Annotated in this window: 52 protein-coding genes, 2 tRNA genes, 1 pseudogene and 1 riboswitch (1 of these 56 running past the window's edge); of the genes and pseudogenes, 33 read left to right on the top strand and 22 right to left on the bottom strand. The window is 50.5% G+C overall.

All coding sequences use genetic code 11. The features are described 5' to 3' along the window. The 3 genes from DCCM_RS15060 to DCCM_RS15050 form a co-directional block, all read left to right on the top strand. Window positions 1-51, top strand: the 3' portion of a protein-coding gene (locus DCCM_RS15060; RefSeq protein ID WP_104373211.1) for a hypothetical protein. The gene continues 813 nt to the left of window position 1, outside the view; only the last 51 of its 864 coding nucleotides appear in the window; its start codon lies off the left edge, out of view; it ends in the stop codon at window positions 49-51. A gap of 540 nt (window positions 52-591) precedes the next feature. Then, complete coding sequence (locus tag DCCM_RS15055) at window positions 592-1,086, top strand: GNAT family N-acetyltransferase (protein WP_104373210.1); 495 nt, start codon at window positions 592-594, stop codon at window positions 1,084-1,086. A 24-nt stretch (window positions 1,087-1,110) separates the two neighbouring features. Beyond that, window positions 1,111-1,686, top strand: a complete 576-nt coding sequence (locus DCCM_RS15050; protein ID WP_104373209.1) for a DUF2339 domain-containing protein — start codon at window positions 1,111-1,113, stop codon at window positions 1,684-1,686. Here DCCM_RS15050 and DCCM_RS15045 read toward each other — a convergent pair. Further along, the gene (locus DCCM_RS15045; protein WP_231702791.1) at window positions 1,632-3,083 is read right to left on the bottom strand and encodes an FMN-binding glutamate synthase family protein; all 1,452 of its coding nucleotides are present in this window, start codon (window positions 3,081-3,083) and stop codon (window positions 1,632-1,634) included. The genes DCCM_RS15050 and DCCM_RS15045 overlap by 55 nt on opposite strands. 169 nt (window positions 3,084-3,252) lie before the next feature. On the opposite strand from DCCM_RS15045, the gene DCCM_RS15040 reads away from it, so the two are divergent. Continuing rightward, window positions 3,253-3,600, top strand: a complete 348-nt coding sequence (locus tag DCCM_RS15040; protein ID WP_104373208.1) for a cupin domain-containing protein — start codon at window positions 3,253-3,255, stop codon at window positions 3,598-3,600. A gap of 6 nt (window positions 3,601-3,606) precedes the next feature. On the opposite strand, the gene DCCM_RS15035 is transcribed toward DCCM_RS15040, so the two are convergent. The 5 genes from DCCM_RS15035 to DCCM_RS15015 form a co-directional block, all read right to left on the bottom strand. After that, window positions 3,607-4,227, bottom strand: coding sequence for a TetR/AcrR family transcriptional regulator (locus DCCM_RS15035; RefSeq protein ID WP_165792189.1), 621 nt, complete (start codon window positions 4,225-4,227; stop codon window positions 3,607-3,609). 147 nt (window positions 4,228-4,374) lie between these two features. Beyond that, on the bottom strand, window positions 4,375-5,484 hold the full coding sequence (locus DCCM_RS15030) for an ABC transporter permease (protein WP_104373206.1): 1,110 nt from the start codon (window positions 5,482-5,484) through the stop codon (window positions 4,375-4,377). Further along, a complete protein-coding gene (locus DCCM_RS15025; RefSeq protein ID WP_104373205.1) occupies window positions 5,485-6,402 on the bottom strand; it encodes an ABC transporter ATP-binding protein in 918 nt (305 codons plus the stop codon). It abuts the gene before it with no gap. Continuing rightward, window positions 6,402-7,301 carry an ABC transporter ATP-binding protein gene (locus tag DCCM_RS15020; RefSeq protein WP_104373204.1) on the bottom strand — a complete coding sequence of 300 codons (900 nt, stop codon included), beginning with the start codon at window positions 7,299-7,301 and terminating at the stop codon, window positions 6,402-6,404. The genes DCCM_RS15025 and DCCM_RS15020 overlap by 1 nt, the downstream gene beginning before the upstream one ends. Window positions 7,302-7,305: 4 nt before the next feature. Continuing rightward, a complete protein-coding gene (locus DCCM_RS15015) occupies window positions 7,306-8,286 on the bottom strand; it encodes an HlyD family secretion protein (RefSeq protein WP_104373203.1) in 981 nt (326 codons plus the stop codon). A gap of 222 nt (window positions 8,287-8,508) precedes the next feature. Here DCCM_RS15015 and dat point away from each other — a divergent pair, with 222 nt between their 5' ends. From dat to DCCM_RS14990, 5 genes are all read left to right on the top strand, one after another. Continuing rightward, the gene (gene dat / locus DCCM_RS15010) at window positions 8,509-9,366 is read left to right on the top strand and encodes a D-amino-acid transaminase (RefSeq protein ID WP_104373202.1); all 858 of its coding nucleotides are present in this window, start codon (window positions 8,509-8,511) and stop codon (window positions 9,364-9,366) included. A 183-nt stretch (window positions 9,367-9,549) separates the two neighbouring features. Then, on the top strand, window positions 9,550-10,542 hold the full coding sequence (locus DCCM_RS15005) for a TAXI family TRAP transporter solute-binding subunit (RefSeq protein WP_104373201.1): 993 nt from the start codon (window positions 9,550-9,552) through the stop codon (window positions 10,540-10,542). 49 nt (window positions 10,543-10,591) lie between these two features. Continuing rightward, window positions 10,592-11,125 (top strand): DUF1850 domain-containing protein, encoded by a 534-nt coding sequence (locus DCCM_RS15000; protein ID WP_104373200.1) that lies wholly within the window; start codon window positions 10,592-10,594, stop codon window positions 11,123-11,125. Further along, on the top strand, window positions 11,118-13,076 hold the full coding sequence (locus tag DCCM_RS14995; protein WP_231702790.1) for a TRAP transporter permease: 1,959 nt from the start codon (window positions 11,118-11,120) through the stop codon (window positions 13,074-13,076). The genes DCCM_RS15000 and DCCM_RS14995 overlap by 8 nt, the downstream gene beginning before the upstream one ends. 195 nt (window positions 13,077-13,271) lie before the next feature. Beyond that, a complete protein-coding gene (locus DCCM_RS14990) occupies window positions 13,272-13,562 on the top strand; it encodes a zinc-ribbon domain containing protein (protein ID WP_104373198.1) in 291 nt (96 codons plus the stop codon). 64 nt (window positions 13,563-13,626) lie between these two features. Here DCCM_RS14990 and DCCM_RS14985 read toward each other — a convergent pair whose 3' ends face one another. The 6 genes from DCCM_RS14985 to DCCM_RS14960 form a co-directional block, all read right to left on the bottom strand. After that, window positions 13,627-13,875, bottom strand: coding sequence for a hypothetical protein (locus DCCM_RS14985; RefSeq protein ID WP_104373197.1), 249 nt, complete (start codon window positions 13,873-13,875; stop codon window positions 13,627-13,629). Window positions 13,876-13,950: 75 nt separating this feature from the next. After that, window positions 13,951-15,132 carry an efflux RND transporter periplasmic adaptor subunit gene (locus DCCM_RS14980; RefSeq protein WP_104373196.1) on the bottom strand — a complete coding sequence of 394 codons (1,182 nt, stop codon included), beginning with the start codon at window positions 15,130-15,132 and terminating at the stop codon, window positions 13,951-13,953. Between the two features lie 12 nt (window positions 15,133-15,144). Beyond that, window positions 15,145-17,523, bottom strand: coding sequence for an ABC transporter permease (locus DCCM_RS14975; RefSeq protein ID WP_104373195.1), 2,379 nt, complete (start codon window positions 17,521-17,523; stop codon window positions 15,145-15,147). After that, window positions 17,523-18,233, bottom strand: a complete 711-nt coding sequence (locus DCCM_RS14970) for an ABC transporter ATP-binding protein (protein ID WP_104373194.1) — start codon at window positions 18,231-18,233, stop codon at window positions 17,523-17,525. Before DCCM_RS14970 ends, DCCM_RS14975 begins: the two co-directional genes overlap by 1 nt. A 7-nt stretch (window positions 18,234-18,240) precedes the next feature. Next, window positions 18,241-18,735, bottom strand: a complete 495-nt coding sequence (locus tag DCCM_RS14965) for a GbsR/MarR family transcriptional regulator (RefSeq protein ID WP_128739163.1) — start codon at window positions 18,733-18,735, stop codon at window positions 18,241-18,243. A gap of 265 nt (window positions 18,736-19,000) precedes the next feature. Further along, window positions 19,001-20,182, bottom strand: coding sequence for a YibE/F family protein (locus DCCM_RS14960; protein WP_104373192.1), 1,182 nt, complete (start codon window positions 20,180-20,182; stop codon window positions 19,001-19,003). Between the two features lie 295 nt (window positions 20,183-20,477). Continuing rightward, a riboswitch (FMN riboswitch) is annotated at window positions 20,478-20,631 on the top strand. A gap of 118 nt (window positions 20,632-20,749) precedes the next feature. Here DCCM_RS14960 and ribB point away from each other — a divergent pair. Then, a complete protein-coding gene (gene ribB / locus DCCM_RS14955; RefSeq protein ID WP_104373191.1) occupies window positions 20,750-21,403 on the top strand; it encodes a 3,4-dihydroxy-2-butanone-4-phosphate synthase in 654 nt (217 codons plus the stop codon). Window positions 21,404-21,454: 51 nt separating this feature from the next. Here ribB and def read toward each other — a convergent pair whose 3' ends face one another. Genes def through DCCM_RS14940 form a run of 3 tightly spaced genes read right to left on the bottom strand, consistent with a single transcriptional unit; the run spans window position 21,455 to window position 22,687 of the window. Further along, a complete protein-coding gene (gene def, locus DCCM_RS14950; RefSeq protein ID WP_207655616.1) occupies window positions 21,455-21,976 on the bottom strand; it encodes a peptide deformylase in 522 nt (173 codons plus the stop codon). A 31-nt stretch (window positions 21,977-22,007) separates the two neighbouring features. Next, window positions 22,008-22,331: a YnfA family protein gene (locus DCCM_RS14945; RefSeq protein WP_174705172.1), complete on the bottom strand. Its 324-nt coding sequence runs from the start codon at window positions 22,329-22,331 to the stop codon at window positions 22,008-22,010. Next, a complete protein-coding gene (locus DCCM_RS14940) occupies window positions 22,331-22,687 on the bottom strand; it encodes a YnfA family protein (protein WP_104373189.1) in 357 nt (118 codons plus the stop codon). Before DCCM_RS14940 ends, DCCM_RS14945 begins: the two co-directional genes overlap by 1 nt. A 264-nt stretch (window positions 22,688-22,951) precedes the next feature. On the opposite strand from DCCM_RS14940, the gene DCCM_RS14935 reads away from it, so the two are divergent. From DCCM_RS14935 to DCCM_RS19770, 4 genes are all read left to right on the top strand, one after another. Then, window positions 22,952-23,027, top strand: a tRNA-Gln gene (locus tag DCCM_RS14935). A gap of 3 nt (window positions 23,028-23,030) precedes the next feature. After that, a tRNA-Lys gene (locus DCCM_RS14930) sits at window positions 23,031-23,106 on the top strand. A gap of 454 nt (window positions 23,107-23,560) precedes the next feature. After that, on the top strand, window positions 23,561-23,878 hold the full coding sequence (locus DCCM_RS14920) for a zinc-ribbon domain containing protein (RefSeq protein ID WP_104373188.1): 318 nt from the start codon (window positions 23,561-23,563) through the stop codon (window positions 23,876-23,878). A 59-nt stretch (window positions 23,879-23,937) separates the two neighbouring features. Further along, window positions 23,938-24,117: a CxxC-x17-CxxC domain-containing protein gene (locus tag DCCM_RS19770; RefSeq protein ID WP_207655615.1), complete on the top strand. Its 180-nt coding sequence runs from the start codon at window positions 23,938-23,940 to the stop codon at window positions 24,115-24,117. Between the two features lie 24 nt (window positions 24,118-24,141). Here DCCM_RS19770 and DCCM_RS14910 read toward each other — a convergent pair whose 3' ends face one another. Then, window positions 24,142-24,972 carry an SDH family Clp fold serine proteinase gene (locus tag DCCM_RS14910; protein ID WP_104373187.1) on the bottom strand — a complete coding sequence of 277 codons (831 nt, stop codon included), beginning with the start codon at window positions 24,970-24,972 and terminating at the stop codon, window positions 24,142-24,144. A 216-nt stretch (window positions 24,973-25,188) separates the two neighbouring features. Between DCCM_RS14910 and DCCM_RS14905 the strand changes: the two genes are divergently transcribed. The 5 genes and pseudogenes from DCCM_RS14905 to DCCM_RS14885 all read left to right on the top strand — a co-directional run bounded on the left by DCCM_RS14905 (window position 25,189) and on the right by DCCM_RS14885 (window position 31,430). Beyond that, on the top strand, window positions 25,189-25,530 hold the full coding sequence (locus tag DCCM_RS14905) for a DsrE family protein (RefSeq protein ID WP_104373186.1): 342 nt from the start codon (window positions 25,189-25,191) through the stop codon (window positions 25,528-25,530). A 321-nt stretch (window positions 25,531-25,851) separates the two neighbouring features. Next, window positions 25,852-26,586 carry an RNA polymerase sigma-I factor gene (gene sigI, locus DCCM_RS14900; protein WP_231702789.1) on the top strand — a complete coding sequence of 245 codons (735 nt, stop codon included), beginning with the start codon at window positions 25,852-25,854 and terminating at the stop codon, window positions 26,584-26,586. A 3-nt stretch (window positions 26,587-26,589) separates the two neighbouring features. Next, complete coding sequence (locus DCCM_RS14895) at window positions 26,590-27,789, top strand: anti-sigma-I factor RsgI family protein (RefSeq protein WP_104373184.1); 1,200 nt, start codon at window positions 26,590-26,592, stop codon at window positions 27,787-27,789. Between the two features lie 2 nt (window positions 27,790-27,791). Next, window positions 27,792-29,438 (top strand): S-layer homology domain-containing protein, encoded by a 1,647-nt coding sequence (locus tag DCCM_RS14890; protein ID WP_165792188.1) that lies wholly within the window; start codon window positions 27,792-27,794, stop codon window positions 29,436-29,438. Window positions 29,439-29,657: 219 nt separating this feature from the next. Continuing rightward, window positions 29,658-31,430: pseudogene (locus DCCM_RS14885) on the top strand (putative bifunctional diguanylate cyclase/phosphodiesterase). 10 nt (window positions 31,431-31,440) lie between these two features. Here DCCM_RS14885 and DCCM_RS14875 read toward each other — a convergent pair. Beyond that, entirely contained in the window at window positions 31,441-32,688 is a 1,248-nt protein-coding gene (locus DCCM_RS14875) for a serine hydrolase (RefSeq protein ID WP_104373180.1), read from the bottom strand. A 150-nt stretch (window positions 32,689-32,838) separates the two neighbouring features. Between DCCM_RS14875 and DCCM_RS18745 the strand changes: the two genes are divergently transcribed. After that, entirely contained in the window at window positions 32,839-33,291 is a 453-nt protein-coding gene (locus DCCM_RS18745) for a hypothetical protein (protein WP_165792186.1), read from the top strand. 249 nt (window positions 33,292-33,540) lie between these two features. Then, window positions 33,541-35,733, top strand: coding sequence for a PAS domain S-box protein (locus tag DCCM_RS14865; protein ID WP_104373179.1), 2,193 nt, complete (start codon window positions 33,541-33,543; stop codon window positions 35,731-35,733). A gap of 92 nt (window positions 35,734-35,825) precedes the next feature. On the opposite strand, the gene DCCM_RS14860 is transcribed toward DCCM_RS14865, so the two are convergent. From DCCM_RS14860 to DCCM_RS14840, 5 genes are all read right to left on the bottom strand, one after another. Further along, window positions 35,826-36,059 (bottom strand): YkuS family protein, encoded by a 234-nt coding sequence (locus DCCM_RS14860; protein WP_104373178.1) that lies wholly within the window; start codon window positions 36,057-36,059, stop codon window positions 35,826-35,828. An 88-nt stretch (window positions 36,060-36,147) separates the two neighbouring features. Beyond that, window positions 36,148-37,398 carry an NAD(P)/FAD-dependent oxidoreductase gene (locus DCCM_RS14855; RefSeq protein ID WP_104373177.1) on the bottom strand — a complete coding sequence of 417 codons (1,251 nt, stop codon included), beginning with the start codon at window positions 37,396-37,398 and terminating at the stop codon, window positions 36,148-36,150. Then, a complete protein-coding gene (locus DCCM_RS14850; protein ID WP_231702788.1) occupies window positions 37,395-37,895 on the bottom strand; it encodes a 4Fe-4S dicluster domain-containing protein in 501 nt (166 codons plus the stop codon). Before DCCM_RS14850 ends, DCCM_RS14855 begins: the two co-directional genes overlap by 4 nt. 17 nt (window positions 37,896-37,912) lie before the next feature. Next, window positions 37,913-39,784: an anaerobic carbon-monoxide dehydrogenase catalytic subunit gene (gene cooS / locus DCCM_RS14845; RefSeq protein ID WP_104373175.1), complete on the bottom strand. Its 1,872-nt coding sequence runs from the start codon at window positions 39,782-39,784 to the stop codon at window positions 37,913-37,915. Between the two features lie 103 nt (window positions 39,785-39,887). After that, a complete protein-coding gene (locus tag DCCM_RS14840; RefSeq protein WP_104373174.1) occupies window positions 39,888-40,301 on the bottom strand; it encodes an RrF2 family transcriptional regulator in 414 nt (137 codons plus the stop codon). A gap of 258 nt (window positions 40,302-40,559) precedes the next feature. On the opposite strand from DCCM_RS14840, the gene DCCM_RS14835 reads away from it, so the two are divergent. From DCCM_RS14835 to DCCM_RS14780, 12 genes are all read left to right on the top strand, one after another. Then, entirely contained in the window at window positions 40,560-41,468 is a 909-nt protein-coding gene (locus tag DCCM_RS14835; protein ID WP_104373173.1) for a PLP-dependent cysteine synthase family protein, read from the top strand. Between the two features lie 228 nt (window positions 41,469-41,696). Beyond that, window positions 41,697-42,653 (top strand): methyl-accepting chemotaxis protein, encoded by a 957-nt coding sequence (locus DCCM_RS19545; RefSeq protein WP_104373172.1) that lies wholly within the window; start codon window positions 41,697-41,699, stop codon window positions 42,651-42,653. Window positions 42,654-43,011: 358 nt separating this feature from the next. Further along, a complete protein-coding gene (locus tag DCCM_RS14825; RefSeq protein ID WP_104373171.1) occupies window positions 43,012-44,940 on the top strand; it encodes a sigma 54-interacting transcriptional regulator in 1,929 nt (642 codons plus the stop codon). Between the two features lie 277 nt (window positions 44,941-45,217). Continuing rightward, on the top strand, window positions 45,218-46,264 hold the full coding sequence (locus tag DCCM_RS14820; RefSeq protein WP_104373170.1) for a TAXI family TRAP transporter solute-binding subunit: 1,047 nt from the start codon (window positions 45,218-45,220) through the stop codon (window positions 46,262-46,264). Between the two features lie 186 nt (window positions 46,265-46,450). Continuing rightward, complete coding sequence (locus tag DCCM_RS14815) at window positions 46,451-48,361, top strand: TRAP transporter permease (protein WP_165792185.1); 1,911 nt, start codon at window positions 46,451-46,453, stop codon at window positions 48,359-48,361. Between the two features lie 526 nt (window positions 48,362-48,887). Then, window positions 48,888-50,726, top strand: coding sequence for an acyl-CoA dehydrogenase (locus tag DCCM_RS14810; protein WP_104373168.1), 1,839 nt, complete (start codon window positions 48,888-48,890; stop codon window positions 50,724-50,726). Between the two features lie 128 nt (window positions 50,727-50,854). After that, entirely contained in the window at window positions 50,855-52,201 is a 1,347-nt protein-coding gene (locus DCCM_RS14805) for an acetyl-CoA hydrolase/transferase family protein (protein ID WP_104373167.1), read from the top strand. A 57-nt stretch (window positions 52,202-52,258) separates the two neighbouring features. Beyond that, on the top strand, window positions 52,259-53,128 hold the full coding sequence (locus DCCM_RS14800) for a 3-hydroxyacyl-CoA dehydrogenase family protein (RefSeq protein ID WP_104373166.1): 870 nt from the start codon (window positions 52,259-52,261) through the stop codon (window positions 53,126-53,128). A gap of 70 nt (window positions 53,129-53,198) precedes the next feature. Continuing rightward, window positions 53,199-54,383 (top strand): thiolase family protein, encoded by a 1,185-nt coding sequence (locus DCCM_RS14795; RefSeq protein WP_104373165.1) that lies wholly within the window; start codon window positions 53,199-53,201, stop codon window positions 54,381-54,383. A gap of 26 nt (window positions 54,384-54,409) precedes the next feature. Then, window positions 54,410-55,189, top strand: coding sequence for an enoyl-CoA hydratase-related protein (locus tag DCCM_RS14790; protein WP_104373164.1), 780 nt, complete (start codon window positions 54,410-54,412; stop codon window positions 55,187-55,189). A gap of 90 nt (window positions 55,190-55,279) precedes the next feature. Continuing rightward, a complete protein-coding gene (locus DCCM_RS14785; protein ID WP_104373163.1) occupies window positions 55,280-56,434 on the top strand; it encodes an acyl-CoA dehydrogenase family protein in 1,155 nt (384 codons plus the stop codon). 27 nt (window positions 56,435-56,461) lie between these two features. Continuing rightward, complete coding sequence (locus DCCM_RS14780; RefSeq protein WP_104373162.1) at window positions 56,462-57,640, top strand: thiolase domain-containing protein; 1,179 nt, start codon at window positions 56,462-56,464, stop codon at window positions 57,638-57,640. Window positions 57,641-57,671: the final 31 nt, after the last annotated feature.

The raw sequence follows: 57,671 nt of genomic DNA, 5'->3' as shown, positions 1-57,671 counted from the left end.
CTGGACGAACTGCAAAACGCAGCCAAGTCGGTGCTCAGGCATCAACTGTAAGCGGTAGAACAAATAGTGGGGTCAGGCTCTTAACTTATTAACTTACTCTTTCCGTTCTCGCTTATTTATTTGAATACTGCCACAGGTGAAACTCCTATGTAGCCGGCTATCTCACTTAGTGAATACCCCTGCTCCCATGTCGATTTTGCAAATGTCATCTATTGCCACAGATTTACGTAAAAGTTCAATAAAATAACCCAGCTTTTCAGGCTCAGCAAACACATTCTCCCAGTTGTTTCCCCGCTGTATTACATTGTGCATGGCTGCCGGATTTCTATCCTCTTACGCCTGGCCAAAGCAAAACGCCTTCTATTATATTTTATATAGAAGGCGTTTACACTATCAATGTATAAGTTAATAAGTTAAGAGCCTGACCCCGTAATAAGTTCCCGCTGTATTGGTATATGGCCGCCGGATATTTTATCCTCATAGGGCTGGCCAAAGCAAGACACCTTCTGTTATATTTAAATTAGGAGCAGATATCCCATCAATGCATAAGTTAATAAGTTAAGAGCCTGACCCCGGGGTAGGGGGTATAACATGTTGAGGTTGGAGCAGGCCGGTGCTGATTTTTCGGAAATAATATCGGAATTAATTATGGAATCCTTTTCTCAACAGGCCAAAATACTTGGCATAACTGAGAAAGAGTATCCCAATTTTGTCGCCTTCGAAACCCCCGGGAAAGTCAGCCGCCGCATCAAACGGGGCGAACGGGTGGTGCTGGGCTATCTATTGGAAAAGCCTGTGGGAACCGTCAGCTATAAAATGGACGATAATGCGCCAGCCAAAGGTTATATAAAAAGGCTGGCGGTTCTGCCGGAATTCAGGGGAAAAGGGTATGGCGCGCTCTTGCTGGATTATGCCGAAAGGAGACTCCTGGAATGCGGCGCCAACCGGGTTGAAATTTCCATTGTGGCGCAATTCCGGCGGCTCATGGAATATTACCGGAGTCTTGGCTATAGGCCGGTTGAGGTTAAAGTTTTTAATACCCTTCCCTTTGAAGTGCTCTATCTGGAGAAAACAATAAACCTTTAATATCCGTGAATTGGAGTGGGAGACATGTGTGCATTTGCCTCAATGGCGGCCGGCGCGGAGCCGGCCGCCGTGTTTTTGTCGCTGCACATAAATGGGTGGCTTGCGGCAGTTTTGCCGGCTTTGGCCGCTGTTATGATATGCGTTGGGGTAGCCGCCGGCAGGTACTGGCTCCGGACGGCGGGAGTGGTTGCCTTAGGTGTGTTTTCAGCGGTCTGTTTTGCTAATCCGCCGCTTTTTAAGGAGCCTGTTGCCCCCTTGCTCAATTATTATTTTTTTGCCTCAGCCCTGGCGGTTACAGGTTTTTTTGCGATCGCCCACATGTATTATCATCACCCCGGGTTACTCCGCAGGGAGAGGGTCATTGTCTGGCCCGCCGCTGTGATTGGCACAGCCCTGGCCATGGTTGTGATAAGAAGGGAAGTGCTGCTGGTCATAAATTATTTTGGGCTCCCATTTCAAATGAATATGTGGGTATCCCTGGCCTGGGGACTGTTTGCCCTTTTCCTTTTGATTCTTTCCGTGGCCAGGCATATTAAGGGCTTCCTTTACATTTCCCTGGTCCTGCTGGGGGTGGCGATTATAAAGGCATTTCTTTTTTGATGCTTGTTTGCCGGGGCATGAAATCCCAGTTCAATTCCGGCTATTTCGGCAACGTCCCTGTCAATGGCAAAAATGTCTTCCTTGGAAACATCCCGTATGGCAGTTTTGCCCAGTGACTTAACCGCCTCCTCCATTTCGTAAACTGTGGAGTGAAGAAAGTTATAAAGGCTATCAGCGCCCTTTGCAATGTCGAATTTGCCGCTGTATTTACCATGTTCATAGGCAATTTGGGTGGGCGGCTCGAAGGGAATGGTTTTTAACACCTGATTGTGGGTGGCGGCTATTAATATTGCCGTTCCCATATATACCGCGTCGGCGCCCAGGGCTATCATTTTCAGGCAATCCCCCGGGGTTACCAACTGGCCTCCCACCAGCAAACTGACTTTTCCTTTCAGCCCGTTGTCCTCCCAGAACTTTGCCGCCCGGGAGGCGGCTATCATTGCCGGAACCCCGAAGTCGTCTTCAAGAATGGGCAGAGAGCCGTGGGTCCCGCCTTCGGCTCCATCAACACTGACAAAGTCGGCCCCGGCCTCCACCGCGATTTTCAGGTCTTCCTCCAGATATTTTCCCGCGCCCATTTTTACCCCCACCGGCACGCCTCCGGTGATTTCCTTCAGGTAGTTTATAAGGCTGGCCAGATCCTTCCCGGAGCCGATGCCTTCAATTCTGTTGTGGATTACCGCGTCCTGGCCTTTTTGCAATCCCATTCTTTTTCTTAAGGTTCCGTTGATTTGCTCCGCCTTCAGGGTTTTGCCGGCTCCCGCGTTGGCTCCCTGACCGAACTGAATTTCCATGGCGTCGCTTTGTTTTATTATCCTTTCGTCCTTGTTCCAGTCTATTCTGGAATACTGCAGTATCAGATGCCTGGCGGCTTTTCTTTCCGACTCCAGCCAGGGGCCCAGCCCGGTGTTGGTGGCCGTGCCGGCGGCGCTGGCTCCCCTGGCAAAGGCTATTTTATAGGCCTCGGTGAGGGCAAGGCCGTAGGACATGCCTGCCACCAGGATGGGTATTTTAAGTTTGAGAGGTTTTCTGGCCAGGGGGCCTATTACCACGCCGGTGTCGATATTGGTCTCCCTGGGGGCGGGCAGTGTTTCCAGTTGGGCGATGTTAAACATTATTTTGTCAAGGTATTTAAACTTTTTGGGGCCGCCGATGGGTCTTTCTATAAAGCTTTTGGTTTCCGCCCGGAGTTCCGTTTCTATTAGTTTGTTAATATTGATCCTCTGTACGGAGGTTGCCAGCTCCCACAGGTTCTCTTCGAATTTGTCCGTGATAAGGGGATAGGTGATTCCTTTTGCCAGGTAGCCGAAGGCCATTCTGGCAAGGTAAGCCCCGCCCAGAGCCGTCAGCGCTCCCATACCTATTTTCTTCAAAGTTAATTTTTTATTGCCGGCCAATATACGGGCACCTCCCTGAAGAGTATTGTTATTATATGCCGACGCTCCGGGATTTATAGAAAGGGCTCCGGTAAGGGGAGGTTTTTGGGCCTGAAACGAAGAACTTATAATGTGCTTTCCCAATATTTGTTTGCGTCCGTTATCAGGAACGAAAAGGGGGTTTGTAAAAATGTTTGTGGGAAATGTGAGGAATATCAATGAATTGGAAATAAAGGCCCCGGGGGTGGTGAACGCCTTCAAAAAGACTCTGATAGGCCCCGGGGAAGGCTGGGAAGGATGGGTTATGCGCCTGTTCACTCTGAAAGATAAGGGCAACACCCCGCGCCATGCCCACCCCTGGCCCCATATCAATTACGTGTTGAGCGGGAAGGGAATTTTATATCTGGAAGGTGATGAACACGCCCTGACTGAGGGTTCTGTGGCCTATGTCCCTTCGGGGGCCGGGCACCAGTTCATCTGCACCGGGGATGAAGACCTGGTTTTCATTTGCATAGTTCCCCAGGAAGGAGACAAGTAAGGATTATTATTTAAATGCCGCCGGATCTGTTAATAGCGGCATTTTATTTATATCCGGGATATTATCCCTTTCCTCCAGTAAGCCGTACAGGTAAATTGAAAAAAGCGAGCGTACGGTTTCCTCGGGGGTAAGGTTGTTTTCAATTATAAAAGAGGGAGTGGCCACCGCCCTTATTCCGGCCAGAAGGGCGGTGGTGAATATTTTGGGATTGATGTTTTTGTTAAAATAGTTGCGGTTTTTCATTATTATGCTTTCAAAAATATGCTGTATATTGTTGGTGCGAAACTCCTCCAGCCTCTCCCACAAGTGGGGGTAATGCCTTTGCAGGTCGTAAAGCATGGGGGGCTGCACTATTTTTACGTTTTGGGCTATCCCCATGACAACGTTTATTATTTTCTCCACAGGATTGTGGGAGCTGTTCATGGCCTTTAACATCATCTGCCGGATATCGTTCATAAATTCTGCAAAAACCGACTCTATTATTTCATCTTTGCTTTTGAAATAGCGGTATATTGTTCTTTTGCTTATCCCTGTGTGAGAGGCCAATTCATCCACGGTTACACCGGAAAACCCCCGGAACATTGCCAGTTCCCTGAGAGCGGAAATAATTCTTTGCCTGTAATCCATAGCCACACCATCTTTCTTAGAGGCCGTTGCTAAAACTTTAGTCCGGCATTTAAGATTGTCCCCCGGCCTCTGAGTTGTCAGTACGCCTGGCGCTGTCCGGCTTCCCCTGCCGGCCCTACTTGTTTTGAGCATTTAATATTTGCGCCCCTAAGCTATTTTCTTTTTGAATTTGGCAATGCTTAAAGCCAGCAGCAGCACGGAAAAAATTAGCAGCGAGGTTACCTGGGGGAGCAGGTAGCCGAATCCGATGCCCTTCAAAACAATGCCCCTTATTATGGTAAGGTAGTAGGTAAGGGGGATAAGATTGCCGATGTACTGGATAATCACCGGCATGGCTTCCCTGGGGAACATAAATCCTGAAAGCAGTATGCTGGGCAGCAGCACGAAAAAGGACATCTGAAAGGCCTGCATCTGGTTTTTGGCAATGTTTGAAATCAGTATGCCCAGTCCCAGGGAGGCCGTAATGAAAAACAGGGTGAGCAGGTACAATTCAAGCAGGCTTCCCCGGACCGGCACCTTGAATATAATGGCTCCCACCAGCAGGGCAACAGTGATTTGAAGGTAGCCAAGGGCGATGTAAGGGATAATTTTTCCGATCATCAGCTCGAAGGGTCTCACCGGGGTTACGATAAGCTGCTCCAGGGTTCCCCTTTCCCTTTCCCGCACGATGGCCATGGAAGTCATCATTACCATGGTCATTGTAACAATTATACCCAATATGGCGGGCACCATGTAGTATGCGGTGATGCCGTCGGGGTTGTACCAGGGGCGCACCCTGATATCATAGGGCATATTTTGTATGTTGGCTTTTTGGGCTATAATTTTCTGGGATTTTAAAAGCCCTATGGAATTGGCCGTGGCGATTGCCGAGGAGGATACCATGCTGTCGCTGGCGTCCACCAGCACCTGAAGCGGCGCCGTGTCGCCCCTTTTTATTTTTTCCTCAAAATCCGGCGGAAAAATAATTCCGGCCTTAACCTTTCCGCTGTCGATCATTTCAGTTACCTCTTCATAGCTTTTAGCCGCGCAGGTAACGTCAAAATAGCCCGAGGCGCTGAAAGCGTCCAGCATATCCCTGCTGGACCAGGTCAGGGACTGGTCAAAAACCACCGTGGGAATGTGTTTTACCTCGGTCTGGATGGCAAAGCCGAAAAGCAGGAGTTGCACCAGGGGCAGCATGAAAATCATTCCCAGGGTGAGCCTGTCTCTTTTCATTTGCAAAAATTCCTTTTTCAAAACCGCCAGTATTCTGCTCATTCATGACACCTGCCTTCTGTTTTGCCTGGCCAGGGAGACAAAAACATCTTCCAGTGAGGGAGTTATTTTTTTGCTTTTGCCGCCGGTATGGCGTTCAAGCTCCGGGATGTGCGCTTCCGACTCCAGCAGCACGTGCAGCAGGGGCCCGTGGATGGAACATTCCTTCACCCAGGGCAGCTTTTCAATATGGGATATCTTTTCCATGGCCCCGGTTACCTCCAATTCCACCAGGCAGCCTTTAATTACATTGTTTTTAAGGCTGTCCGGGGTATCATTGGCGATAAGTGTGCCGTTTGAAATAAAGGCTATATTGCGGCATCTTTCTGCTTCATCCATAAAATGGGTGGTTACCATAATGGTGGTTCCACCGGCTGCCAGCTCCTGTATTATTTTAAAAAACATGCGCCTGCTGGTGGGACTGATGCCGCTGGTGGGCTCATCCAGGAAAAGTATGGAGGGTCTGGATATTATGGCGCAGCCCAGGGCCAGCCGCTGCTTCCAGCCGCCGCTTAAGTGGGCGGCAAGCATATTTTCCCTGCCTGTCAGATAAGCCATGCGGAGCATTTCCTCAATCCTTTTTTTTCTTTGGGAGTAGGGTATGCTGTATAGCCCGGCGTAAAACTCCAGGTTTTCCTGCACCGTCAGGTCGTCGTAAAGGCTGAATTTTTGCGACATGTAACCTATTTTTTGTTTAATCTTTTCCGGCTCCCGGGAAATATCGTAGCCCAGCACGCTGCCTTCCCCGGAGGTGGGCTCAAGTATGCCGCAGAGCATTCTTATGGTGGTGGATTTCCCTGAGCCGTTGGGGCCAAGAAACCCGAATATTTCACCGCTCCGTATGCTGATGCTCAAATTGTTTACCGCGGTGAAGGAGCCGAATTTTCTGGTAAGTTCCCTGGTTGTAACCACGTATTCCATCATGCCACCTCTTTTTCCGTGAGGGAGACAAATATATCCTCCATTGAGGGCGGAATTTCATTAATTTGCTCAATATTGAAGCCTTTTTCCGCCATTGCCCCGGCGATGGCCCTGCGGGCGCTTTCCGGGTCTTCCACCACCACGTGGTATTTGTCTCCGTAAAATCCCGCCTCCACAACCTCCTCCAGGCTGTTGAGGAAGTCCAAATCTTCATGGCCGGCCTTTATTTCCAATATTTTATAGGGAAAATGGTTTTTAAGATTGACCGGGGTGTCCACGGCAACCACCTTCCCGCGGTCCATAAAGGCTATCCTGTGGCAAAGTTCCGCTTCGTCCATGTAAGGGGTTGAAACAATCACCGTCATTCCCCCGTCGTTCAGCCGGTAAAGTATTCTCCAGAATTCTTTGCGGGATTCCGGGTCAACCCCGAAGGTGGGCTCATCCAGCAGCAGCATTTCCGGCTGGGAGATCAGGGCGCAGGTGAGAGCCAGTTTTTGCTTCATGCCACCGGACAGATTGTCCGCGAAGCGGCCTTTAAAATCGATAAGGCCGGTTATTTCCAGTATTTCGTCCGCCCTGCGCCGGATGGTTTTACCGTCAAGTTTATACAATGACCCGAAAAATTCTATATTCTCCATCACCGTAAGATCCCCATAGAGGCTGAATTTTTGGGGCATATAGCCGAAAATGGTGTTTTTCCGCTGTTGTTCCCCGTGACCTATGGCCACCCTTCCCCGGGTTGGGGTCATAATGCCGCAGATCATTCTGATCAGTGTTGTTTTGCCCGCCCCGTCTGGGCCCACCAATCCGTATATCTCTCCCCGGGCTACCTTTATGGAGATTTCCTCCACAGCAGTTACGGCGCCAAATGATTTGGTCAGTCCCTCTGTCGTAATCATTTAATCACCTCCGGGACAGTACCACATCGGCCGGCATTCCCGGTTTAAGGGTGCCATTTTGATCATCAATCCTTATTTTTACGGCGAACACTATGTTGGTTCGTTCCTTTTTGGTTTGAATGGTCTTGGGTGTGAATTCCCCCTGGCTGGCTATTTCCTCTATCACGCCCTTGAACTCCCTGGTGGAGCCGTTTACCGTGAAGGTGACCTGCTGTCCCAGTTTTACGCCGGGCAAATCATCGGTGGAGATGTAAACCTTGATCCACATATCGTTTAAATCCACCAGGGTTGCCACCGGCGCACCGGCCTGAACAAATTCACCTGCGTCAATATTTTTGCTCAGTACAGTTCCGTCAATGGGACTTATGATTTTGGTGTCCTCCAGCAGCGCCTGGGAGGCCTTCAGCACCGCCCGGCTGCGCTCCAGTTCCGCCCTGGCCGCCCTGATCTGCTCCGGCCTGTTTCCGGATCTTAACAGGCTTAATTTGGATTCCGCGGAGTCCAGGAGGTTTTTCTGCTGTTTATATGTAACTTCGGTTTTTTCGTAGTCGGCCTGGGAAACCGCTTCCTGGGAGTATAATTCGGAGATTCTTGCTAAGTCTGTCTCCGCTTTTTCATAATTGGTGAGGGCGGTGCTGACACCTATTTCAGCGTCCTTAATTTCCTGCTCCCTGGCTCCGGAAGTGAGGTCGGCCAGGGACGCTTCGGCTTTGGTGACTCCCAGGGCATCCCTTTCCCTTTGGGCGATAAGGTCGTTGCGCTGCACTGTGGCTACCAGCTGATTCTTTTTGACCGCATCTCCGCTGGCAATGGATATGTTTTGGAGCGTCCCGGCCAATTTGGCGCATAATTCTATCTGCTCGGCCTCAATGGTACCGGAAGCCTCCAGGGAGTCCGGACAGCCGGGACTGTATTCCCGGTACCCCCAGTAAGCGCCTGCGGCAATTAAAGAAACTATAAGTGCTGCGGCAATTTTTTTTCTCATTTTTCGCGCCTCCCCAAACTTAAAACTGACTGACTAATTCGGTAAACTAAAAATACTCAAATAGTTTACTTGTGCACATATTACCACTTTAATGAATTGCCGGCAATACATAATTTGATATCGGCATAACAATTTCAAGAAGGAATATCCCTTAAAAAAGCAGGGAAAAGGACGGGCAGTAAGAAATATAATCATATAAACTTTTAGAGGGAAGGTGCGGCATTGGGAGAACTGGTGTATCTTAACGGCTGGGTAGGCCCCTTTGAGGAAGCCTTAATTTCAGTAAACGACAGGGGCTATAATTTCGGCGATGGGGTATACGAGGTAATAAGGGTTTATGACGGAGTAATGTTTGCTTTGGAAGATCATTTAAAGCGTCTGGAAGCCAGCGCCGCGGCAGTGGAAATTGATTTGCCGTGGGATAGGCGCCAACTTGCAGGCATTGCCCGGGATGTTTTATGTGGAAGTGGTATTGGGGAAGCCATGGTTTATATGCAGGTGACCAGGGGAATCGCTCCCAGAAACCATCTGTTTGATCCTGATATTAAGCCGGGACTGCTGGTTACGGTAAGAAACGTGCCGGAAATGTCCCCATCAATATACAGTCAGGGAGTTAAGGTTATCACCCAGCAGGAGTTCCGCTGGCAGATGTGCAATGTTAAATCTATTTCCCTGCAGGGGGCTGTGCTGGCCAAGCACAGGGCCCGTAAAGCGGGGGCGGCGGAAGCTGTGTTTGTCCTGCCGGACGGAACGGTTACCGAATGCGGGGCCAGCAACATATTTATCGTTAAAAACGGTGTTCTGATGACACACCCGGCTGACAATAGAATACTGGCCGGAATAACCAGGCAGTACGTGCTTGAACTGGCTGAATCCATGGGGCTGCCGGCCAGGGTTGAACCCTTCAAACTAACAGATTTGCTGGCCGCGGACGAGGTGTTTTTTACCGGCTCGGTTGTTGAGATAGCGCCGGTGGTAACTGTGGACGGGAAGCAGGTATCGGATGGCCGGCCGGGACCCCTAACGGAACGGATTCGCCGGGAATTTATTTCTCTCTCCAGAAAAAAAGCTGATAATTAGACCGGGGAGCTTTCCCGGGTTTAATTGGTGATTCGACCCGCTGCAAAGGTCTAAAATTTCAAATAGGGGAGGGATGACCTGGCATAGGGCGTTAATTTAAATGAAGTTACCGTTGACTTTTAGTATAAGTGTGTTTGAAAGTTCGTATGCGGTTTCGACAGGAGAATAAACGGGGGGTTGTAAATGTTTAAATATTATAAACGTGGATTTTCTATTATATTGGCGCTCTTGCTGCTGGCGGCACTGGTTGCCGGCTGCGGCTCAAAACCGGCTGAAGATAAGAAAGCAGAAGAAAAACAGCCGGCGGAGAAAAAATTTGTCAACATTGCCACAGGCGGCACCGCCGGGGTTTATTATCCCCTGGGCGGCGCAATTGCCGAGATTCTGAACAAAAATGTTGCGGGAGTGAACGCCACGGCACAGAGCACCGGGGCATCCGTGGCCAACATTAATATGCTAAAAGACGGCAGCGTCCAAATTGCCTTTGTGCAGAACGATATAGCTTTTTACGCTGCCAACGGCCAGGAAATGTTCAAGGATAAAAAGGTTGATGGTTTAAAGGGACTGGCCACTTTATATAATGAATGCATTCAAATCGTCACCCTGGATAAGACCGGTATTACAGATATTGACGGACTTAAAGGGAAGCGCGTAGCCGTGGGCGCGGCCGGAAGCGGCACAGAGGCGAATGCCCGCCAGATTCTGGAGTCCTATGGCATAACTTACAACGATATTAAGCCTCAGTACCTGTCCTTTGCGGAAGCCGCCAATAATCTGAAGGACGGAAATGTTGACGCGGCTTTTGTCACAGCCGGATTTCCCACAGCGGCAATCCAGGATATAGCGGCTCAGCACAAGGTTGTTCTGCTTCCTGTGCCGGCGGATTCAGCGGACAAACTTATCGCCAAATATCCTTTCTACACCAAGGTAGTCATTCCCGCCAATACATATCCCAACCAGGATAAGGAAGTGACGGCGGTGACCGTTCGCTCCATGCTGGCGATAACCGACAAAATGGATGAGCAGATGGCTTATGACGTGGTTAAGGCGATATACTCAAATCTCGATAGCCTGGAGGCTGCTCATGCGGTGGGCAAAAATATCACCAAGGAAACTGCCCAGGAAGGCATGTCCATTCCCCTGCACCCGGGTGCGGAAAAATTCTTTAAAGAGTAAAGCCTATTGATCGGGAGGTGGCCGGACCCTATAACGGGGTCCGGCAACTATGAACAGAATTGACAAGTGCGGATTATCTCATGTCATAATTACGTCGTTAATTGTGACCATTGCCATTATTCTTTTTTTCAAAATGCCTTACCTGGTGGTGGCGGACCTTAACGGTAAAACTGTTTTACAATTTTCACTGGCCGTGGATAAAGGTTTTTCGTTGTATTATGTTCATTCGGTGCAGAAGACTCCTGTATGGGAGTACTATTCCCTTGACAGCGGTGACCGGCTGGCTCTTAACTCCACGGTGTATGATTCCCTGGGGGTGGGACTGCCCTTTCTGGCCGGGGACGGGAAGCTGACAGAAGATGGCGGAAAGTTTATTTTAACAGGAATTAACCGCCGTTTCAGGGAGGTAAATATTAGGGCCGTGCCCCTGGCCCGGCAGGCTTTGATATACAGGGGCAGGATGTATTATTACAATGATTATTTTGCTTCCGGAGCCCTGGTTAACATCAAAGTCCGCAGGCTTTCAGCCGTGGATATTATTAGTCAATCAATCAGAGGCAGAAAGGGGTATTTTTTTGAATGATCAGAATGTGAAAAGGACGGATGATACCGTTAACATAAATGAGTTTATGGCTAAATATGACCGGGAGTCGGACCACAGGCGCCTGCCGGGCATTGGCGCCCGGGTTGTGGCGGCGCTGGCCATAAGCTTTTCCATTTTCCAGCTGTATACGGCCATATTCGGGGTGCTGGACGCGCACATTCAACGTTCTATTCACCTGTCCTTTGCCCTGGCCCTGGTTTATCTTCTGTATCCCACCAGACGGAAATGGCCCCGTGACAGGCTGCACTGGTTTGACGTTTTTCTGGCGCTGCTGGCGGCGGCAACTCCCATGTACATAGTGCTTTTCTATCAGGAGCTTGTTATGAGGGCGGGTACCGTAACCGTTTCGGACTTTGTGGTGGGAGCCATTGGTGTGGTTCTGCTGTTGGAGGCTGCCCGCAGGGTGGTGGGGTGGCCTATTGTCATTGTGGCCATCTGTTTTCTGGCCTATGCCTTTGCCGGACCTTACGTTCCGGGCATCATGGCCCACCAGGGAGTTAAACCGGATCAGCTGGTAGGTCACCTTTTCTTTACCACCGAGGGTGTTTTTGGAATTCCCCTGGGGGTTTCAGCTACTTTTATATTTTTATTTATACTTTTCGGGGCTTACCTGGAGAAAACCGGTCTGGGAAAATTTTTCATCGACCTGGCCAATGCGGTGGCCGGATGGGCAAGCGGTGGTCCGGCCAAGGTTGCGGTGCTGTCCAGCGGGCTGATGGGGACCATATCCGGTAGTTCAGTAGCCAACGTGGCTGGTACGGGAAGCTTTACCATACCCATGATGAAAAGCCTGGGTTATAAACCTGAATTTGCCGGGGCGGTGGAAGCCGCCGCTTCCACCGGGGGCCAGTTAATGCCTCCCATTATGGGCGCCGCTGCTTTTTTAATGGCTGAGTTTATCGGGGTATCCTACGTCAGCGTGGTCAAGGCCGCCATTATTCCTGCGTTGCTGTACTTTACCGGCATTTGGATAGGGGTGCACCTGGAGGCCAGGAAAAACGGCCTTAAAGGAATACCCCGGGAACAACTGCCCAGGATTGGCAGGCTCATTGTGGAGCGAGGGCACCTGGCGGTTCCTTTAATAGCAATTGTATATCTGCTGGTTTCCGGTTATACCCCGATGAGGGCGGCCCTTTGGGCTATCGCCCTGGCCATTTGCGCGTCCTTGCTGCGCCGCGCAACCCGGATTTCCGCCCGTGACGTGGTGAAAGGTTTGGAATACGGCGCCCGCAGCGCCCTGGGGGTAATTATTGCATGTGGCACAGCCGGTATAATTATTGGGGTCGTGACCAAGACGGGACTGGGACTCAAACTGGCCTCGGCCATGATAGACATGGCTCACGGCTTTTTGCTGCCCACTCTTTTCTTTACCATGATATCTTCCATAGTGTTGGGTATGGGGGTGCCGACCACGGCTAATTACGTCATTACCTCCACCATTGCGGCCCCGGCCATTATACAACTGGGAGTTCCGGTGATGGCAGCCCACATGTTTGCCTTTTATTTCGGAATTGTTGCCGATGTTACTCCACCGGTGGCTCTGGCAGCCTATGCCGGCTCCGGCATTGCCCGGGGCAATCCTATGATAACCGGTGTCAATGCGGCTAAACTCGCTGTTGCTGCTTTCCTCGTACCTTATATTTTCGTACTGTCACCATCGCTTTTAATGATTGACACAACTCTTCCGGAAATGCTACGCATGATGATTACCGCCGTTATAGGTATGATTGGCGTTGGAGCAGCCGTGGCCGGATTTCTTATTACCAGGGCAGGTTGGATAGACAGATTGATTTTTCTTGCAGGAGGGCTGTTGATGATAGACCCGGCTGGACATACGGATGTTCTGGGAATAGCTATTCTGGCCTGCGGTTATCTGCTTCAGCGGCTGCGCTTCCGGCGGGAGAAAGATTCTATCTCCGCCAGGGGGTAGTAGATATATTAACCGATTGAATAATATTTTTACACCAAAGGTTTTACATTTTTCCGAAGAAAGGTTAAAATATTATTAGGTCCCGTGTTTTTGGTATTATTCATTTATCCTTCTCAACTGCTCGGTGGGTAAGGGAGATAGACGATAAGTGAATACCCTTAAACCTACTGGGCAATATTTTCGAGGAGGTTAACAATGTATCAGGACAAAACCCTTACCTGCCGCGATTGCGGCGCCGACTTCATCTTTTCCGCGTCAGAACAGGAGTTCTTTGCCGAAAAGGGTTTCACCAACGAACCCGGACGCTGTCCCCAGTGCAGGGCCGCCCGCAGGCAGAGAAACGGAAATGGTGGAGGCCGTCCCAGGCGTGAAATGTACACCGTGACATGTGCGGAATGCGGCGTGGAAACCATGGTTCCCTTCCGTCCCACAGGCGACAGGCCGGTATACTGCCGGGACTGTTTCAGCAGGAACTCCCGTTACTAATTTTGAGTACGGTGATTAATAGTAATATGTAAATAAAATTCCGCCTTAACAGGCGGATTTATTTTTAGGGTTTGATTATTTTGTTGGATTGTATTGCTTTTGCGCATCTTATGGGGGTTTTTATTTTTGTGAATTCCTGCCTTATTTTTGCCAATTGCTGCTGGGTGGCCTGCTCTTTTTTATGCCGCTGTTTTTCCATCTCCCAGTTGTAACAGCTGATCAGCCTTCTGGTATCCATGCGCTGCAGCTTGAACCGGGAGTACCCGCAATGGAAAAGGTGGTCTTCCATTCTTTTTCTCTGAAGTGTCACCACGGCAACCACCACCTTTTTTATTTAATTTAATACAATCCTAACATTTTTTTAAAAGTTTAACATGGGTAAAAATAATCATGTTGCTGAGACTTTTTTCTTAAGAGGTTTGACTCTGGCGTTGTCCTTTAATTCCAGGCTGCCATCCAGAATTATTTGTTCACCTGCTTTTACTCCCTCCGTAACCTCCATTTTTTCGCTGTCACTCAACCCGGTTTTTATCCGTCGCCACTCCACCCTGTCACCGGACACAACCATAATTTCTTTGCTGCCGTCATTTTTAACCAGCACCGACTGGCGGGGCACCACCAGAATATCCCGGCGGCTCAAGGTGTTTATGGCCACCGTCACCTCGTAGCCCGGCTTAAGGACGGCGGGGTCCTCCAGGGAAATAATTACCGGAACCCTGCGCTGGATAACTCCCAGGGTCGACTGTTTTTCTTCCGCCCGGGGATATATCCGGGTCACCTTGCCCCTGACGGTTTGCTGCCCCAGAACAGGGGCCGTAACATCAACATCCTGCCCAATTTTCACTTCGGCCAGATCGTCGCTGAGTATGTCCGCCTTTATTTCCAGGTGTTCCTGTCCGGCAACCGTGGCCAGCAGGCTTCCGGGGCTGACATACAGTTCTTCCTGGGCCGGCAGGTTCAGTATTATTCCGTCCACCGGGCTCTTGACGGAAAGCTGCCCGGCTTTGGCCTGCAATTCCCCCAGGGATTTCTCCAGGCCGGCTTCCCTGGACAGGGCGCTGTCATACGCTGATTTTTGTTCATTTAATGTTTCCAGGAGCGATTGCACCCGGAGTCCGGCCTTGTCGTATTCCACCCGGCTGACTGCTTCTTTCCGGAACAGCTCCGTTATCCTGGCCAGATCATCCCTGGCCTCGGTTAAATCCAGCTCGGTGCGCCCCATGGCGGCTTTGGCCCCTCCTGTTGTGGAATTGGCCTGGGAGAGCTGTGACTGCATATCACTTATCTGCAGATCCAGATCTTTATTTTCCAGAACCGCTATGATTTGACCTTTTTTGACCCTTGCACCGTTTTGTACCGGCACCTTTGTGACCCTGCCGCTCTGGACCGCGTACAAATCGTAGCTTTTAACCGGCTGAACGTAACCCGTGTCGGTTACCCGGCGGTTTATTTCCCCTTTGGCCAGGGTTACGGTTTCCACCTCCGTGCCGCCTGTTTTAATTAATATGACGGAGATTGCCGCCAATGCCGCTATAGCCGCTCCCAGGAAAAACAATTTTTTGCGTTTCATGATAGACCTCCGTTAATCCCTGTTCTTCAAAACATCTACCAGATCCAGTTTTTTAACTCCCCTGGAAGCCAGTAAATGTGCGGTTATGATAAATAAGGTGCCTCCCAGGGCGGAAAGGAAATAGGTAAGGGGATAAACCACCACCGGCATGGTGAACAAATCGGTGCTTATCGCCTGGACATAACTCTTGGCCATAAACAGCCCGAAGGGAAGGCCCAGGGCCACGCCGGCAACTGTTTGAAGCAATGTTTCTTCCAGCAGCAGCCCGGACACTTCAGCTGAGCTGAAGCCCACCACCCTCAGGGAGGCCAGTTCCCTTTTCCGCTCGGCAAAGCTGATTATGGAGGAGTTGTAAACTATTGCAAAACCAAGCACCAGAGCGAAAAATATCATTATGGATATGGAGTAAATCATGCTCTCAAGATTTTTGTTGAAATTGTCAAGCTCCTTTTGACGGCTGCTGATGGAAGCGATTTCGGTCATGTCGTTCAATCGGCCTTCGATGCTTTTCTCCGTGCCCGGCTGTATACTGAGCATTACCCCGGAGGCCAGCCTTCTCTCCTGTAGTATCCGGTTGGCAAGATTAATGGAAAGGTAGGAGCTTTCCCCAATCATCTGGCTGTTTATGCCCGTCACCATAATTTGGGCCCGGCGGGACGGCCCGATTCCCAGCAGGGTTTCCACCGTCACGGTGTCTCCCGGTTTTACACCCAGCTTCCGGGCCGTCCGCTGGCTGATTAGAAGCCCCTCATCACCGGGGATAAGGGTTTCCTCCCGCTGTCCGCTGATTTTTTTGAGAGTCAAATCCGGAGGAACCCCGGTGAGCAGGTTTTCTTCGGTACGGCCGTGGTAGGTAATCCTGGCGGGTATTTCAAATACGGGTTCCCCCTTGAGAACTCCCTCCAGCCGGTAAATGTTAAGCAGTTCACCATCCTTTACCGGTGCTGAAAAGCGCACCAGCAGGTCGTAATGCTGTTCCTGGAAATAATGCCTGTCAATCATATAGTCGACTGAATCATTGGAGAACACGGCCACCACCAGCATTCCCACGGCAAAGGTCACTCCCAGCAGGCTTACGCCGAATCTGATTTTGTTGCGTACGGCGCTTCTTATGCTCATCTTCCAGGTGGGGCTCAGTTTACGCCATAACCACGTCCAGTTCTCTATAAATATTTTGCCAAACCCTTTTGGGGGTTCGGGCCTCATGGATTCCGCGGGATTTATAACTGTTACGGTCCTGGCGGCGAACAGCCCGGCCAGGGTGCCGACCCCGATACTTAAGGCGAAGCCAAGAAAAATAGCCCTGGCGTTTACCCCTCCTATGGTTTCCGGCAGGTTGAAATATTGGGCGTAGGCCTGGGAAATGGCCGAAGCCAGCAGCAGGCCCAGCAGCGAGCCCAGCAGCGCCCCGGATAATGCCACCACCTGGGCGTACCCGGTATAGTGCAGCATGATCTGAAGATTGTTGTAACCCAGGGCCTTCATGACCCCTATCTGCATGCGCTGGGCTTTTATCATTCTGCCCAGCATGACGAATTGTATGGCCACCGCGATACCTAAAAATATGGCCGGAAGAAATTTGGAACTGGCCTGCAGACTGTCCAGTTCACCCTGCAGCATAGCGTTGCTGATCTGCTGCTTGCGGGGATAGCTGGCCAAATTGCCGTAGGGTTCAAGAATGCTCTCTATTTGATCGGCTATTTTTTCCTGATCCGCCCCCGGAGCCAGTTTGACCGCCACCTGGTTTATTTGCCCGGTTAAATTCAGTATCTGCTGGGCCTGGCTCTGGGGCATCAATATGATGGCAAAGGACCTGGGGTCCGGGAGCAAGGAGGCGGCGTCCTTTATGGGATAAATAAATTCAGGGCTGATGGCCGTTCCCGCCAGGGTCAGGGGGACTTCCCTCTCCTCCGCCACGATGTTTATTTTGTCGTTGAAGGTCAGATTATTGGCCGCGGCGTACTGGGGTTCAGCCAGTATTTCTATGCCGCCGCCCGGGGGGTATTCCTGGAATATTCTCCCGCTTAAAAGTTTAAACCGGTTGACTTCCCCTTCCAGGGGGAGGGGATAGCTGATTATCCTGGCGGTTGCCCTTTGCACATCCTCCTTTAAAATGGGGACGTCCTTTTGAATCCTTCCGGTGGCCGCGGTAACCCCGGGCAATTCCTCTATCTGCCTGGTGACCTGTTCCGGAGCCTTGATAACATGAAAATAGTAATCGGCAAAATTATAATTCCGGTAAAGCTGCTCCTTGGAACGTTCCAGGTTGAGGTAGGCTGTCGACATGGCTATGTAAACCGATATGCCCACCGCCACCACCGCGGCCACCGCCAGGAACTGGCCCTTGGTGCTTTTGATGGTGCGCCACAGCTTTTTATTCAGCGCTTTCATTACCACTCAATCCTTTCAGGGGAGACAGTGGTTTCGTTCTCGATGATTTCCGTTATTTCACCGCTTCTCATACGCACTACCCGGTTGGCCATTTCCCCGATGGAGGTGTTGTGGGTCACTATTACCACGGTACTGCCGCGCTCCCTGTTAATTTTAGCCAGCAGGCCCAGAATTAATTTTCCTGTTTGATAGTCCAGCGCCCCGGTGGGCTCGTCGCAAAGCAGCAGCCGGGGGTTTTTAACCGCCGCCCTGGCGATGGAAACCCTTTGCTGCTCACCACCGCTAAGCTGGGAGGGAAAATGGTCCATCCGGGATTCCAGCCCCACCTCCATTAAAACTTCTTCCGTGGAAAGGGGGTTCTCCACCAGGTTGGCGGCCAGTTCCACATTTTCCCTGGCGGTTAGATCCGCGATAAGGTTGTAGAACTGGAATACAAAACCTACTTCGTTGCGCCTGTAGCGGGTAAGCTGGGAGTCGCCGGCTCTGCTCAAATCCTCGTCCCCGAATATTACCCGTCCGGAGGAGGTTGTGTCCATGCCTCCCATTATATTCAACATAGTGCTTTTGCCCGATCCGCTGGGGCCCAGTATAACCAGAAGTTCCCCCTGGAAAATATCCAGGGAGGTCTCCTTTAGGGCCTCCACGGTGACCTCACCCATAATATAGGTTTTGCTTATTTTCTCAAGCTGCATTAAGACGTTATTCTTCATGGCCGTTTCATCCTTGTTTAAGTGATTTTACATCGATTTCCCCCGCCCTCCATTTGCCGAGCTTTTCGGGAAAATCGGACATATACCAGCGCATGAATTCAAAATAGTCTTTCATGGCACGAAGGTTTTCCGCCGCTTCTACTTTACCGGGGGATAAGGAGTGCAGGCCTTTTTCAATAAGCGTTTCCCAGGTCAACAGTATTTTCATTCTTTGGTTCATGGCATCTATCCAGGAATTTATATTGACCCGGTAATAATCCTTTCGTTTACCCGGTATGCTGACCTTTTCAAAAATGCTTATCATCAACCCCTGACGGATGGTCAGGGAAGCAGTGGCCTTGCTGAAAATCAAGTCTTTGGCCAGCTGATCAAGGCTTTTGGGCTTTTCGGAAAGCAGAAGATAGCCGAATACCCGTCCTAAGGTTCTGGTGGCGCCGGAAGATTCCCACAGGATACCCATTTCCTCTACAAAGTCCAGTTCCTGGGAATTGATAGGTGTCACCTCCTTTAGGGTATTATAATTTATTAGTTTGTTTAATTACAATTAAACAAACTAAATAATTTAGTTCTTTCCATATGCTCATTGCTCCGGACTGACCGACGGCAGGCCTGTGAATAACAACCGCCCGTCATTTCCATATGGCGGGCGGTTGTACCAATATTTTTTGTTCTTGTTTTGGGGGTATTAAAAATGTTTAACTTTTCAGCCGGGAAGTCCCCATAACTTTAGCCTTCCTTAACCGGGAAGCGAGAGAAGGGTGGAGTTTTCACATCTGATAGGGATCGTTATCGTGAAGGCGCTCCTGCCGGTGGGGATATTTTTTTCTCCCCTCCAGCAAAATACCGGCGATGATGGAGGTAATGGGTATGGCCACTATCAACCCTATGCTGCCGGCCAGGGCCCGGACAATTTCGGTGGCGATGAGGTCGAGGTTGAGGATTTTTACAAAAGGCATTTTATAGGCCATAAAAACCAGCATCAGGGGTATGGCGCCGCCGGTGTAGGCCAGTATCAGGGTGTTTGACATTGTTCCCATAATGTCCCGGCCCACGTTCATGCCGGCCCTGATCAGCGCGGTTTTGCCCATCATGGGATTGGCCTTTTTAATTTCATCCACGGCGGAGGCGATGGACATGCCCACATCCATTACCGCGCCCAGTGCCCCTATAATCATGCCTGAGAACAATATGCCCCGGTAGTCGAAGTCAATCTGCTGGGGTATGTAAACGAGCATTTGCATTTCCTCGTCGCTGAAACCGGTCAAATGCGCCGCCGAGCCCACCAGGAAGGCCAGTATTCCCGCCACCAGAACCCCGCCAATGGTGCCCATGATGGCGGAAAGTGTTTTTGCCGATTTGCCTCCTATTACCAGCAGGGTAAAGGTGGTGACAGCCGCGGATATTATAACTGTTACCCCTATGGGGTTGTATCCCCTGAACATAAGGGGCAAAAGACCGAAAAAAACCGCCCCCACTGTGACCGTTAAGGTGAATATTGATTTTAGTCCCTGTTTTCCTCCCACCAGCAACAGCAAAATAATAAATAGAAATACCAGATACAGCATTTTATGGTCCCGGGCGAAGTCCTCTATATAAACATTGTTGAGTTTGTCTCCCTCCGGCTCGGCGTATAATACCACCTGGTCGCCGGGCTTTACCTTCACGTCGTAGCCAGGATGGTTCGTAAGGGTGTGGATTATTTCCATCTCCCGGCCCTTGTATTGAGCATCCAGCAGTTTAACGGTAACCAGCTGGTTTTGTTCCGGCAGTCCTGATGTTCCGGTTCCTTCGGGATTTTTAAGGTCCACAACCTTGATTATCCTGGCCCGGATATAACTATATTCAGGGACATCGTCTTCCGGCGGATTCTCCTGGCAAAAGGCCGGGGATGATAAAATTACGGTGCAGAGCAGCAGCAAAGCGAACAGTCCTGGTAATATCCTTCGCATGATAACCCCTTTCATACAAAACGGCAGGCTTATGGTGAAAATGATAATTATTGTATCATACTGGTAATTAGTTTATAGGACACGGCTTTTACTGTCAATACAGGCGCCAGGCGGTATTATAATACCGTTTTCATCTGTGCCCGGAGGCGGGAATCCACTTTCCGGGCTTTAACGTCCCCGCCTCCGCTTTATTATCCTCCTGCGGCACCAAAAGGCCCCGGGTGGTGTGAGCCGCCGGCTGTTTGGTAATCTACGTCATTGACAATGGTTCAAAAGGTGATATATTACTTTATAGACTTATTCTCAGGGCGGGGTGAAAGTCCCCACCGGCGGTATCCCGGCTTATGCCGGGGAGCCCGCGAGCGCTCTTGCCAATTCCCGGCGGGAGGTCAGCAGATCTGGAAAGAAGCCAGAGCCGACGGTAATAGTCCGGATGGAAGAGGATAAGGCAGTCAGCAACCCGACACCGGCGCCATGATATACTGATGCCCGGGTGTGTTTAGTTCGCTGTTGTCTTAAGCGCCCTGATTCTGGTAAGTCAATCAATATACCGGGGGAGGATTTACCATGAATCAGACTCTGTTAACCCAATTTGGAAACCCGTTTGAGCGGGTGGAAAAGGCCCTGTCGGCCTTGCGTGATGGTGGAGGCGTACTGGTCACGGATGATGAGCAGAGGGAAAATGAAGGAGATTTAATTTTCCCCGCGGAATCCCTCACCGAGGCTCAAATGGCCATGTTAATCCGGGAGTGCAGCGGTATAGTCTGCCTGTGTTTGACTGATGAAAAAGTGCGCGCCCTGGAGCTGCCGATGATGGTGGAGAAAAACTCCAGCCGCTTTCAAACTGCCTTCACCGTGTCAATTGAAGCGGCAAGGGGTGTTACCACCGGAGTTTCCGCCCTGGACAGGGTTACAACGGTGAGGGCGGCTGTTGCAGAAAATGCCGGGTCGGAAGACCTCAGCCGCCCGGGTCATGTTTTCCCCTTAAGGGCCTGTCCCGGCGGCGTGCTTGAGCGCCAGGGGCACACGGAGGCAACAGTGGACCTGATGCGGCTGGCCGGTCTAAAACCCTGCGGTGTCCTGTGCGAACTCACCAATCCGGATGGCACAATGGCCCGCCTTCCTGAAATAACAGACTTTGCCATAAAGCATAATCTGGCGGTACTGACCATTGAAGATCTGGTTAAATACCGGATCAGGCTGGAACAAAAAGCAGGCTAAAAACCAGAAACATATTGAAACCTGGAAAAAACCCCGTGAACGGGGTTTTTTCTATAGGTTGTTCGGCCTTGATGTTTTTATCAAATCATATACGTCTATGGGCCTGTTGGTTTTTTCGCTGAAAAGTTGACCCGGCGGCACGTGATCTATAAATAAGATTCCGTCCAGGTGATCTATTTCGTGTTGCAGGCATCTGGCCATGAAATCCTTGCCCTCCATTATAAATTCCGAACCTTCCCTGTTAGTTGCTTTTACTTTGACATATTTGGCTCTTTTAACTCTCCCCCATATATCCGGCAGGGATAAGCAGCCTTCGGGACCAATCTGTTCTCCATGCTTTTCCAGTATTTCAGGGTTGATTAATTCTATAACGCCGTCACCGCTGTCTATAACAATAATTCTCCGCACGATTCCCACCTGTGGGGCCGCCAATGCCGCGCCGTTTTTCGCCGTGGCAAGTGTCTCCGCCATGTCGTCCAGTAATTGCAGGGTGTTGGGCGTTATTTCAGTGACAGGTTTGCATACTTTTCTTAAAACAGGATCCCCTATTTTCCCGATCATTCTTTCAGCCAATTCAGCACACCTCATTTGCTATTAATACCTTTTACCTTGGCATCCAAATTATGATTGCAGCCCCTGCCAGCGCAATCAAGGCTCCAATCCAGTCATAACGGTCGGGTTTCTTTTTGTCTATTCCCCATCCCCACAATAGGGACAGAACAACAAAAATGCCCCCGTAGGCCGCGTAAACCCTTCCGAAAGCGGGGTAATCCTGGAGCGTGGGTATAATCCCGTATAAAACCAGGATTATGCCGCCGGTCACCCCAACAACAAAATGTTTCCCCTCCCGGAGCCATAACCAGATTAAATATCCCCCGCCTATTTCTGCCAGTCCGGCTAAAATAAAAAGGATTGCCGACTTTATTATCATTGCCGCTCAACTTCTTTCCCGGCCTTTTTTCGGGGAAACCACAGGATGACCGCCGTTCCTGTTAACGCCACGATGGTCCCCAGCCAGTCATAAAAATCCGGGGTGATATTATCTATCCACCAACCCCATAATATTGACATAACAATAAAAACGCCACCATAAGCCGCGTAAATGCGCCCAAAAGCGGGGAATTGCTGAAAGGTGGGGATAATGCCGTAAAAGACCAATACAATTCCTCCCAATAAACCAAACATTATGCCGGCGTCATAACGGAGCCAGATCCAGATAAAATATCCCCCGGCTATTTCCGCCAAGCCAGCCAGAATGAAGAGCAGCACCGACCGAAGAACCATTTTTCATCACCCGCCCGGATATAAAGTCAACAAGTATTTTACCATTGAACGCCGCAAATTTAAATCCGGTGTGCCAAGACTTTGATAAAGTCACATAAAATATTGACCTGGGCGGCGGAAGGGTATACTATGAATATGGGCATATGTATTAAATGAAACTTTAACGAAATGGGTTAAAAAAACCATACGTAATCAATTCTTAAAAATATCATGAAAAATATTTATTTGACTCATAAGATATTTGTATGTTAGTATAATATGCATTGGGGCGTCGCCAAGCGGTAAGGCACCGGACTCTGACTCCGGCATTTCGTTGGTTCGAATCCAGCCGCCCCAGCCATGAGGGCCATTAGCTCAATTGGTAGAGCAGGCGACTCTTAATCGTCAGGTTGAAGGTTCGAGTCCTTCATGGCCCACCAAAAAAACAGTAAAAATAAGCCCTCCGCAAGGTTAATAAAACTTGGGAGGGCTTATTTGCGTTTCCGTTGACCGGTTTAGGCTGCCGGAAGTCCTGTCTTCTGTGGTCTTTGATATAAAATATATTGCGCAATGGCTTAATACCATCGCGGAAGAAAAGAATGTTAATTTCTCTCAAATTCTTCAAGATGCTTTAAAACCCCATCTCGGACTTAAGCAGCCGTAAAGGGCTGCTTTGTTTCTTCCACTTTAAATTTATATGCCGGAGAGGTGCATTCGCTGCGCGAATATTTTTAGGCAAACATTTACAAAAAACATTTAATGTGATACAATAAGCAATCTCAAGTTCATTAGGTCTGGAAACAAACCTTCTTATCGAAAATCCTTTTGGTGAGAATAGTCATTGTACCAAGCCTAGAGGATTTCGGATCATTAATTTAAAGGGGGTTTTTTTTAATGTTTCAGGACAAAATTTTAACATGCCGTGATTGCGGTCAGGACTTTACCTTCACTGCTTCAGAACAGGAATTTTTCGCTGATAAGGGTTTCTCAAATGAACCGGGCCGTTGCCCTGAATGCCGTGCCATTCGCAAGCAGAACGCCAATCGTGGCGGGGGTTATTCTCAAAACAGACGGGAAATGCACTCAGTAATCTGCTCCAACTGCGGGCAGGAAACCAGTGTGCCTTTTGTGCCAAGCCAGGATAAACCTGTATATTGCAGGGATTGTTACCAGAAGTTTGCTCCCAACCGAAGGGCCGGTTCTTACCGTTAGATTTTAAATTATTTAGGAGCTTGTTATAAATAAGCTCCTAAATATTTATCGGAGGCTTAATGGCTAAAAACAATCGCTCTTCAAATAACAAAAAAAATACCACCAACAGATCATATAGACCAAAAACAGTTGTAATGACTTGTTCCTCATGCGGTAAACAGTGTATTGTACCATTTCAACCCGATATAAAAATAGACATGGTATGCCTGGAGTGTTTTCAAAAAAATAAGAGTCAATAAAAATAAGCCTCCCTTTGGGGAGGCTTATTTTTTCTCCCTCTGATAGGGCAGGGGAATGTAATTCACCGTGGGCTGGCGGCGTACCGGCTGGTCGAAGTGATCCATGAGCTCGTAAATTTCCGGGGGCATTTCAGCGCATACCGGAAATCCCAGGCTGATCAGCTCTTCGCAGCTGATGGGGTGGTCGTGGGTCCAGCGGCCTTCGGTAAATGTGCTTGCCAGTTCTTCCGCCTTTTCCTGACCCAGGCGGTCTTTTAATATTTGGAAAACCTTGCTTTTTACCTGGGTAACAGCCTTTTGGGCGATGTCCGCCAAAATAAGGGTCTGGTCATCCGTGTCGTTAATGTTCTTTTCCCGGGTCACTTTTATAAGGGATGCCGCGGGATACTGGCCGATTTGAGGGTCCACCGGACCCAGCACGGCATTGGGGTCCATTACAATTTCATCAGCGGCCAGGGCTATCAGGGTGCCCCCGGACATGGCGTAATGGGGCACGAAAACGGTTATTTTGGCGGCATGCATGCGAATTGCGTGGGCGATTTGCTCCGCGGCCAGCACCAGCCCGCCGGGGGTGTGCATAATAAGGTCGATGGGCATGTCTTTGGGGGTGAGTCTGATGGCCCTGAGAATTTGTTCCGAATCGTCAATGGTTATGTATTTTGTCAGGGGAAACCCGAAAAAGGAAAACATTTCCTGTCGGTGAATCAGGGCTATCACCCGGGTTCCTCTTTTCCGCTCCAATTGACTTAAGGCTTTAAAACGCTGGCTCTGTAGCTGGAACTGCTTAATCATGGGTATAAAGGCCATTAGTATAAACAGCAGCCAGACGAGGCCGGAGAAATTTAAACCTTCCATGCAAAAATCCCCCATTTATTTATTTGGGCTTATATTTTCGACAGATTTCATAGCTTTCCCTTTTTTCCGCCCATAAATTTCCGTCCGGGCGGAGGGCTTAAAGCGGCGGCCAAAATGAAGGGGTGTCCCCAACTATTGTTTGACTTGTATTAAAATGTTTACTAAAATTAACCCTGTTATACGAATTAGGGCTTTAATGTGAAGGGAGGCGCTGCTTTGAACAGGCTTAAAGTGCTGTTTCATGTGAACGAACCGGAAAGATGGAAAATAGTTCTGGTAAATGCGCGAAATTTTATTAATGATGTGGGGCAGGGCCGGGCGGACGTGGAAATTGTGGCCAATGGCGCCGGGGTGACGGCCTATGCCGGGGATGCCGCGATAATTGAGGAAATGAAAGTATTACACAGTCAGGGGGTAGTGTTTGCCGCCTGCCGCAACGCCCTTAAAATGCACGCCCTGGAGGAAAGCTCCCTGCCCGGTTTTGTCCTGGCGGTTTCGGCGGGTATAACGGAAATTGCCCAAAAACAGTCTGAAGGTTACTCTTATATAAAACCTTGACAGTTCGGATTTGGGTCACGGGAACCGGGTTAAACAACCGGTTCCTTTTTTATCTCGCCGGCAGACTGGGCGACCCCGAACGCTTAGGCCGGGGGATACGGAACGAAACGCCCGCCGATGCCGTCAATACTGTCAAGGCCCTTTATGCTAAGAGGCCAATTAATTATAAACTACCCCCACTAACCTGTTAATACCTCCGTATTTAAAAAAAAGAAAGCTGATAGAAATGCTCGCGCAATTAGCCGGTTTAACAGTTTACCGGTTTTTAAAGCGGACATTGCAAGTGAGGTGATGCAGGGGGTAGCGAGGGGATGTGTCGCTTTGCTGGAACGAGAGGCACTGGAGTCTAATCTGGCCCGGGCCCGGTCCGGTGATGGTGAGGCCCGGGAGGAACTGCTGAGGGCGTACAAACCTCATGTTTTGAAAATAGCGGAAAAAAGCTGCGGCAGAGGCCTGGAATGGGGCAGGGATGACGAGCTGAGCATCGGTCTGATCGCCCTGAACGAGGCTGTGGACCGCTTTAACATGGAGCGCAGCGATTCTTTCGCCGCCTTTGCGGGGCTGGTTATCAAAAGCAGGCTAAAAGACTATTACCGCCGGGAGAAAAAGCTGATTCCCCAGGATTTAAGCCTGCAGGACGGGGAAGAGGAAGTTACCCCCGCGGAATTGAGCAAGGCCTGGGAACTGTACCGCCGGGAGAAGGAAGCCCTGGAGAGGGCCTCGGAAATAACTGAATACGGAAAGCTGCTGGCTGATTATGAAATTACATTTAGCGAACTGGTGAACATAGCCCCAAAGAGAAAGCAGCACCGGCAGGAGCTGATTGCCGCGTCCCGGGAGATGTCCCGGCGCCGGGACCTGATGGCTTACCTCTTCCGCAATAGGCGCCTTCCTCTTAATGAACTGGGTGTGGCCTGCGGGCTTGGGCGAAAGACCCTGGAAAGGGGACGGAAATATATAATTGCGGTTGCCCTGGTTTTATATCACAGGGAGAGGTTTTTATACCTTAATTCCTATTTAAGTCTGGATGACTCCGGGCCGGAGGGGGTGCGGTAAGCGGTGAACAATAAAATAGTCAGCGGCGTGGTGGTTGAATTGAAAACCGCTTCCTGCATTGTTATGACCCCCGAAGGCGGATTTGAGGAAGTTCGTCTTCCTGTAAACCAGGTCCGGCTGGGGGATGAGATTTCCTCCAGGGCGGTGCCCGCCAGGGGCGCCCGGTTCGGGATTATAAGGATACTGGCGGCAGCGGCGGCCTTGCTGGTAATCTTTTTAACCGGTTACAGCCTGACTGACGGCCTGCAGCCCCAAGCCGCGGCCTATGTGTCTCTGGACATTAATCCCAGCATAGAGCTTGGGATTGACGGGCAAAGCCGCATCATCGACGCCAGGGGCTTGAATGAGGACGGAAAAAAGCTCCTACTTAACATGCACCTCAAAAAACTTCCTTTATCCCAGGGCTTGTCCAATATTGTGGAGGAAGCCATACACCTGGGCTATATCAAGGAAGGGCAGGAAAACCTCATACTGAGCACCCTGGTGTACAGTAACGAAAAAACCGTAGCCGAAAAAGCTGAGCTGAAGCAGGTTGTCAAACCCCAATCAGTGGAGGAAGCCATTGAAAAACCGTTAACCGCCAATTCAATGGAATCCAGGGTGGTGGTGGAGGAAGTCCGGCCGGAACTCCGGGAAAAGGCTGTGAAAGCCGGAGTCTCCTCGGGAAAAATGCTGTTTAAGGAGCGGGCCGGTGACAACCACGTCAAGGTGGAGATAGAGGAATTAAAAAGGGAAAATTTGCAACAGCTGGAAAAGAGCAAAAATATCAGGCTGGAAAAACTTTTCCCCGGGGAAGGTAAGAAAAAGCTTCAAATTGGGGATAGAGGCAATAAATCAAGCGGCGCTATCCAAAGTTTCCCTGCCCGGCCGGCGGTTAAAACCCAGGGGCTGCGGGGCAGGGATAATGAATTGAAGCGGGCCGGGGGAGAAAAAGGCCGGAGTAGTGATATTGAAAAAGGAGCAACGGGCAAATCCACCGGAAGGGATGACTATAAAAGGGCAAAGTCCGGTGGCGTACCGGTTTTTCCCGATCAAAGCAAACAAAATAAATCCGGCAATGGTAAGGAGTCCGGAGCTTTTCCGAAAAAACAGCCGGATAAAAAGGACGCCAGGGGCGAAACAGTGAAAAAAGGGCAAAGAGAAAATGAGAAGTCCGGTATTCGCGATATTTGGAAGAGCTATTTATGGTCAAAGGGGGATTAATAATGAGGGTTAAAAAATTGTTGCTTATTATTACCGCGGCCTGTCTTTCCGTGGCGCTAACGGCGGGCAGCGCCATGGCGGCGCCGGCCTGGAAGGATAATAACAAAATGAAGGGCCGGGAAAAGTCTAATGCTGCTAAGAAAGTTCAGTTTAAGGACATTTCCGGTCACTGGGCGGAGCAGAACATAGTATTAATTAACGCTGAAAATGTAATTAAAGGATACACGGACAACACCTTCCAGCCGAACAAGCCGGTGGACAAGGAAGAAGCCATTACCATGATTGTCCGCATGGCCTCCGGGGATATTTCCGACAATCAGCTGCCGCCCGGAAAGTATAATAATATTAACAGGGCGTCATCCTGGGCCAGGTCATACCTGAACATGGCGGTTGAAAAGGGGATACTCAGCCAGGTGGAACTCAATACCCTTGCCTTCGACAAACCGGCCCAGCGTTATGAGGTTGCCGTATGGCTGGTCAGGGCAATGGGGTTGGAGGACGAGGCCATAGAAAACACGGGTGAGGATCTGGAATTCAGGGACGAGGCGGCCATACCGGCCTGGGCAACCGGATATGTCAAGGTTGCCAGCGACGAGGGAATTATTTCCGGATATCCCGGTCATCTTTTCAAGCCGGGCGACCCGGTGACCAGGGCTGAAATAGCTACCATGCTGGTGAGAGCCAGGGAAGGTTCCGATATCCCTTCACCCAGGCAGGGATTTAGCTATGTCCATGGAATCATCAGTGAAATTGATGACGGGGACGATTCCTCCATTATCTTGAAGCGAATAAGCGGAAAAAGCACGGCTTCCGGTGAGCTGACGGTATTTCTGGATAATGACCCGTTGATTTACCTGGACGGCAAATCCGCCGAAGTGGAGGATTTGGACGAGGGAGATACCGTAGCCGTATTGATGGACAGCGATAGAAATGCCATTGTTGTTATAGCCCGCAGTACCGGGGATTCCATTGATGAGGACGAAGACGAAGACGAAGACGATAACGATAACGGAACAGTTGACGGGATAGTTGAATCGGTTGGCTCCTCAAGTATAACAATCAAGGTGGACGGCGATTTGAAAGTATATGACCTGGATAAAGATGTGGAAGTGGAGATTTATGGAGAGGAAGCCGACCTTGAAGATATTGAAAAGGGATATGAGGTGGAACTAACCCTGGACGATGGTGAGGTTACCAAAATAGAAGCCGAGACCCAAAACGGTTACGTTACCGGTGTGCTGGAGTCCGTGGGGAAAACCAGAATAAAGGTTGAGGTAAACAATGTGCTTAAGACCTATGCCCTGGATGAAGATGTCGACGTGAAACTGGACGGTGATGACGCGGATATTGATGATCTGGAAGAGGGTTACCAGGTAAAGCTGACCATGGCCGGCGGAAAGGTAATTAAAATAGTTGCCAAATCTGAAACCGTATCAGCCGTACTGGAATCGGTGGGTTCCTCCAGCATTACAGTGAAGGAGGATGGTGTATATAAGGTATACAATCTGGCCGGCGGAGTGGATGTAATAATCAACGATGATGACGGGGACCTGGAGGATTTGAAAAAAGGGGCGGATGTAAAGCTTACCATTGAAAACGGCAAGGTTGTAAAAATAGTGGCATGGGTAGTAAGTATTAATATCAGCTGAAATAGCCCCGGAAAAAACTGTCCAGCCCGCCCCGGATTCCGGGGCGGGCTTTTAAATACAATATAAAAATGAGAAAATAGTCATACTTAAATGGGAAACAAGGCCTAAGCCAAAGCAGGATAATGACAACCTGTGTCGAATGTAATATTTATTTTTCCTTTTTAAACAATTTATTACAAGGGACAGGGTGCTCAGCTTGTGACAGCGGGAGTGTAGCCTATGAGCGGGTTGAACGGTAGCCAGCCGGATCACATTATTATTTCCGTTATGGCTTTATTGGCCACCGGACTATTTTGTTATTGCGCACTTGTTTTTTTTCTCAAACTTGGGCGTTCCCGTAGGAGCAGGGAGGCTATGAAACTGCAGAGCACCGCCCTGGAATCTGCGGCCAACGGCATCGCCATTACTGACAGCCTGGGGCGAATAGTCTACATTAACGGGGCTTTTAGCCGTCTTACCGGGTATGCGGCCCAGGCAATACTGGGAAAAACCATGAGCATATTGAAATCCGGCGCACAGGGGCAGGCCTTTTATCAGGGCATGTGGAACACCATACTGGCAGGCAAGGTCTGGCGGGGGGAGATAGTCAATCGCCGGTGTGACGGATCACTGTATAACGAGGAGATGACCATAACCCCGGTATACGGCAAGAACAGGGAAATTAATCATTTTATCGCCATTAAGCAGGATGTTACCGAGCGTAAAAGATTTGAGGAACATTTGCAATATCTGGCCACCCACGATTCGCTTACAAATATTCCTAACAGGTACTATCTGGAGGAAGTTCTCAAGCGGGCGGTGGCAAAGGCCAGGCGGGGCAAAAGCAGCGCCCTGATATTTATCGACCTGGACAATTTTAAGCTGGTTAACGATACCATGGGGCATGCCGCCGGTGACGAGCTGTTGATTTCCATGGCCAACATTATTAAAAACAATCTAAGGGAAGAGGATCTGCTGGCGCGCCTGGGAGGCGATGAGTTTGCGATACTGCTGGAAGGGGTTAATACCGACCAGGCTTTGGCCGTGGCGGAAAAGCTGCGCAGGGCCGTTGATCATGACGCGCTTTCTTCAACCTTGCGCATCACCGGTTTTAATATAAGCATCAGCGGCGGAATAGTAATGGTTGACGGGACTATTGATCATATCAAACTGCTGTCTGACGCGGATACAGCCTTGTATTCGGCCAAAGAGGCGGGACGCAACAGGATAGTCTTTATCCGGCCCGGAGAAGAGGATGCCGAGGGGGCTCCCAGGGTAAACCAACTGGTAGCCCTGATAAAAAACGCGTTAAAAAAAGACCGCTTTATTTTGCTGTTTCAGCCGGTGGTTAGCCTGCGGGACGGAAAAGTGAATCATTATGAAGCGCTGGTGAGGCTGAGGGGAGATAACGGAGAAATTATATCACCCCGGATATTCGTGCCGGCTGCTGAAAGGTTTGGCCTGATGCCCCGGATTGACCGCTGGGTGGTGGAAAACTCCCTTATAGCTTTAAATAAGTATCCGGGGTTAAGCCTGTGTATAAATATATCCGGTATGAGCCTGGGCGATAAAGAGCTGCTGGGTTACATAGAGGCGCTTATAGTCGGCAACGGGGTGGAGCCCTCCAGAATTGGCTTTGAGATAACGGAAACAGTGGCGGTAAAGGATCTGATGCAATCGTAAATGTGGATTCGCAGGCTGAGAAAACTGGGTTGCCGGTTTGTGCTGGATGACTTTGGGACGGGTTTTTCCTCTTTTTCCTACCTGCGTATATTACCGGTGGACTATCTTAAAATTGACGGTTCCTTTGTGCAAAATATAGAGAAGGAATATTCCTACCGGGCCCTGGTGCAGGCTATGAACGCAGTGGCCCATACCCTGGGCAAAAAGACTGTGGCCGAATATGTGGAGAATGAAAATGTGTTGAGAATACTTGACGAATTAAAAATAGACTATGCCCAGGGCTTCTTTTTGGGTAAACCTTTACCGGAGCCAATGGATATAGCTATTTAACTCTCCCGCTTTATGAATTTGGGCTTTGTTGCGCTGATTGGTTCTCTTGCTCATCCGCTGCTGTCCCGGGTATTATGTTCACCGTGTGTGCCGGGTCGTCCCACAGTACTTCCGCTCCCAGGTTTTCCGCCACAAATCTTAGCGGCACCATTGTCCTCCCGTTTATCAATCTGGCGGGGGGATTTATTTCTATTGAGGCTTCATTTACCCTGGCCTCGGGGTTATCAACCTGCAGAATTATGTTTTTCCCGTTTCCCGTTATGCCCACTGTCCAGTTTTCACCGTCCCAGGTCACTTTAGCGTCAAGCGCCTCCGCCACAACCCTGGCCGGCACAAATACCCGGCCGCTTTCCATGAAAGGCGGAACGTCGGATTCCAGGGGGGTTCCGTTAAATAGCAGGCTAACCACAAAAAAATCATTCTGGTAGTCATATACGGCTTTGGAAATTCTGCTTATTACGTCATAAGCCCTGCCCGCGCCCGGGGTGTTTTTGCTGAAAATGGATATTATATAAGGGTTGACCGGGTGCCTTACGTATCCAACGTCATTGTACGTGGCGGTGGCCGGCCAGTTTCCTATCTTGTGCGCTATTTTCACGCTTTTGGGGAGAAGTGCCGGAATTCTTTCATTGAATACGGTGTTTTCCAGGTAATCAATCAACCGGTTGGCCTGTTCCGGACTTTGACCGGCGAATTCAAGCAGCTCACGCATGTACAGGGCCATATCCCTGGGGCAGGTCAGGTTTTTACTGTCGTCAACCACCAGTCCTCCGGATTGCCTCATAAAGTCCTTTACGTTTTTCTTGCCCAGGAATGACAGTAAAACATTGGTGGCTACGTTGTCGCTGTATATTATGGAGTATTGGGACAGTGTTTCAATGGTGTAGGAGGTGCCGGGGGAGTTGTACTGCAGCTTGCCCGTGCCCCCCTCGTAGTGGCTTTCCCGGTAGACAAGCTTTTGGCCCGGGTCCGTCTCTCCCGATGCTATTTTTTTAAAAAGATAGATATTCATGGGCAGCTTAAATGTGCTGGCGGCGTGAAAAGGTTCCAGGGGGTTAAGGGCACAGACCCTGCCCGATTGAATATCCATGACTAATACTCCGTAAGTACCCTTTTCCCTCCCCAGCATCTGCTCAAGCCGGTTTTGCAGTCCTTGGTACTCCATGTCGCTGGAGGACAAATCCGCTCCCCGGGCCTCCGCTCCTGTTGTGGTTATCAGCAACACCACCATTACAAATGTTATCAATAATCTTATCATTATATTATTCCATCCTGTTTTATATTAGTAATTATTTTATTTGCGTTACAACCTCCGTCTTCCTTCTTTTATGGCGGCAAATATGTATTTTAATAAAAAACTGGCCGGTCGTAACTATTGCAACGTCCGGCCAGGGGGCTACTATTATCTTTGGTTATTTTTTTTCGGGAAGGGTTTTTTGACAGGCGATCCAATACCGAATCCCGGCGGGTAGAGAGGTTCCGAGCCTTTGTCATATCCAGGGCCGTAACCCGGACCGGGGCCAAAGCCAGGGCCAAAACCCGGCCCAAAACCAGGGCCATAACCCGGGCCGGGGCCAAAGCCGGGGCCGAATCCGGGACCAAACCCGGGACCATAACCAGGGCCGGGACCAAAACCAGGACCAAATCCGGGACCATAACCGGGGCCAAATCCCGGGCCGTACCCGGGAGAATACCCGGTGCCGCCAGGTGTATAGGGCGGCCGTTTAAAACCCGGACCGGCTCCAGGTTTCCCCTTGGGAGACCCGGGACCCGGGGGTGGGCCAAATCCAAATCCCATTATTTGCACTCCCTTTCTACGGATTTCCAGTTATGTTACATACTATTAAGAATTTGCCAATAGGGTTACAAAGGGAAAAAATAACCTGACGGATTTTTCAAAAACCGCCGGGTGCTATGAAACGGAGGAGCCTCCGGGTTGCACCCGGGGGTTTTACAATTGTGAAAATGAAATATTGAGAAACTGCTACTATTTTTAATATAATATGACAATTTATGCCATAATCTCCGAAGGTATTGTCAGGGAAGATGTTGAAAGTACTAAAGTATCCATCTGTTTTACAAAGGTACTGAGTCTCGGAGGCGGCTTGCGATGAAGGATAATGACAAACCAAAAGACCTGATAATTGGCGAATTACTTGAAATGCCCGGGAGAAACGCTGAACTTGGTATATTCTTTAATTTATCCCAGGACTTATTGTGTGTTGTTGATTTCAAAGGCTGCATTAAACGACTGAACAGAGCGGGGGAAATATTAATTGGATACACGGCGGAGGAAATAATAGAAAAGTCTTGCCTGTGTTTCATTCACCCGGATGATTTGGATTCCAGCAAGGATACCTGTAAAAAGGCTAAAAAAGAAAGCACCGCGGTGTGCCGTTATCAAAATCGCATCCGTTGCAAGGACGGCTCTTATAAATGGGTGGAGTGGACCACTTTACCGGTGCCGGAGTTTCAGCTTTTTTACTCCGCGGGCCGGGATGTCACGGGAATAAAGTTCCTTGAGCATCAGTTTGACAGGGCAAACAGGCAAATAATGAGCATCATTGAAAGCATAAAGGATGTTTTTTTCGTACTGGACAACCAGTGGCGGTTTACCTACGTGAATTTCATGGCGGAAAAGCATTTTGGAAGAAAAAAAGATCAACTTGTGGGCAGGAATATATGGACTGAATTTTCAAGTTACCTGGGCTCCAGGTTTTACAGGGAATACCACAGGGCGATGTCGGAACAGAAAGCCGTTCATTTTGAGGAATTTATACCTTCCCTGCTGAGATGGGTGGAGGTTAGCGCTTACCCGTCCGCCGAAGGAATCTCAGTTTACTTGAGGGACATATCCGCCAGGAAGCAATCGGAATTGAAGCTTAGGGAGAGCCAGGAGCGTTACCGCTCCCTGTTTGAGAACAGCGCGGACGGAATAATATTAAACCGTCCTGATGGTGCCATCGTGGCGGCAAACCCGGCGGCCTGCCGCATGTTTGGATTGAGTGAGGAGGAACTGCGCCGGGCGGGAATTGCAAGCATTATTGACATGGATGATCCCGGCTACAAAAAAGCCGTGAAGGAGATGGCCTGCACCGGCAAATTTAAATGTGAAACCGTGCTAAAACGTAAAGATGGAGCGAAATTTCCCGGGGAGCTTTCCGCCAGTCTTTTCAGGGGGAGGGACGATCGCTACCTGACAAGCCTGATAATAAACGACATCAGCCAGCGCAAGCGGACGGAAGAAATGCTTCTGCTCCTGGCAAACATTGTGGAGTCCTCAAACGACGCCGTAATCAGCGGGTCTCCGGACGGCACCATAATAAGCTGGAACCCCGGAGCGGAAAATATTTTTAACTATTCAGCGGAGGAAATAATCGGAGAGAATTTTTCGATTCTGATGCCGGCCGAAAGCCGCGAGGAGTTTGGCAATGACCTGGAGAGGGTTGCAATGGGCTTTGGCCTTAAAAACTATAAGACCATTTGCCTTAAAAAAGGAGACAGTCCCATTAATGTTTCCATATCAATATCTCCACTTAAAGGGGCGGATGGAAAAATAACCGGCTTTTCCTCCATCGTCAGGGATATATCGGAGCAGATAAAAATAGAAATGGAGATGGCAAGATTGGACCGTTTAAACTTGGTCGGCCAGATGGCCGCCGGAATCGGTCATGAAATAAGAAACCCCATGACTTCTGTTCGGGGTTTTTTGCAATTGCTGCAGGGCAGGAAAGAATGCACGAGCTTTTCAGAGTATTTTAAACTGATGATTGGCGAGCTTGACAGGGCCAACGCCATAATCACGGAATACCTGGCGGTGGCCAGGGACAGACCGGTGGAACAGAAAATGCGTGATATCAATTCCATTGTGGAGGCCATGTTCCCCCTGATTAACGCTGATGCCATCAATGAAAACAAAAATGTCAGGCTTGATCTGGGGGAAGTTCCTGAATTGCTGCTGGACGAGAAGGAGATACGGCAACTGATACTAAACCTCGCCCGTAACGGGCTTGAGGCCATGTCCACCGGGGGCTGCATGGCTATCCGGACCTCCAGGGAGGGTGAAAATGTGGTTCTGTCGGTACAGGACCAGGGGGTGGGAATTGATCCGGAGGTATTGGAAAGATTAGGCACCCCTTTTTTTACCACCAAGGAGAAAGGCACCGGCTTGGGGCTGGCCACCTGTTACAGTATTGCCGCCAGGCACAACGCAACCATAGAAATTGAAACAGGGTCCCAGGGCACCACTTTTTTTATCATATTCAAAATCGCCCCGGCCCATTTGGAAAGGAACCAAAAGTAGCGTATTCCCCGCTGCTTTTGGTTCCCACCCGGTGTTTTTTAAATAATGCGAATTAAGAGAAGCCCGGGATTATTCCCGGGTTTCCGGGGTTGTCAGGAAAGCTCGCTGAGCCTGGATAAAATTTGTTCCGTGGTAAATCCCGACGCGTCAATAACCGGGGCATTGATGGCAATGCTTTCCATGTTCATGAGATTGTTGTCCATTCCTGTAACCACCATGGCCATTACATTATCAGTTCTGCCCGGGGCAACCACTTCATAACCCTTCCTGGTTAAAGCTTCCTTTAAATCGGACAGGCTTTCTTCAACGGCAACTTTTTTCGCCAATAACAACACCTCCGTAAATTAGGGGATATTCCGGTAGAAGCATTATTATTATCACCGTTGAAGGTTTTTTTAACCCTTATGTTTATTTTCAGAATATAAAACTGCCGTCTTCAAGCTGGTTGAAAAAATCCGCGTAGGTTAATCCGAACAGCTTCTCTCCGGTGGCGCCGGCGGGGATGTTTTCCCTTATCAAAGCGCCGTAAACCCCCGCTCCGGTTATATCGCCCTGCAAAATCGCCCCCCGGAGCCGGCCGTTTTTCAAAATAAACTTTTTATAGCTCTCCCCGCTCTCCCTGGTAAAGGTTTCGTAGCCGGGCCCCGGGGCCTCGGTGAGGCCGTAGGAAACGGCGGGCAGCCCGTAAAATTCCATGGAGTTCCTGAAGGCAAAATTGTTTAACGGTTTGCGGCGCGCCCCGGCCATATTCCAGCCCGCCACCCGGCCCTGCTGCACCGCCAGCGGCCAGATGGGAGTTGTGGTAATTTTCTTGGTGAAAGCCTCCAGGGACTCACAAACGTCACCGGCGGCAAATATATCCGCCACTGAGGTTTCCTGGTATTCGTCAACCCGTATGCCCCTGCCCGTTTCAACCGCGGTGTCTTTCAATAGGGAGATGTTGGGAGTGACCCCGGCGGCCGCCACCACCAGGGCGCAGGGAATTGTCCGGCCGCCCTTGAGCTCCACCCCGGTGACGTTATCGTCCCCGTCCAGCAATATACGTGTTACCATTTCACCTGTTATTATTTCCATACCCCGCTTCCGGAAAATATGCTGATAGCGCTCCGCGGCCCGCCGGTCCAACTGCAGGGGCAGTATGTGGCCCGCCGCCTCTATTATGGTTACGGAAACGCCCCTTTCATTTAAAGCCGCGGCGGCGTCCACCCCCACCAGGCCGCCGCCCATTATCACGGCGCCGCGGCCTTTCCCCGCGGCTGCCGAAATGGCTTCCACATCCTCCAGGTTGCGCAGTCCGTATACCTGCCGGCCCTTGCGGATATTTTCCACCGGAGGCAGGAACGACGATGCCCCGGTGGCGATAAGCAGCCTGTGGTAGGTGAATTTGTCGCCGGTGTCCGCCAGCACGGCCTTTTCCCCTGTTAGCAGGCGGGTGGCCTCAACCCCGCCGAACCAGCGCGCACCGTGCCTTTCCAGGAAATCCTCCGGGACGAAGCGGGTTGCCCCGGGGTCTTTCCTGCCGGCCAATACTTCCGGCAGGAGGCAGCGGGAATATATTTGCCTGTCCCGGGAAAGAACCGTGATCTCACCACCGGCGTCGAGCTGCCTTATGGCCCTGACGGCGCTCAAGCCTGCCGCGCTGGCCCCAAGAATTAAGTATTTCAATGCAATCCCTCCTCCTTCGGTGCTTCGCCTGGAGTTGTGTTATTTCCGGTCTCCGGTGAAACCTCGGCCAGGCAGATGGCTCCGGTGGGGCAGGCCTCCACGCAGCGGGGGGTTTCCCGCCCTTGGCAGAAATCGCATTTAACGGCGGTTTTTTTCTCCAGGGCTTCCGGGGATATCATGCCGAAGGGGCAGGACATTACACACATCCAGCAGCCCGCGCAGCGCCCCTGGTCGTGCTCCACCAGTCCGGTGGCGGGGTTCTTGGACAGCGCCCCGGTAATGCAGGCCGTGACGCATTCCGGTTCCTGGCAGTGCCGGCAGGTAAGGGGCACGGGCAGATCCCGGGAGTTCAACTCAACGGAGTTCCGGGGCCGGCCGTGGCCTCCGGAGAGATCAGCCAGCCATACCGAGCCGGAGGGGCTGTGCTCCGCCAGGCAGGCTACCTGGCAGTTTTTGCAGCCCGCGCACAATTCGGGTTTTATCAATATCCTCAGCATATTCATCACCCCTTGTTTTACAGGCCGAGGCCCGCTCTCTTGTCCAGGATCACCGCTTCCAGCCGGTCAACCGTGGAGTTTATGTCGCCATCCACAATAACCCGCCCGCCGGTGATATTCTCCAGCCCTTTGGTCAGGATTCCGGTTACCAGCTCGCTGCCGGTAATGAATGGAGGAATGGCCAGGTGCAGGGTGAGACCCAGGGCCAGGCCGAAGGCGCCGTCGGCCAGCGCCTGCTCCTCCAGCCACTGGGGGGCGGATATTATCAAGGGCAGTTTCGGCAGGTCCACGCCCAGTTCCGCGGCTATATCCGCAGCCGTTTCCTCCAGGCGGCCAATGGCCAGACAGGGGCCGAAATTTAAAACCGGCGGGATGCCCAGGCTCAGGCAGACCTTTTTCAGGCTTTCTCCGGCCAATTCCGCCGCCGCCGGGGACATGAGCCCCACATTTTCCAGCGCCCCGCTGGTGCAGCCCGCCGAAAGCACGATGATGTCGCGTTTAATAAGCTCCCTGGTCATGCCTACGGTAAATATGTCGTGTCCTCCGGCGGTAAGGTTGGAGCAGCCCACCACCGCGGCTATTCCCTTGATGCTGCCGGCGGCGATGAGGTCGATGAGGGGCTTGTAACTGCCGCCCAGGAAGTTTTTCAGTGTTTTTTCGCTCAGGCCGGTGAGCACGTCGTCGTAACCGTGGGAGGGGACATTGACCGTTACGTTTTTCCTCCGGGCAGCAAAACTGTCCGCCGCCCCGCGCATTATTTTCCCGGCTATAGCCCGGGTTTCCCTAATATCAAAGGGCAGCAGCTCGGCGTTTTGCTTTTTGGCCACGTCATCCAGGCAAATCTGCGGCACCAGCATTTGCCGGCAGACAGTTTCCATACCCGGTAAAGTGCAGTTGAACTCGGATACCACCAGGTCGATGGCCCCGGTGGCCACCAAGGCCTCGGTGGTGAAGTTGTTTCCGGTTTGGCCTGCGAACACCTCCGGGCAGTGCGCCGCTCTAAGCTGCATATCCTGGCCCACGCAGGTGGAGCCGATAATCCTGAAGCCGGCGGCTCCGGCCGCCCTGGCCATATCCGCCGCTTCCGGGGACAGCAGGGCGTCCTGTAAAATGCCTGCCAGGGACTGCTGGTGACCTGTTATCATAATGTTTACATAATCCGGATCCACCACGCCGAAGCCGGCCCTGGCCGTCCTTATTTGGGGCTCCCCCCAGATGATGTCGTTAATCTTGTTGGTCATGGCCAGACCGTACAGACCGGTGGCGATTCCCAGACGCAGTGAGTGGAGCAGCATATCCACGGGGTCGCTGGACAGGTTGGTGCTGGTTTTGACCAGGGCGTCAAAGACCTCGGATTTAGCTCCCCCGGGAAGCAGCCCCCCCTGCCTCCACAATTCAAAGCGCGGGCCGTAGGCCAGTTTTTGCACCAGCCGCATCTTGTCATTTCTGGGGAGGTACAGGTCCGCCAGCACCCTTTCAGCCAGGTTTACAGCCTTTTCATTGCGGTCCCTGCCGCCTGTTTCCAGACTATCCGCCAGTTCATTCAGCAGGCCGGTTCCCTTCAGGGGCAGCTGGGAGTTGCCCCGGCCGATTTCCCTCAAATTAACGGCGGCGTTTTCCACTATATGAAGGTAGCAGGCCGCCCCCGCCGCCACCGCCCGCAGGAAATTCCTGGCCACCATGGTGTCCGGGGAGGCGCCGCAAACGCCCCGGGGAGATTTGGGGGTTATCCGGCAGGGGCCGTTGGAGCAGAGCCGGCAACACACCCCCTGCATTCCAAAGCCGCACTTCACGGCCTGGGGGGGAACCCTGTTAAAGGATGTTTCCACGCCGCTTCTTGCTGCCAGGAAATCGTTCAATACCTGGTCGGCGGAAATACATACTCTCATAATTTAACTCCTCCTTTTAATGTATACTTAAATGGTATACAATTAGTTAAAAAATAATGTATACCTAATTAGTACACTATAATACTTTGTTTAAGGGTGAAATTCATTTCACCCTCTCTTTAAGCATTTGGAAATTATAGCGGCTTAAGTGCTCTTTCATGCCCTGCTGGAGTTCATACAAGGCCTGGTGAACCGGGCAGTGCGCGCTGAAAAATTTGTTGCACTCATCGGGGGAGTGCAGGCAGCGGTTGACGGCGATGGGTCCTTCAATCGCCTCCACCACATCCAGCATGGTTATTTCCGACGGCGGCCTTGCCAGTGAATATCCGCCGTTAATCCCCCGGTAGGACTGGACTATGCCGGCCTGGGTCAGCTGCCGGAGTATTTTCAAAAGGAAGCGCATGGGTACGCGCTCCTCCTCGGATATTAACTTTGCTTCCACCACCTGTCCGTAGGGCAGTCCCGAAAGGTAAAGGACCGACCGCATGGCGTAATCCGTTGCCTGGTTTAGTCTCATATAAGTACCTTTGGCCTTGTTTTAATGTTTACTAATATAGTATAGTTTATGTAATTATAATATTTATATTCACCCCGGCTGTCAAGTGCCTGTATAAATTTTTACGTTATAATAATATCGGTGCCGTTAAATTATCACCATGCCCCTTCTTTGGCAATTAAAAATATGAAATAGGCGGTATATGTCCCGGCCGGCAGGAAGTAGCCGCCGGGACAACGAATAATGTTTTGATTTAAACGTGATAGTGGAGGCGACAAAATGGACGTATTATCCGCCATAGGAAACACACCGCTGGTGGAACTTAAATCGCTGAGCCCCAAGCCCGGGGTTAAAATTTTCGGGAAGCTGGAAGGCGGCAGCCCGGGAGGCTCCATCAAGGACCGGCCCGCCTATTACATGATTAAAAAGGCCGAGGAGTCGGGCGAGCTTACCAGGGACAGGATAATCATTGAGCCGACCTCGGGAAACACCGGGATTGCTCTGGCAATGATCGGGGCGGCCAGAGGATACAGGGTTATGCTGGTGGTGCCCGGCTGCGTCAGCATGGAGAGGAGCCGCATTCTTGAGGCCTACGGAGCGGAAGTGATAATTACCCCCGCTGAGGAGGGCACCGACGGCTCCATCAGGAAAGCGCACCATATTGTGAACAGCGATCCCGGGAGATATTACATGCCCAACCAGTTTAGCAACGAAAACAATATATTGTCCCACTACGAGACCACGGGGCCGGAAATTTTTGCCCAGACAGAGGGAATGGTGGATGTGCTGGTGGCCGGGCTTGGAACCACCGGAACCATTATGGGCACCGGCAAATATCTTAAAGAGAAGAAGCCCGGGATCAGGGTTGTGGCCGTGGAGCCCGTAAAAGGCCACGCCATACAGGGGCTGAAGAACATGGAGGAGGCAATAGTTCCTCAAATATACCGCCCGGAGCTTCTGGACGAAAAAATTACCGTGGAAGACGAGGAGGCCTTCGAGATGGCCAGGATGCTGGCGACCAGGGAGGGCATTTTCGTGGGCATGTCCAGCGGGGCGGCGGTGGCAGGGGCGCTGCGGGTAGCCGGCGGCATGGAGTCCGGCAATATCGTGGCCATACTGCCGGACCGTGGCGACAGATATCTGAGCACCACTTTGTTCAGGTCCATCTGCGCCAAATGTTCGCCCTGATTTTTATCGTTTTTTATACCCCGTGTTGTTTGGAGTAGGTCAAAGCCGGGAAGCAAAAATGCTTACCCGGCTTTTCTAGTTTCAAAATTAATTATTCGCTGTTTAGTTCTGAAACCTGTACCGGGTCCAGGCCGGTTAAAACAAAGAATTTTAAGAAGGCATTTAATTTGCATATTAAATTATTGTAAATTATAAAAATTTTCAGCTTATATAACGGGGGAAAATAATATGTTAAACGTTGTCTCGAAGATGCTGAAAAATGAACCAAAAAATATCCCCATGGATGATGATGCTATAATTTCCGAAACCGGCCTGGCGGCGCAGGATGCTCCGGTTACGGAGTTCCAGGAAAATGAGGAGCAGTCCCTGCTTGACCAACTGGTCAAATTTGCCCCCTATTTTTTTGATTTGTACGGTTCCACCGTAAGCAGGGCCATTACCGATACCGAAAAATTTATCTTTGTGATACCCAGCGCCGTATCCAAACTGGGGGTTAAGCCCGGCGACCCTGTCAAGCCGGGGAGTTCCACCGATAAGGCCATGAAAACCGCTCAAAGGGTTGTTGTGCTGGTGCCTTCTTCCATTTACGGGCAACCTTATATAGCCACGGCAATTCCCATAAAGAATTCCTCCGGAGCTGTTATCGGCTCCATGGTTACCATCAGCCTGGCCGTAAAACAGGAGAAATTTTCAAAGATGTCGTCCGAGCTTAACGAAGCCGTTGAGATCATATCCGGAAATACCGCCAATATCGTGGCGGCGTCACAGCAACTGGCGGCTGAGGCGGGCCAGCTGGCCAGGAATTCCGGTGTTATATGCCAGGAGGCCAAAAATATGGATGGGGTTTTAGAGTTGATAGAGGAAATAACCCGGCAGACTCACCTGCTGGGGCTGAATGCCGCCATAGAGGCGGCCCGGGCCGGCGATATGGGCAAAGGATTCAATGTGGTTGCGGAAGAAATTCGAAAATTGGCCTCCAGAACCTCCGGTTCTTTAAATGAAATAAAGCTGAAGTTAAGCAGTATTCAGGAGAAAACCAGCCTGCTGGAGAAAAATTCCGAAGAGATATTGGCCGTGTCGGAGGAGCAGGTTTCCTCCATTGAGGAGATTGACGGCAGCCTGAGAAGTATACAGGAAACCACCGGAATATTGAATGAAGAGGCGAAGGATTATGAATTAAGTTAATGTAAGGGGATATTATACTGTTTTGGCAACAGTTTACTTCAAACTGTATCCGGGGCAAAACTGCCCGGCGAGGTTTGTGAAAGCTATAACAGGGGGTTCCCCTGCTTTTGACATTAACATGAGTCTTTAAGTTCTTAACCGATCAGGTAAATAATGTGAATATAATGGCCGGGAAGGTGTAAAAGACCGGCTTCTTTGATAAAGGATTTCTTAAAAGAGAAAAATTAGAGTTAAAAAATATGGCGAAAAATCTGGTTAAAATGGTACACTTAAAAGAAATTTCAAAAAAATAAAAATTTATAAATTTTTTATGAAAAATGTTCCATAATCACAATTTTCATTAAGGGGGCACAAAGGTATGGATGATGTGAAAATTGGAGTGGTTTCAACTTATCCCGAGCTTTCCGGATTAATACAAAAGCTTGCCCGGGAGATGGGATTGGATTTGGAAATCCGGGAAGGCATATTGGAGAAAGGGGTTACGTATGCCTACCAGTTTGAGCGCCAGGGCGCGGATATTGTAATAAGCCGGGGGGTTACCGGAAGAAAAATAAAAAAAGCCATTTCCCTGCCGGTGGTATTGATAGAGATTACTTCCTTTGACATCCTTCAGGCCCTTAATACCGCTAAAAGCATGGGCCGGAGAATAGCTTTTCTGGGGCACCGCACCCAGGATTTCAGTCCGGAATTCGATACCATTACCGGCATACTGGGTATAGATGTGGAGTGTTACCCCTATGGCAATATATACGAAATGGAAGAGCAGGCCGGAAAAATGTTGGGCTCCAATGCGGATGTTATTGTGAGCACGGGTCTATGCATATATGAAATGGCGAAAAAGTCCGGAATCAACGCTGTTCTTGTGCAGTCCGGCTATGATGCCATATACGGTTCCATAAAACAGGCCTTGGAAATGGTTCAGGGTGTGCGCCGGGATCAGGAACGTTCCCAGAGGTTTAAGTCGGTGCTTGAATTAACCAATGACGGTATTTTAATACTTGATGAAAGAAAGCGCGTATCTTTTATGAATCCTTCCGCGGAAAAGCTTTTGGACGCGGATGCCGGCAGAATATTGGGACACTGTGTGGACGAGCTCCGGGAATCATCCTTTTTGGGCCCATTGTTCAGCAACGGCAATCAAATGAATGAAGTGGTTAAAGAAGTGGGTAAAAAGCAATTCCTGGTTAACAGTATGCCAATCAATATTAAAAACAAAGAAAAAGGCCTGGTGATAAATTTTCAAAGCGCCGACAGGATCCAGATATTGGAGCAAAATATCCGCCGCCAGTTATTTAAAAAGGGGCTGGTTGCAAAACATACATTTGATGATTTTGTCGGAGCCAGCCGCCAGCTTGTGGAAACCATCGGGAGGGCAAAGAAATTTGCCGCCGCCACCGCCACGGTGCTGATATACGGTGAAACCGGCACGGGAAAAGAATTGTTTGCCCAGAGCATACATAATGAAAGTGAAAGATGCAAAGGGCCTTTTGTGGCTGTAAACTGCGCGGCGCTGCCGGAGAACCTGCTGGAAAGCGAACTGTTCGGTTATGAAGAGGGAGCGTTTACCGGCGCCAAAAAAGGCGGTAAAAGCGGGTTATTTGAAATGGCTCACGGTGGGACCATTTTTTTAGATGAAATTGGGGAAATGACCTTACCGGTTCAAGCCCGCCTGCTGCGCATATTGCAGGAAAGGGAGATTATGAGACTGGGCAGCGACAGGGTTATCCCGGTGGATGTGAGAATAATTGCAGCCACTAATTTTGATCTCATACAGGCGCTAAAACAGGGTAAATTCCGTGATGATTTGTATCACCGTCTGGAAGTGCTGAATCTGGATATTCCTCCCCTGCGGGAGAGAAAAGAAGATATCGTTTTGCTGGCCAATTATTTTATAAACCAGTTCAGTGTGGAGGAAAGAAAGGAAGTGCCCGGTTTAACCAAGGCGGCATTGGAGAAATTAATAAAATATGATTGGCCGGGCAATATAAGGGAGCTGCAAAATATCTTCCAAAAATACGTTCTTTTGATTGAGAAAAATCAAACCCCTGAAGATTTAATAAATAGATTGATTAATGAAAAAATAAGGAAATCATTTAGTGTCACAACCAGTGATGAAAATACCATAACTTTGAAAATAGGCAAGCTGGAGGATATGGAAAGGGAAATTATCGATTATCTGCTGACCACCGGGGTCAGTATTAAAGAAATATCGAAAATGTTGGGTACCAGCAGGACCACATTGTGGCGGAAGGTTAAGGACAATGATGAAACGGCAATGTTTCGATAGGTAACCCCGGGGGTTACAAAATGAAAGATGTTTATGCATATAATTTTTATCGGCATTAAATTTTCTGAGTGTTTTCAATAATATATATTTTTAAAAAGAATGGCATGTTATTTGCTCTTTATTAAATTAGCCATTATCAATATTAGGATTATCTTTAGTTTTGCAAGGGGGTGTTCATGTTTTAGCATAAAAAATGGGTTTTAGTGGGATAGAAGGTGGATGTGTTAAAGTTTTATTTTTTAATTAGGCAATGTATATCGGAGAGTGAGGTATAAGAATGAATAAGAAGATTATGGCGTTGGTTCTGGCAGCTCTTTTGGCTTTAGTGAGCTTGGCCGGGTGCGGCAGCCAGGGCAATGAAGAGAAAGAAACAGGCGCTGCGCCTACCCAGCTTCAGAACATTAAATTCCTGTCCGGTCCCACCGGGACAACCTGGTACTCCCAGGCTTCGGCTTTTTCCGGGATTGCCGCCAAAGAAGGCATTACTGTTGATGTATTGTCGGGTTCCGCTGTAAGCAATGTAATTCAAATTGAAAATGGAAGCGCGGATATGGGATTAACCTTTTCTTCGTACATGCCGGCCATGGTGGAAGGTAAAGTGGTGGCTAAAGTAGGAGATAAGGAATATTTTAAAGAGCCGGTTAAAAATGTCCGGACTCTCTGCAATACCACCACCGCGGGCTATGCCCTGCTGGTCAGCGCGGAGTCGCCTTATAAAACAATAGCTGATCTAAAGGACAAGCCAATCAAATATGTAACTTATCCGGTTGGTTTTACGGCAAGGTACGTTCCCGAGAAAATGCTGGAGGCTGCCGGCATAACCTATGATAGTATTCAAAAAGCCGGCGGAAAAGTTGATTTCGTGGGCAAGTACCAGGAGGCCTGCGACATTCTGGCCAAGGGGCAGGCTGACGTTATAGCCTATACCATGGCGGTGAATGCCCAATCCGCTGCCCTGGCCGAACTGGAATCCCAGAGGGAATTCAGAATACTGGCCATCGGTGATGATGTTATAAACAAGGTTACCTCCGAACTTCCCCTGGTGGTGGCAACAATCCCCAAGGGCATGCACAAAAGTGTTACGGAAGATACCAAGGTGCTGGCCGACATTACCACCTGGGTGGTTAAAGCCGATATGCCCGACGAAACCGTTGCCAAAATATTGGATTCCATGTTAAAGAATATGGATTCCATGGCTCAGGTGGGCAACAGTGAATTCAACGGTTTTACCGCCAAGGAATTGATCAGGCTGTATGGCAGCGGCTCGCAGCTTCCGCTTCACCCGGCAGCCGAGAAATATTTTAAAGAAAAGGGCGCAATCTAAATAAGCTTTCGAGCTAAACGCATGTTTTTTGTTGTTTGGCCTCCTGCCCGGTTTTTCTTTGCGCAGTATAAGCATACATACTTTACCCGCCGGGCAGGAGGTCTTTTAGTTTCCTTTAAGCCGGAATATTAACCCGGTTGCAGGATTTTTATGAGAGTCAGCCTTGAAAGGGGAGGGTTGTTGCAAGTGAGTAGAAATCTGGAAGGCAAGGCCGGAAAAATAATAGATTTTTTTGGGGCGGCATTATCACTGTTCGTACTGCAAATAGTTGTTCTGGGACCTGTAATGGGGTATTCATTATCCCTGGCTATTTTTCTGTTTTTCGCCTTGCCCCTTACATTTATTATATATCCCGGCGGCAAAAGCCGGTTTATGACCGGGATAAATATATTTGACGTGGCACTGGCAATATTGTCCGCCGCATCAATAGGCTATCTGATAATCAATTCCGATTATTTACTGACCAGGGTTGAATATATAACTCCCCTTACCACGGTGGAGTATGTTGCAGGTGTTGTCGCCATTATCACTGTGCTGGAGGCCACCCGCAGGGCCATCGGTATGCCCATGGCGCTTATCGCGCTGTTGCTGTTCGCCTATGTAACCTTTGGCAAGGTTCTGCCCCCGCCCTTCGGTCATGCTGGTTTTACATTCGACTGGGTAATTGACACCATGTACCTTACCTCAAAGGGAATATTCAGCAGTCCCCTCTGGATTGTAATCACCCTGGCGTTTCCCTTTATATTCTACGGGGTGATACTGGAGCAGATGGGAGTTTTAAGGTCATTTCTGGATTTTGCCAACAGGCTGTTTGGGAAATCCCCAGGCGCGCCGGCCAAAACCTCCATTGTTGCCGGTACCATGGTGGGCATGGCCAGCGGGATGCCCATGTCCACCACTTACCTCATAGGGTATCCCACCATTCCTGAAATGGTGAAAGTGGGTTATCCTCCCCGCACAGCCGGGGCAATAGCGGCGGTGGTGGGAACGGCGGCCCAGTTGATGCCCCCCATGCTGGGTGTGGCGGCTTTTATCGTGGCCCAGTATATGGGTGTTCCCTACATTAAGGTTTGCCAGTACACATTGCTGCCGGCGCTGCTATTCTATGCCGTGTTTTTCCTGACCATTCAGCTGGAGACAAAAAGGCTGGGCATAAAGGCTATGCCGATTCCCACCGTATCTTATAAAGATATAATGATTAACGGGTTCTATATATTTTTAATTACAATGGCTGTTTTGCTATACTTCCTGGTTAAATTCTATCCCGTTGGACTGGCCGCGTTTTATGCCTGTGTGGTTGCGTTAATACTGGGCTTTATAAGGAAAAACGATCGGTTGAATATAAAATCTTTATACGTTATTTTGGCAAAGACGGGAAGAACCTCGGTATATATCGCCATGGCCTGCGCAGCGGCCGGGATTATAACCGGGTTCCTGGTGGAAACCGGCCTGAACCTGAAATTCGCCAATATGGTTATAGCCTTTGGACAGTCCAGCTTGCTCCTGGCTCTGGTCCTGTCCGCCCTAGCCATTTTGATTATGAGTATGGGAATGCCTTCCATACCGGCCTATATCACCGGTATCGCCATATTTGGCCCGGCGCTTATCAAACTTGGCGTTATTCCTGAAGTGGCGCACATTTTCTGCTTTTATTACGCCACATTGTATTCAATTACACCGCCCGTGGCCTTCGCCTCCTATGCCGGAGCCCAGATAGCCGGCGAGGATCCCATGAAGACGGGGCTGGTGGCCTGCAGGCTGGGCATAATGACATACATAATACCTTTTATTTTTGCCTACGCCCCCGCTTACCTGCTGATACCACAATACCTGAATTTATATGAACTATTTAGATTTATTGTGTTTGTTATTCCGGGATTGGTAATTTTCGCCGCGGGCATCAGCGGTTACCTGACCAGGTCCCTGGGAACTCTGGACAGATGGATGGCCCTGGCCTCGGGCTTATGCCTGCTGCTTCCCTTCGGCGTGCTGGACTATATAGGATTTGCGCTGATGTTGATTGTATTAATGAGAAACGGCGTATTCTCGGAGATTAAAAATAGGTTGAACCGTGGCCGGGATGCGGCGGCGAAATAAAAAATGGACAATATATGATTTCTTAAGGGACCATCACAAGATGATGGTCCTTTTTGCGTGCCGTGGCGGATATTTATCTCGAAACAGCCTGTAAGACCAGGTCAATTCTTTTGGCGCCTCTCCTGCCGCCTGTGCGGTTCAGCATCTGGTTTCGTATTGCGGGATTATAATTCATATGGTTTTATTCAGTAACCGCCGGGTTCCAGAATGCAACCTGTTTTGGAACCAGCCCAAAATGATTTGATTTTTTCTATCTTGGGGTGAGCAGTATTTGTTAGTGTTTTCGCACTTTTTTACATATTCATTAAACTTTGATAACAATGGCATATTATTTGCTCTAAAAGCTTAGAGGCATAAAGATTTTACTATTGGGCGGATTAATAAGGAATTGTCGGTAATTCCGTTGGGGGTGATGTCGGGTATAATACGGGATGGATATTGGGATCCATAAAGTGGTTAAAAATTATTTTTAAAATAACACTATTAAAACCGGATTGCATCATTTTAGGGGGGGGAAGTTTAGTAAATGGCGGAATTTGCGTATGATATCAGGGATTTGAAATTTATTTTAAATGAATGGCTTGATATGGAAGAAGTGTTTGGTCTTGATAAATTTAAAGATAATTATGGCATGGATGATGTGGATTTTATATTAAATGAGGTATATAAACTGGCCAAAGAAGTGGTGTCTCCAATAAATAAAGAAGGAGATCATATCGGGGTTAAATTTGACCGGGGCAAAGTTGAAGTTCCCCCGGAATATGTTAAGGCATACCGGTTCCTGCAGGAAAACGGGTGGGGCTCCGCCAACGAGTCCCTGGGCTCGGAAACCATTATGCCCCTGACCCTGTACAGGGCATATAACGAAATGCTTATTGCCGCGTCACCGGCATTGATGTCCTATATAAAACTGACCACCGGGGCTGCCAACCTCATTTACCGGTTCGGCACAGACAGAGACAGGGAAATGTTCGTGGAGAACATGCTAAACGGCAATTGGAGCGGCACCATGTGCCTAACGGAGCCCAATGCCGGTTCCGACGTGGGTGACGCCGCCACCAGGGCTTATCCCACCGGCGACCCGGGGATTTATAAAATTAAGGGCACCAAGATGTTTATCACCGGCGGCGAGGTGGACTTAAGCGAAAATATAATTCACATGGTTTTGGCCCGCCCCGAGGGCGGGGCCCCGGGATCAAAGGGGCTGGGCCTGTATATAGTTCCCAAGGTCTGGGTAAATGAAGACGGCAGCCTTGGCGAGCCCAATGATGTCACCTGCATAGGGGTTGAACACAAGATGGGGCTGAGAGCGTCCGCCACAGCCATGCTGAGTTTTGGCGAAAACGACAATTGCCGGGGCATCCTGGTGGGCAGCCAGCCGGACGGTGAAGGGGCATCCAAGGGGCTGGCCATGATGTTTCACATGATGAACGAATCCCGCATTGGGACCGGCCATAACGCCCTGGCCCAGATGGCGGCGGCTTATTACTACGCCGCCCGGTATGCCTCGGAGCGCATTCAGGGAAGGCCCTTCACCAATCCCAAAGAGGGCCGGGTACCTATTATTAAACACGAAGACGTAAAAAGAATGCTTATCGAAATGAAGGCCCAGGTGGAAGCCATAAGGGCCATGATTTTTAAAGGATTTTATTACCTGGACATAGCCGAGCACGGCGGCGACCGGGAGAAGTCCGCCAGATGCCAGGGACTGGCGGAGATATTAACCCCGCTTATCAAAACCTATTCCAGTGAGACCGCCTGGCAGATGATCGGGCAGGCCATACAGGTATACGGCGGCGTGGGTTACACCGAAGAGTATCCGGTATCCCAGTATGCCCGGGATGTAAAAATACTTTCCATCTGGGAAGGCACGTCGTTTATTCACGCCATGGACCTGGTGGGCCGCAAGATGAGGATGAAAGGCGGGGCGTCTTTTAGCCACTGGCTGGAAGACAGAAGAGAGTTCATTGAAAAGAATAAAAACCGGGAAGGCTTCGGCATCGAAATCAACAACATGGAAAAAGCCTATAACTGCGTGCTGGAAATCAGGGACCTGTACGCCTCATTCTACGGCTCAATGGCGGAAAAAGCCCGGCTGATACCGCTTTATGCCCCCAGGGTGCTTATTTGCTGCGCCCAGCTGTTTGCCGCGGAATCCATCCTGGAGCAGGCGCTGGTGGCCACTGAAAAGATTAATGCAATTGACCCGGGCCATCATGATTATGCGTACTATTCCGGCAAAATAGCCGCCGCCAGATATTTTGTCAATAATATACTGCCCAATGTTTATATGCAGGCGCAAGTAATAAAAAGCGCCGACAAGTCCGCCCTGGAATGCCCGGAGGAAGCATTCCTGGTCAGTTGACCGAGAAATGAAAAAAGGCGCCCCAGGGGAAGCCACCGCGACGGGACAAGCGGGAGCATCGACCACGGCCCTGGCGCGGCGGCCGTTGGGGAATGGATTGGTTGAATAGAATGAAGGGGAGTGGCGGCTTGAGCAGATATGAGCAGGAATACAAAAGTAAGCTGGTTAAGGCGGAGGATGCGGTAAAGGCGGTAAAGTCGGGTGATTGGGTGGCTTACAGCCATTTTGCCATGACACCCCAGGCGTTGGACCAGGCCCTGGCCGGGAGAAAAGACGAATTGACCGGTGTGAAAATAAGAGGGGTATGCTCTATAAATCCTGTGCAGGTGGCCCTGGCGGACCCTGAACAAAAGCATTTTATTTACAACAGTGGATTCTTTAGCGGCCATGACCGCAAATTGCAGGACCAGGGGCTGTCATTTCACATTCCCGGACTGTATGCGGAGTCTCCGGTCAATATCCGGGAAGGGTATGCCTCCACTCCGGATGTGGCCATGATCGTGACGACTCCCATGGATGACAGCGGGTTCTTCAATTTCGGCCTGTCCAATTCCTATGAGAAAGCCCTTTGTGAAAAAGCCAAAACCGTTATTGTGGAAATAAACCGGAAAACCCCCCGCAGCCTGGGGGGGGCGCAGGAAGCCGTGCACATTTCAGAAGTGGATTATATAGTGGAAGGCAACAATGAGCCTTTCGTGGAAATACCCGGACATCCGCCCGCCGGGACGGATAAAAAAATAGCCTCGCTGATAGTGGAGGAAATAGAAGACGGAGCATGCCTTCAGCTGGGTATCGGGGGCATGCCCAACACCATAGGTAAAATGCTGGCGGAATCGGACCTGAAGGATCTGGGGGTACATAGTGAAATGCTGTGCGCGGCCTTTGTGGATTTGTATGAGGCCGGTAAGATTACCGGGGCCAGGAAAAGCATAGACCGTTTCAAAATGGTATTTACCTTTGCCATGGGTAACGCCAGGCTTTATGAATTTATCCACAATAATCCCGCATGCGCCATTTATCCGGTGGATTATACCAATTCACCCGCTGTGATTTCCCGGAATGATAAACAAATTGCCATTAATAATGCCATTGAAATAGATCTGTACGGTCAGGTGTGTTCCGAGTCGGTGGGCACCCGGCAGATTTCCGGGACCGGCGGACAGTTTGACTTTACCTACGGCGCTTTCCGCTCCAGGGGAGGTAAAGCGTTTATCTGCCTGAGCTCAACCAGAAAGGTCAAGGACATAACCGTTTCCAGGATAGTGCCCACCATCACGCCGGGCGGAATTGTGACGCTTCCCCGGACGGTGACCCCATATATAGTAACCGAATACGGAAAGGTCAACTTAAAGGGGAAATCCACCTGGCAGCGGGCAGAAATGCTAATCAGCATTGCCCATCCGGACTTTAGAGAAGATTTAATAAAGCAGGCTGAAAAAATGAAAATATGGACTAAATCCAATAAAATATCGTAATATCCAATCTAAAAACATATTGGCTGGTAAGAGTTCAATATTAAGGAGTGAGCATTGATGGAAAATGTTGAAATTAAAAATATATGTGTGCTTGGAGCGGGAAATATGGGGCATCAAATAGCTCTTTCCGCGGCCCTGGCAGGTTTTAACGTTATATGCACGGATATTAACCAGGAAATTTTACAAAAAGCCGAAAATTTTGTGGATACCTATCTTCCCGAGCGGGTGGCCAAGGGCAAGCTTTCCAAGGATGATGCCGAGGCGGCCCGGGCCAGGGTATCTTTTACCGGTGATTTGACCCGGGCGGCAAAGGACGCCGATCTGGTTATAGAGGCGGTTATTGAAAAGTTGGACCTTAAACGCGATATTTTCGCCCGGCTGGATAAAATTTGCCCTCCCCACGCGATACTGGCCACCAACAGCTCGTATATAGTAAGCTCCAAAATTGCCGATGTCACCAGCCGCCCGGACAAGGTCTGCAATATGCATTTCTTTAACCCGGCCCTGGTAATGAAGCTGGTGGAAGTGGTCAAGGGGCCCCACGTATCCCAGGAGACCGTTGATGCCGTGATGAAAGTGTGCGAGAGGATGGGCAAAATTCCCGTATTGCTGCAAAAAGAGATTTACGGGTTCCTGGTAAACCGTATTGTAGCCGCTATAAAAACGGAAGCCCTTTATATACACGATATGGGGGTCGCTTCTTACCAGGACATTGATACCGCGGTGGTCAACGCCCTGGGTCACCCCATGGGGCCATTCAGACTTTTGGATCTTACCGGAATAGATCTTTCCTATTATATCGGCACCGAGCGCTACCAGGAGACCGGCGATCCCAGGCACAAGCCGTCTCCGATTATTGTGGAGAAATTCGTCAAGAAAGAATGGGGACGTAAAACAGGCAAGGGATTTTATGATTACAGCAAGTGATTGAATGATTGAAAGAAACTTTGACTCCTCTATAAAAAAGAGGCCAACCAAAGGAGGTTGCATTGGGATAATGAGAGAGGTTTATATAGTTGAGGGTGTTCGGACTCCGATAGCAAAATCAGGAAAGAGATCCTGGTTTGCAAATATAAGGGCGGATGATTTGGCTGCCCTGGTAATAAATGAAGTTTTGGAGCGGGCAGGGATAACCGGGAAAAAAAGAGAACAGGTGGACGATGTCATTCTGGGCGGCACTTATTTAATGAAAGAGATGGGTTCCAATATCGGCCGTTATGCCGCCATTATGGCCGGTATGCCGTACCGCACGGCCGGCTGCACCGTGGATCGCCTCTGCGGCGGGGGGTTGCAATCAATCGCTTTTGGCGTTTCATCCATCGCCATGGGCTGGTCTGATTTGATTATAGCCGGCGGGGTGCAGCACATGACTCATCTGCCGATGCTTAGCGGCGTCGACCCCAACCCCGGGCTTGGCCGGTTCTGCGATCCAAATATGGTGAGAATGGGCTATACCGCCGAAATGGTGGCCAGGAAATTTAATATCAGCAGGGAGAAGCAGGATCAAATGGCCGTGGAAAGCCATGCCAAAGCCCATAAGGCAACTGTGGAGGGCTTATTCAGGGATGAAATACTGCCTGTGACAGCGGATGTCCCCACTGAGGACGGAAGCGCCAAAAAAATGCTGGTTGACCGGGACCAGGGGATCAGACCGGGTGCCACCATGGAATCATTATCCCAATTAAAACCGGTATTTATGGAAGATGAAATAGCAACGGTGACTGCCGGCAACTCCAGCCAGACCAACGATGCCGCCGCCGTTGTTTTGATTGCCGGCAAAGAAAAGATTAAGGAGCTTGGTCTGAAGCCCAGGTTGAAATTGGCTGGATACGCGGTAATAGGAGTGGACCCGGCCCTGATGGGCATTGGCCCGGCCTTTGCCATACCCAGGGTGCTGAAACAGGCCGCCATGACCAAGGAGCAGATTGATCTGTGGGAAATTAACGAGGCCTTTGCCTCCCAGGCGGTATATTGCACAGAGGAGCTGGGAATCAGAAACCACCCGCTGCTCAATCCCCGGGGCAGCGGCATTGCCCTGGGGCACCCCCTGGGCTGCACCGGCGCGAGAATTGTTACGACTATAATGCACGAGATGCCGTACTATAACGCCAAATACGCCGTGGAAAGCATGTGCATAGGGCACGGGCAGGGGGCGGCGGCAATTTGGGAATGGGTTGGTTAATTATATTTTAAGTGGGGGAATAATAAATGAATTTTCAAAACCTGCTGCTGGAAAAAGAAGGGCATATAGCGGTGATAACCTTAAACCGGCCGGAGGTGCGCAACGCCCTGGACCCCCTTACCTGGACCGAAATACGGGGGGCCATCCGGGAGTGCCGCTTTGACAATGAGGTGCGGGTGGTGATAATAACCGGGGCCGGGGGCAAAGCCTTCGCCTCCGGGGCGGACATCCGCTCCTTAAATGAGCGGGAAACACTGGCGGTGCTAAAGAGCGAGGCCCAGGAATCCTTAAACGACGTGGAAAACCTGGATAAGCCGGTGATAGCCGCCATAGACGGATTCGCCCTGGGGGGCGGCTGCGAGCTGGCCATGGCCTGCGACATCAGAATAGCCACCGGCCGCTCCAAACTGGGACAGCCCGAAGTGAACCTGGGCATCATACCCGGCGCCGGGGGAACCCAGAGGCTGCAGAGAATAGTGGGCATAGGCAAGGCCAAGGAACTGATCTTCACCGGGGATATAATCAGCGCCGGGGAGGCCAGGGAAATAGGGCTGGTTAACAAAGTGGTGGAACAGCCGGAGGAACTGCTGCCCGCGGCCAAAGAAATGGCCCAAAAAATCATCGCCAAGGGTCCCGTGGCCATAAGCCTGTCCAAGCTGGCCATAAACATAGGGGCCAATACGGACATAAATTCCGGCCTGCTGTTTGAAAAATTCGCCCAGACAATAGCCTTCTCCACCGAAGACCGGATTGAGGGCACCACCGCCTTCCTGGAAAAGCGCAAGGCCGATTTTAAAGGCAAATAAAAATATCAACCCGCTAAAAAAACAGGCTGGTGGCGCCTTAAAAGGAGATTAAAAAGGAGATTAACAAAGAGCTTACAAGGAGATTAACAAATGGACTTTAACATACCCGAAGAAATAAGGGACATGAAAAGAACCATAAGAGACTTTGTGGACAACGAAGTGGACCCCTGCAGCCAGCAAATAGAGGAAGAGGACGAAATTCCGCGGCACCTTATCGACAAGGCCAGGGAAATGGGCCTGTTCGGGATGAGCATACCCGAGGAATACGGCGGCCTGGGAATAGGCATGCTGGACAAATGCCTGCTGCTGGAAGAACTGGGCCGGGCCAACATGAGCTTCACCACCTTAATCGGCGCCCACGGGGGAATAGGCACCACCGGCATAGTGGAAATGGCCGGCGAAGAACTGAAAAAGAAATACCTGCCGGACATGGCCAGCGGCGAAAAGCTGGGAGCCTTCGCCCTCACCGAGCCCGACGCCGGCTCGGACGCCTCGGGCATGAAAACCACCGCCGTGCTGAAGGGCGGCAAATGGATACTAAACGGCATCAAGCACTTTATCACCAACGCCCCGGTGGCCTCGGTATTCACCGTGATAGCCGTCACCGACCGCTCCAAGGGAACCAAGGGGGGCTACACCGCCTTCCTGGTGGAAAAGGACTTCCCCGGCTTCTCCATAGGCACCATAGAAAAGAAAATGGGCTTAAGGGGAACCCACACCTCCGAAGTAATATTCGAAGACTGCGAAGTGCCCGCTGAAAACGTAATAGGGGAAGTGGGCCGGGGCTACGCCGGGGCTTTGAAAATACTGGGCAAGGGGCGGGTGGCCCTGGGCGCCCGCTGCGTGGGAGCCTGCGACAAACTGGTGGAATTATGCGCCAAATACGCCCAGCAAAGGGTGCAATTCGGCAAACCCATAGCAGCCTTCCAGGCCATCCAGTGGATGCTGGCGGAAATGGCCACGGACACCGAGGCGGCCCGGGCGCTGACTTACAGAGTGGCCTGGATGGTGGACCAGGGACTGCCGGTGGTAAAAGAAGGACCCATGGTAAAAATGTTTGCCTCCGAGGCCCTGGCCAGAGTGGCGGACAAGGCCGTACAGGTGTTCGGGGGAATGGGCTACATGAAAGAATTTCCCGTGGAGCGCTTTTACCGGGACGCCAGGATAACCCGGCTGTACGAGGGAACCAACGAAATACAGCGCATGGTAATAGCCGGCAGGCTCTTAAAGGAATACGAAATATAAGCCCGGAGAAGAAAAGAAGGTGAACAAGTGGAAGGCGTGGCAATAATCGGAGCCGGACAAACCCCCTACGGGGACTTTCCCGGCAAGGGAGTAAAGGAACTATTCGCCGAAGCATATTTTGAAATGCTCAAAAGTATAGACAAAGGGACTGAGCCCCAAAGGATACAAACCGCCTACATAGGGAGCCTAAGCGCCGGCAGCGGATTCCAGCTGGGGCAGCTGGCCCCGCTGCTGATGGGGCATGTGGGGCTGCCCCGGGCCACAGCCACCAGGGTGGAAAACGCCTGCGCCTCCGGGGGCTACGCCCTGTACAACGCCGCCATCGCCGTGGCCTCGGGGAAATTCGACCTGGTGCTGGCCGCGGGAGTGGAAAAAATGCGGGACGTATCCTCCAGCAAAGGCCGCTACTGGCTGGGAGTATCCGGGGACACTGAATACGAGCGCCTGGCGGGCTCCACCTTCGCCGGCATCTACGCCCTCATGGCGGCAAGATACATGCACGACTACGGCCTGAAAAGAGAACACCTCTCCATGGTGGCGGTGAAAAACCACCGCAACGCCGTGGCCAACCCCAAGGCCCAGTTTCGCAGGGAAATAACCCTGGAGCAGGCGTTAAAAGGCGCCCCGGTGGCCCACCCCTTCAACGTCTGGGACTGCAGCCCCACCAGCGACGGAGCCGCGGCGGTGCTGTTCTGCAATGCCAAAATAGCAAAGGAATTCACCGACAAACCGGTCTACCTGAAAGGCTTCGGCGCCGCCAGCGACTACCTGGCCATTCATGACCGGGACAGCATCACCAGCCTGGCCGCCACCCGCAAAGCCTCGGCCGAAGCCTACAGCCAGGCCGGCATAAGCCCAAGGGAGATAGACTTCGCGGAAGTGCACGACTGCTTCACCATAGCGGAAATAATGGCCTACGGAGACCTGGGCTTTTGTGAGCCCGGGCAGGGCTTTAAATTGCTGGAGGAAGGAACAACCCTGCCGGAGGGAAAACTGCCGGTAAACGTAAGCGGGGGCTTAAAGGCTAAAGGGCATCCCATCGGGGCCACGGGCTGCGGCCAGGCCTGCGAAATATTTAAACAGCTGCGGGGAGAGGCCCAGGAGCCCGGCCGGCAGATAAAAAACGCCAGATACGCCCTGTCCCACAACGTAGGTGGCTCCGGCGGAACAGCCGCGGTTTTCATCTATCAGAGAGGGGACCAGTGATGAAAAAGAGCGTAATATCCTACGGAGTCTA

The sequence above is a fragment of the Desulfocucumis palustris genome, from assembly GCF_002933875.1.
GTDB classification, from domain to species: Bacteria; Bacillota; Desulfotomaculia; order Desulfotomaculales; family Desulfocucumaceae; genus Desulfocucumis; species Desulfocucumis palustris.
The sequence above is the reverse complement of the archived record's forward strand: the minus strand, read 5'-3'. Positions and strand labels throughout refer to the sequence as shown.

Excerpts from the sequence above, each read along its gene's own strand:
- DCCM_RS14835 (WP_104373173.1), top strand. The coding sequence starts at position 40,560 with ATGGACGTATTATCCGCCATAGGAAACACACCGCTGGTGGAACTTAAA.
- DCCM_RS15015 (WP_104373203.1), bottom strand. The coding sequence starts at position 8,286 with ATGAGAAAAAAAATTGCCGCAGCACTTATAGTTTCTTTAATTGCCGCA.
- DCCM_RS14820 (WP_104373170.1), top strand. The coding sequence starts at position 45,218 with ATGAATAAGAAGATTATGGCGTTGGTTCTGGCAGCTCTTTTGGCTTTA.
- DCCM_RS14795 (WP_104373165.1), top strand. The coding sequence starts at position 53,199 with ATGAGAGAGGTTTATATAGTTGAGGGTGTTCGGACTCCGATAGCAAAA.
- DCCM_RS14800 (WP_104373166.1), top strand. The coding sequence starts at position 52,259 with ATGGAAAATGTTGAAATTAAAAATATATGTGTGCTTGGAGCGGGAAAT.
- DCCM_RS15055 (WP_104373210.1), top strand. The coding sequence starts at position 592 with ATGTTGAGGTTGGAGCAGGCCGGTGCTGATTTTTCGGAAATAATATCG.
- DCCM_RS14825 (WP_104373171.1), top strand. The coding sequence starts at position 43,012 with ATGGATGATGTGAAAATTGGAGTGGTTTCAACTTATCCCGAGCTTTCC.
- DCCM_RS14920 (WP_104373188.1), top strand. The coding sequence starts at position 23,561 with ATGTTTCAGGACAAAATTTTAACATGCCGTGATTGCGGTCAGGACTTT.
- DCCM_RS15030 (WP_104373206.1), bottom strand. The coding sequence starts at position 5,484 with ATGAGCAGAATACTGGCGGTTTTGAAAAAGGAATTTTTGCAAATGAAA.
- DCCM_RS14980 (WP_104373196.1), bottom strand. The coding sequence starts at position 15,132 with ATGAAACGCAAAAAATTGTTTTTCCTGGGAGCGGCTATAGCGGCATTG.
- DCCM_RS15020 (WP_104373204.1), bottom strand. The coding sequence starts at position 7,301 with ATGATTACGACAGAGGGACTGACCAAATCATTTGGCGCCGTAACTGCT.
- DCCM_RS15000 (WP_104373200.1), top strand. The coding sequence starts at position 10,592 with ATGAACAGAATTGACAAGTGCGGATTATCTCATGTCATAATTACGTCG.
- DCCM_RS14960 (WP_104373192.1), bottom strand. The coding sequence starts at position 20,182 with ATGCGAAGGATATTACCAGGACTGTTCGCTTTGCTGCTGCTCTGCACC.
- DCCM_RS14890 (WP_165792188.1), top strand. The coding sequence starts at position 27,792 with ATGAGGGTTAAAAAATTGTTGCTTATTATTACCGCGGCCTGTCTTTCC.
- ribB (WP_104373191.1), top strand. The coding sequence starts at position 20,750 with ATGAATCAGACTCTGTTAACCCAATTTGGAAACCCGTTTGAGCGGGTG.
- DCCM_RS14790 (WP_104373164.1), top strand. The coding sequence starts at position 54,410 with ATGAATTTTCAAAACCTGCTGCTGGAAAAAGAAGGGCATATAGCGGTG.
- DCCM_RS15040 (WP_104373208.1), top strand. The coding sequence starts at position 3,253 with ATGTTTGTGGGAAATGTGAGGAATATCAATGAATTGGAAATAAAGGCC.
- DCCM_RS14875 (WP_104373180.1), bottom strand. The coding sequence starts at position 32,688 with ATGATAAGATTATTGATAACATTTGTAATGGTGGTGTTGCTGATAACC.
- DCCM_RS15050 (WP_104373209.1), top strand. The coding sequence starts at position 1,111 with ATGTGTGCATTTGCCTCAATGGCGGCCGGCGCGGAGCCGGCCGCCGTG.
- DCCM_RS14940 (WP_104373189.1), bottom strand. The coding sequence starts at position 22,687 with ATGGTTCTTCGGTCGGTGCTGCTCTTCATTCTGGCTGGCTTGGCGGAA.
- cooS (WP_104373175.1), bottom strand. The coding sequence starts at position 39,784 with ATGAGAGTATGTATTTCCGCCGACCAGGTATTGAACGATTTCCTGGCA.
- DCCM_RS15025 (WP_104373205.1), bottom strand. The coding sequence starts at position 6,402 with ATGGAATACGTGGTTACAACCAGGGAACTTACCAGAAAATTCGGCTCC.
- DCCM_RS14865 (WP_104373179.1), top strand. The coding sequence starts at position 33,541 with ATGAAGGATAATGACAAACCAAAAGACCTGATAATTGGCGAATTACTT.
- DCCM_RS19770 (WP_207655615.1), top strand. The coding sequence starts at position 23,938 with ATGGCTAAAAACAATCGCTCTTCAAATAACAAAAAAAATACCACCAAC.
- DCCM_RS19545 (WP_104373172.1), top strand. The coding sequence starts at position 41,697 with ATGTTAAACGTTGTCTCGAAGATGCTGAAAAATGAACCAAAAAATATC.
- DCCM_RS14810 (WP_104373168.1), top strand. The coding sequence starts at position 48,888 with ATGGCGGAATTTGCGTATGATATCAGGGATTTGAAATTTATTTTAAAT.
- DCCM_RS14970 (WP_104373194.1), bottom strand. The coding sequence starts at position 18,233 with ATGAAGAATAACGTCTTAATGCAGCTTGAGAAAATAAGCAAAACCTAT.
- DCCM_RS14840 (WP_104373174.1), bottom strand. The coding sequence starts at position 40,301 with ATGAGACTAAACCAGGCAACGGATTACGCCATGCGGTCGGTCCTTTAC.
- DCCM_RS15005 (WP_104373201.1), top strand. The coding sequence starts at position 9,550 with ATGTTTAAATATTATAAACGTGGATTTTCTATTATATTGGCGCTCTTG.
- DCCM_RS15035 (WP_165792189.1), bottom strand. The coding sequence starts at position 4,227 with ATGGATTACAGGCAAAGAATTATTTCCGCTCTCAGGGAACTGGCAATG.
- DCCM_RS14990 (WP_104373198.1), top strand. The coding sequence starts at position 13,272 with ATGTATCAGGACAAAACCCTTACCTGCCGCGATTGCGGCGCCGACTTC.
- DCCM_RS14850 (WP_231702788.1), bottom strand. The coding sequence starts at position 37,895 with ATGCTGAGGATATTGATAAAACCCGAATTGTGCGCGGGCTGCAAAAAC.
- DCCM_RS14975 (WP_104373195.1), bottom strand. The coding sequence starts at position 17,523 with ATGAAAGCGCTGAATAAAAAGCTGTGGCGCACCATCAAAAGCACCAAG.
- DCCM_RS14785 (WP_104373163.1), top strand. The coding sequence starts at position 55,280 with ATGGACTTTAACATACCCGAAGAAATAAGGGACATGAAAAGAACCATA.
- DCCM_RS14910 (WP_104373187.1), bottom strand. The coding sequence starts at position 24,972 with ATGGAAGGTTTAAATTTCTCCGGCCTCGTCTGGCTGCTGTTTATACTA.